We start from the raw sequence: 57,671 nt of genomic DNA on the forward strand, positions 1-57,671 counted from the left end.
ACAAATCCCAAGACCCTATTGGCCAGGGCCAGGGCATTGCGCATATCCTTTTTATGGGTAAGATCAGGATTGATCACCACGCACCCGATGCGTTCACCGGCAAGGGAAAGATCTTTGGAGTGGGAGCTGACCACAATGGTGTTGGCATAACTTGCAAACACCGGGGGGACTTCTGTGTCATTGAAAACAATCTTACGATAGGGCTCATCAGACACCAGATAGATCTCCCGGCCATATTGGCGGCTCTTTTTTTCCAAAAGAACACCCAATGCATCCAGGCTTTCCCGGGAATAGATCTGACCCGTGGGATTGTTGGGGGAGTTGATGATCACCACCCTGGTTTTTTCGGTGATGGCCGCATCAAAGGCATCCATATCCAGGGTGAAATCCTCTCGGGTGGCAACCGTTTCAAGGGTGCCGCCATGGTTGAGGGCGTAAAAATGATAATCCGGGAAAAAAGGGGCCGGCACCAGAACGGTTTCACCGGGGTTGAGAAGGGCTTTTAACACAATATTCAGCCCACCGGCAGCCCCGCAGGAGAGCACAATGTCTTCAGGAGTGACATCCTTTGCCTGCTGTACTTTCAATGTTTTGGCGATGGCTTCACGAACATGGGGGAACCCGACGTTGGACATATATCCATGTCCCTGTTCCTTTCCCTGGGCAACGGCGGTTTCAAGGGCATCATGAAAAGCTTTTGGGGGACGCAGGTTTGGATTTCCCAGACTGAAATCAAACACATTGTCTTCCCCGTGTATGGCCTTGAGCCGGGTTCCCTCTTCAAACATTTTACGAATCCATGAAGATGTTGTCATGGCCTGTTCAATTTTGGACGCAATCATTTTATCTGTTGAGCTCCTTATGGTTTAATTGTGAGAAAAACTCTTTTTTAAACGCCGAAAACTGATCCGCCTTGATGGATTGACGAATCCTTTCCATTAAATTTAAATAGTAGTGAAGATTATGAATGGTGTTAAGCCTATAAGACAATAACTCCCTGGTTTTATAAAGATGACGCAGGTAGGCCCGGGAATAATTTTGACACACATAACAGTTGCAGGCGTCGTCAATGGGATTTTCATCCATGCGAAATCTGGCATTGGAAATGTTTATGGTACCCCGACCCGTGAAAAGCTGACCGTTTCTGGCATTTCTGGAGGGCATGACACAATCAAACATATCCACTCCCATGCCCACCATCTCCACAAGATTTTCCGGGGTTCCCACCCCCATGACATACCGGGGTTTATCATGGGGCAGCAACGGCACGGTGTGATCAGCCATCTCATACATCAGGTCTGTGGGTTCCCCTACGCTCAAGCCCCCCACGGCATATCCGGGAAAATCAAGCTCAATGAGCTGTTGGGCAGACAATGCCCGGAGGTGGGCGTACATTCCGCCCTGGACAATGCCGAACAGATTATTTACCCCCCCTTTTTCCAGCCAGTGGTCCCTGCCCCGCCGGGCCCACAATGTGGTTTTTTCCAGGGCTGCCATGGTCTCTTTTTCATTGGCCGGATATGGAATGCACCAGTCAAGGGACATCATGATATCAGACCCTAACACCATTTGAATGTCCACGGCCTTTTCCGGGGTAAACAGATGGCGGGACCCGTCAATGTGGGACTGAAAATTCACCCCTTCCCGGGAAAATTTTGCCAATTTTGCCAGGGAAAAGAATTGAAATCCGCCGCTGTCCGTGAGGATGGGGCGATCCCAGTTCATGAATTTATGAAGCCCACCCATGTGGGTCATCACCTCACAGCCGGGACGAAGGTATAAATGGTAGGTGTTCCCCAGAATAATCCTGGCCTCACACTGTTTCAACTCCTCCACGGAAACGGCTTTCACCGAGCCCAATGTGCCCACGGGCATAAAAATCGGGGTGGGGATTTCACCATGAGCGGTGATGATACTGCCGGTGCGTGCCCGGGAGTCGGTGCTTTTTTTTTCTATTTCAAACGTCAGCATTTTTAATCACTCCAGCAGCATGGCATCGCCATAACTGAAAAATCGATATTTTTGTTCCACTGCTTCCCGATAGGCCTTTAAAATGGTTTCCCTTCCGGCAAAGGCAGATACCAGCATGAGCAATGTGGATTCCGGTAAATGGAAATTGGTCACCATGGCATCCACCACCCGGAACTGATATCCCGGATAAATATAAAGGTCACACATGCCACTTCCCGGGGTTACCTGTCCTGTCTCTTTGGCAGAAAATTCCAGGGTACGGACACTGGTGGTACCCACGGCAATGATACGACGGTTCTCATCCTTTGCCCGGTTAATACGCCGGGCCGTTTCCCGGGTGATGGAAAAAAATTCCGAATGGATCTGGTGATCCCGGATATCCTCCACCCTCACCGGGGCAAAAGTGCCATGCCCCACGTGCAGGGTAATTTTTGCAAACTCAACGCCTTTTTTTTCCAGGCCTTCCATGAGTTCCCGGGTGAAATGAAGTCCGGCGGTGGGAGCAGCCACAGCCCCTTCCCGGGCCGCATAAACCGTTTGATAATTTTTTCTGTCCCGATCATGGTCCGTGGTGTCATTGCGCAATATATAAGGAGGAAGGGGGATCTCCCCTGCAGCATCCAGGGCCGTTCTGAAATCAGTATCACAAAAAAAACGCACCATAAAAAGACCGGCATCCGCCCCTTCAACCCGGGCCGTAATACCGGCACCCAGAAAAAGCCGGGTTCCCCTGCGGGGGCTTTTGGATGCCCGGATCATGCACTCACACTGAAAGTATCCATTTTCTTCCAGACAATCCATTCCGGCATTGTAATCTATTATGAGCACCTCCACCTTTCCTCCGGTCTCTTTAACACCTTTCAGGCGGGCCGGAATAACCCGGGTGTCATTGATCACCAAAAGATCATCCGGCCTTAAAATAGACAACAGATGATCAAAGGAATAATGGGACATTTCACCGGTGCTTCGATTCAGATGCAGCAATTTTGAAGCCCCCCGATGATCCATGGGCTGCTGGGCAATCTGCTCCTGGGGAAGATGATAGGTATAATCAGAAATCAAATACATTAAAGCACACATTTACCAAGGTAAACCACCCCCAGCCCCAAAATCATTAATATTCCACCAAAACGCCTCAAACTGTCATGGGGAAGCGTTGTTATAATCATCATCATTTCTTTCATTTTTTCAGGATAGGCAAAATAGGGCAAGCCCTCAATGATCATTACCATCCCCATCACACACAAAAAAAACTTCACTTAACCTGCCTCGTTTATCCTGTTTTTTATAACTGCCACAGGCAGACCGTATTCTGATCCGGTTCTGCCCACAACAAAGCTTGAATTACGCCTCCGATTTGGGGAAAATTTCATATAACGGGCATTTCCCGGCGGACACAACAAATATAGGGCCGTAGACGCGGAGCCAAATGGTATTATACCGCCGCCCCCCCGACGGGCAATGGGCCCGGACCGGAACTGTAGACAGCTCAATTGTCCGGTTCCTATTACCCATCGGGGGGGCGGCTCTGCCTTAGCTTGTCTCAGAGGCTGCCTTTTCATATAAAAGAAATCCCACGCCAAAACGGACAGCGTATCATGCTTTGTTGTGGGCAAAGTCGGATCAGAATGCGGTCTACCCATGGCAGCTACAAGGAACTCCCGACAAATCAACGTCGGTCCAAAAATCCGCTAACTATAACACAAAAAATTAGTATTGATAAATCAAATCATCAGCGCTATAAGAAAGGCTTGGCATGATTTGATTTTTTCATGCGTTTTTTAAAATTTATCGTCATGCCCAACCCGTTTACCACAACAATGACCCAAAAAGTCATAGATATAAAGCCTTCAATACACAAGATAACAGGATAATTTAATAATGCTCTTTGAACCTGTAATAGGACTTGAAGTTCACGCCCAGCTGAAAACCAAAACTAAAATTTTCTGCAACTGTCCCACCACCTTTGGTGCCCCACCCAATGCCAACACCTGCCCGGTGTGCACCGGCATGCCCGGGGTGTTGCCTGTGCTAAACCGTCAGGCAGTCACATTTGCCATCAAGAGCGCCCTGGCCACGGACTGTACCATTGCAAGGGAAAGTCGTTTTGACCGAAAAAATTATTTTTATCCAGATCTTCCCAAGGGTTACCAGATTTCTCAATATGCCTTTCCCATAGCAGAACACGGTCATCTTGTGGTGGAGCCCGAAGGAGCTGATCCCAAACGCATCGGCATCACCCGCATTCACATGGAAGAGGATGCCGGAAAGCTCATCCATGACCCCGGACGGGGCAAAAGCATGGTGGACCTGAATCGCACCGGAGTTCCCCTGGTGGAAATTGTCAGCGAGCCTGACATGCGATCCGCAGAAGAAGCAGGGGCCTACCTAAGGAAACTCCATGCCATCCTTAAATACATAGATATCTGTGACGGTAATATGGAGGAGGGAAGTTTTCGATGTGATGCCAACATTTCACTGCGCCCGGTGGGCCAGGAAGAATTTGGCACCCGCACGGAATTGAAAAACCTCAACTCCTTTAAGCACGTTGAAAAAGCCATCCGCCATGAAATTCAACGACAGACCTATATTCTTGAAGAGGGCAAAAAGGTAATTCAGGAGACCCGTTTATGGGATCCCAATAAAAATGTCACCCGATCCATGAGGGGTAAGGAAGATGCCCATGATTACCGTTATTTTCCCGATCCCGACCTGGTCCCCCTCATCGTGGATGAAACATGGATTGATGCCGTAAAAAAAGAGATGCCGGAATTGCCCGATGCCAGAAAGCAACGCTTTATCGCAGATTACAGCTTATCGGAATATGATGCAGGGATTTTGACAGGCTCCCGCCAGCTGGCGGACTACTACGAGGAGGCCGCCGCAAATTTAAAAGACAAAAAACAGGCAGCCAACTGGATCATGGGACCGGTGCTGGGACTTGTAAAAAGCCAAGGACTTGCCATTGAAACCATCCCTGTATCGGCCACGGAGCTTTCAGAGCTGCTTTTACTCGTGGAAGCAGGTAAACTCAATGCCGGAACCGCCAAAACCGTATTTGAAGAGATGATAATTTCAGACAAAGCCCCCCTTGCCATCATGAAAGAAAAAGGGCTGGAGCAGGTGTCAGACCAGTCAGAACTTGACAGCATTGTGATGTCAGTCATTGAAGCCAACCCCAAAGAGCATGATGCCTATAAAAACGGAAAAACAAAACTGTTCAGCTTTTTCATGGGACAGATCATGAAACAAACCAAAGGCAAGGCAGATCCCAAAGTGGTCACAAGCCTTTTAAAACAAAATCTATGACATTTAAATGGAAGGGCTTGGTCATAACGTCGGCCACTGTGTGATAAAATTGGAACACCAAGTACTAATCATATATAATTACAACATTTTACGCTTGGCAAAATTTTATTTCACCGATAATGGCCGTGCCCCGGCTTATGACCAACCCCAATGCGAATATTCGCGTTGGCAATATAAAAATATAGCCACTGCCCCATAACCCAAGGTTTGAAACTGCCCGGCACATCAATGGCAGGAGATTTGCTAAAATTCAAGCAAAAGATGGGGCACCGGCCAATATTTACGCCCAAATTTAAAATAATGTTCTATAACAGGAGTTTCTTTTGATTTTATTTCGGTTTTTAAAATCCGTTCCCCTGACCGTCTTTTTTCTCATTGCTTTCATGTGCTGTCCAATTTTTTCGGCCAGGGCCCAGGTGCAACAGGTGGCGATCATTCCCTTTGGCATTAATTCAGAGCAAGACCTGTCCTACTTAAGGGAGGGAATCTCCCATATGCTATCCTCCCGGCTTGCCTGGAAAGAAAAAGTCGTGGTCATTCCGGAAAAAACCATTTTGGATAAAATCAAACAAACACCCGGGCTATCAGGCCCCCCTCTGGTTACATCGATTTTTGAACACACAGACGCCAATTATATTGTTTCCGGAAGCATAACAGAATTTGCAGGCACCTTCAGCCTGGATACAGCCGTACACACAGACAGATCCGAAACACCCATGCAGACTTTTTTTGACCAGGCCACCACCCCGGACGAAATCATTGGCAAAATCAGCACCATTGCTGCCCAAATAAATAAATCTGTTTTTAACAGAACAACCACGCTGATTGATGGCAAAGCGCAGACCTCAGCAAAGGAAGATCTAACCCGGGCCAACCCGGAAAAATTAATTCCCCAGGCCATGGAAGATGCTCCTCCCACAGAAAAACCGTTCTGGCAATTCTGGAAAAAAGAGAAACCGCCCGCATATCCTGATGAAACTTTTTCCGCAGTGGAAGCAGATACTTCCCGGGATATTGATCTGGAAATGGATGACCTTGAAGAGGAAGAAGAAGAGATCAAAAAACCCTTCTGGAAATTCTGGTAAAGGGGGGGGGCAGGACAATTTCAACCACCTGTGTCCCGGCTGAAATGACAAAATTATATTACACGTAAAAATCCTGACCCAGAGGGCCGGGATTTTCACATTAAGCTAAAAATTGCAAGCATCATTTGGCCGGGATACGGGATATTCAAAACACCGGATATGCAGCTGTGGTCGTTTTCCCGCAAATATCCGGGAACGCGGCTGATTTGTATGTCATTGAATTAAATAATCATATACGGTGGGTTTTTCCCCTTCAACAATGGAACAGGCCGCAAAATCCTTTCCAAAAAAGCGCTCCACCCTTAAAACGCCTTTCAGCTTTCCCGGAATCCATCCTGCCGGAGTGCCTCCAGGGGATTTAATCTGTTTACCGGGAGAACTTACCTTTAACAGCATCTCCTTTTCCAACCCCGTTTTTTCACCGGCATTGATATAGATAAGGTCCTCTTCGCTGGAAAACACCCGACAGAACCACTGTGTAGTCTGACTTGACTCAATGGCCCGGGTAAAAGTTGCAGACACAATACTCTCCACAAACCTGGACGCGTCCGCATCTGTTTTTACAGGCATTTCAAATTTCACCGGCCTGTACCTGTAAAACAATCCGGCGTCAACCATGGAAACCACGGCACTTGCCTCACCCGGAAACACATCTGGCAATGTGAATTTCTCCACCAGAACAAGCATGCGGATACCGGGGTAAACCGTTAAAATTCCTGATGTCCGGTACAAATCTTTACTTTCAAGCGCATTGTTCTGGGCAAGAATCTCATATATCTCATCATTACCCACAAGAACAATTTCACCGGACTCCACAAATTTGTGTGCTGCCCGGGATATCTTTGTAACCGTGTCTGCCCGGACCCGGCCTCTGTCAATGAGCAAGCCTGTTTTCAGCTTTAAAAGGCTCTTTTCCGGGGGCTGATTATTGCTCTGCAATTTTTTTTCAGGTAATATTGGAACCGGTTTTGGAGAATCAGCCTTTAACAATGCCACTTCGCTCTGCAGGTCATTGACCTTTTTTTCAAGCATCTCCTGATTTGATGGAATATCGTTGTCAACCTTGGAAACGGCACTGGAATCTACATCAGCAATGACCTTAGTCTGTGTTCTTTGCCGAAAAAAATCCCCTGACAGTAAATTGGGTTGATCAATGGTTACTTCTCTGATCTGGGCATTTGAATAGCCGGTGGAATTTTTCTTATCTGAGGTAACAATATCCGGACTTGAAGCGCAGCCCCAGCAGAAAAAAAACAAAAAAACAAAACAGGCAAAAATTGAATTGAATTTCATAAAAAATCGACAAAGAACGCCCCAAATGTTCAACCCAGGGGAAAAATTGCCGCCTCCTTCTGGTAATTATAGTTGTTGCTGAAAATTTTACCGACACCACGACATATCTGACACCCGCCCCATTACATGTCAAGGCAAAATCCTGTTCGCTTAACATATTCAGGTTGAAGCTCTTCAAAAAATTAAGGCCTGATTCCAAAAGAACCAGGCCCTATTTTTTAAAGAATAAGCCTTATAAACCGGACAACTTTTCATATTTTGCTGTGGACAGACCGGGGTTTGAATGGCGTCTACCCGCGGAAGTTATGTTATAAAAGCTCCGGTATACAAAGAAAAAATTAAAAAAACGCTTATTCAGTCCATTGGAATTATTAAAAATTTATAATAAATTCAGCGGCCAATCGCATGGCCATTTCATCAGAAGATTCTCCTGTCAAGGCCTCGGTCAAATCCTCAATGACTTCCCCGGGAAAGAAAAAAGCCGCCTGGGCTTTAATAAAGGAGTGTTTGCTGGTGGCAAGGGTCAATTCATTGTCCCATTCTGTTCCCACGTATCCGGCGTCTACTTTGTGAGCGCCATTTACGGTTGCATCAACAGGATCAACCATATTGGTTACATAAATATCTTCATTCCACCAGAAATTATTGATATTAGTTTTAAAAATAAGGAATCTTTTGGGGGCCACTGTAATGCCTGCGCTGATGAGGGTCAAACCGGGATTATCGCCCCGTCCATTGCCATTACCCGCAAAATTCTGAAGTCCGCCCGTGGTAACAGGGGTTCCATTACCATAAAATTCAGGAATATAACCGTAAAGAGCTGTACCCAGCATCAAGTTGGTATCACCGATAATGGTGTTTTCACCACCCCATCTGCTGGAAAATCTCTGGGCATTGTCAACGCCGTTATAACCTTCCAATTTATCATCATAAGGATCATCGTCACCGGATGTATACATAAAACCCAGATGGGGTTTCAGGGGATAGTCAGTCAACTTTCCTTTAAATTCATAAGAGATATCACCGGCCAAAGCATAGGCATTTATATCATAATCCTCTTCCAGGACAGTTGCACGATCAGGTCCAACCGTGCTACCAAGGCCGGTATTATCTGCTGAACCAAATTGATAAACAGCTTCCGTAAAAATTTCCAGAGCACCAAATTTTCCAACCCAATATGCACCCGCATGGTAAGAATCTGTGTCAGGGGCATCCCCAACAACACCAAAGGGAGATCCCATGGCACCGGCCAGATCATTTGCAACAACATCTCTAATCCTGTCATAGGCAGCCAAAAATTGAAACTTATGCGCATCATTCATCTGCCATGCAACATAACCTGCATAAAGGTCCCGATCGTTATTGGCACCGTCCTGCATATCAACAGGGGAATTTTGGAAATCATTTTCCATGAGTTTAAAGTAACCCACATTATAACTGACGGTATCATTTTCTCCTGTGATCCAGAAGCCGGGATTATCATCCCCATAGACCATGGCAGCGCCTTCAAAAGCGTCCATGTGCCAGATATCCCATCCGGCATGGAGGCGCATGTTCATGGGAAGAGCATAGGTTAAATGCAGCCTCTCAAGACCAAAATTACTGGAATCATTTGATTTTCCACCTCTTGAGTCAACAGATGCAGTATCAATGGGTCGGTCAAATTCCAGGGCCGCGTAAAAACTCCAGGCCCTGTCCTTGGGCATGGCATTAAAATACATCTTTGCTTCGGTGCGGATATAACTGTCTTGCACAGTCCCGCTTTCGTTACCATGACTCCTAAAAAAATCTCCTACAAGAGCACCATACATGAGGCCGCCGGACTTAACAGCATCACTGTCTGCCACACCAAAATCCCAATCACTTTCAGATGTGGGTATAATTCTGGCTGTGGCACCAAAACTCATTAGAATATCTTTGCCTGTTGTCACCTGAACACTTCCCGGTCCCACAATGGTTTCCTTTGTGATGTCATCGGCAAGTTTCAGCTGTTTGTCAAGATCTGACTGATTTTGTGCGGCAAAACAAGGCATGGCGCTTACAAGCAAAAGTACCGTCAGCAGCGAAATAAATTTCCCAAGGTTTTTCATTGACATTTCCCTCCTATTGGAAACGAAAATTCATGTTTGTCTTTCAAATACAAAAAAACATCATCAACACCTTTTGGTTAAATTTTTCCTCCTTTCGTCTTTAAATGTTTACGAACAAGCCATCATTATTAACGCCTCAATTGTGTGTTAAAATAATTTTTCTATCTTTGGAGACTGACCTTAAAGCAATGGTTCTCTTCTTAAAATAAATTCTCTGGCGAATGGGGCATAGTTTGTGTTGATTGGGGATAACAGGCATGCATATTGGTGACCATGACAAAAATAATCACCATTTATATTTCCCCAAACATTTCACATCCAAACATCAACAATGTTCAATATTTACATATTTTTTGTAATTAAAAATTGATTAAAAATCATGGGATTAGAGATTCACAACCCAGCTTTGATGACAAACGATATTTTTTCACCATAGTGTTTCATAAACACCTGCCCAACATTTGTCAAGCGTTTTCAACAACTAAACATTGTTATTTTCTTATAAAATCAAAAATTTTTACATAAAGAACTTTCGTATTTTTATAATTATTACCGATTATTAGTCAAAACTAAAAATCACGGCATCACCTTCAAGGAGAGCTGCGAAAACACAGCAAACACTTTGGACATAATTTCCCCCATCCCCCCTCAAATATAGTGGAACCAGCTATTTAAAGCATTGATTAATCCTTGCAGAAAATTTAAATAATGTGTATAAATTCAAAGTCTTTAAATTTTATAAAATCTTTCAAATACTGCATGTAAGATTTAAGAACAAATTGGATTCTCACCTAAATTCCGCTTAGGAGTAAGCCCTTGAAAACAAAACAACAGACATTCATTATTTCTCTGATATTCATATTTATTTTTTCCGTGTCGATCTTTATTAACACAGCCTTTGCCGCCCCCCCCGCACAGGTGGTAATCATCCCCTTTGAAATCAATGCCGAAAACGACCTTGAATTTCTTAAAACCGGCATTCAGGACATGTTGAATTCCCGGCTATCATGGAAAGATAAAGTTGTTGTCGTGGATAAAGCTGCCGTTAACGATACGATAAAAGGGCTGGGAAAATTTAAGGGCGAAAGCCTGGCATTACTGGCCGGAGGAAAGCTCAAAGCAGATTATATCATTTCTGGAAGCATAACGGTTATTGGGCAAAGCGCCAGCATTGATGCCACTTTAAGGGATATCACCGGCCAAATAGATCCCATTACTTTTTTTGGCCAGAGCAATTCATTGGGCGGGGTGATTCCAGAGATCAATCGGTTTGCCACCACTGTGAATGAACAGGTATTCCAGCGACAATTGGACTACAATTTTTCTGGCACACCCCAGACACTGCCCAGCCCCCCCCGTTCATCCAACTCCATAAACAAAAGTACAGCCCCAAACCCTATTTTCAAAACTGCGGCATCCTCTAACAACAAATCCACACTTAACCCCAATTTCAAAACAACGGGCTCCCCTGACTCAAGTACCGGATTCTGGAAGACCCCACCCCTTCCCCTTCTGGCCATAGGAATGGATGTGGGTGATGTGAACAACGATGGCATTGTGGAAACGGTTATTCTAACAAATAAAACCATTATCATCTATCAAATGCTGAACAACCGTATGGTGAAAACCACACAAATTCCCACAGCAAAATTTTCCCATCCACTGGGAATAGACATTGGTGACATCAACAACAACGGAACGCCGGAGATTTTCATCTCCAGCCTGAACTCTGATCGTAACCGGGCAAACTCTTACATACTCGAGTTCAACGGCAAGTCATACCCTGCCGTTAAAACCGGCATTCCCTGGTATTACCGAATTTCAAAAGAAACATCAGGGAAACCGCTTTTATTAGGTCAGGAACAACGGAAAAAAAAGGCTGATATTTTGACAGCGCCTGTCTATGAAATGCAATATCACAATGGCAATTATGTCCCCCATAACATTATTTTAAGAGGAAAAACTGCCAATGTCCTTGGTGTTGCCATCAAAAAAGATAATCAAAACAAACATTTTTCCACGGCAGCCTTCGATACCATAGAACATCTGAGCCTTTTCACCGAAAGCGGAACACTGCTCTGGCGAAATAGAGAGGCCTCCGGAGGCACCATGTCAATGTTTTTTTTACCCAAAGCACATGCAGACGATGACCAGGACATTCAATTTTTTCCACTGCGTATACGCATCCATGATATGAATGGAGACGGCAATATTGAAATACTTTCTGCCACTAATCATGACAAAACAATGGGGATATTAAGCAACTCAAAGGCCTATGACTGGGGGGTATTAGAAAGCTACTCCTGGAAAGGAACTGATATGATTTCAAACTGGAAAACATCTCCTCTGCCGGGACGGATTTCCGATTTTTTGGTGGCGGACTTCGACAACGACGGCATTGATGAATTGGTGGTTGCCACTGTGACAGAAGAAGGTGATACCGTAATATCAAAATCAAAAAGCAGGCTTGTGGCCTACGATCTGATTGTTTCCCAAGACAATTAGGATTAAAGTACACAGCATATTACCCTTGCCAGCGATAACATATCAAACTTCACTTTTTTACAGCTTGACATTCTTCCCAAAGGCTGATATCGGTATCAGGCAGTTTAATTTAAATCAGGGTGATTATTTATGATCATCCTTCGCGCTTGCTTCGCGCTTGGTTCCATGAATGATATAAATATTTTATATGGATCAGGCTATTATTTATTCGCTTAAAAGCGAAATCACCTTAGTTTTTTGTAGGAGGAAAACGAAGATGAAAAAACTGGCTATTGCACTTTTTGCTGTGGTATGCATGGCAATGTTTATTGCCCCGGCTTATGCCGATGACAGAGTATCCCTTTCCGGTTCCATGCGTGTTCGCGCCTGGAGCGACAATTACACAGACGGCTCTGATGCCAGCTGGTGGGATCAACGCTTTAGAATCAAAACTAAAATCAATGTTGCAGATGATGTTTATGCCGTTCTTAGAGCAGACTATGGTGAAGGTCAGTGGGGTGTTGCATATAATGGTTTAATCACACGTCCCCGGGCAACCAAAGAAAACACCCTTGACATTGATCGTGGTTATTTAAACATTGACAAAGAAATGTGGTCACTGAGAGCTGGACAGCAATATCTTGGCCTGGGTATCCTGCAGGTACTGGATGCCAACGCTACGGCAGTTAAACTCACCTTGAAAATGCCTGTAAAAACTTCCCTTATCTACATCAAAGAGACTGAAAACGGTAGCACCAACGATGATGGTGCCTTTGATGACAGCGATGTTTATGCAGTGAATTTCAGCTATGACACAGATGCTTTTTCCACTAATTTATTTGCCATCACACGTGATGACAACAGTGCAGTCGATGATTCTGCCACCATGTTTGGTTTCAACGGAAGTGCTTCACTGGGAATGGTTGACTTGACTGGAGAGCTTGCTTTTGCTGCCGGTGACACCGCTGACGGTGCCGTTGATTATGTGGGTACTCAGTTTTATCTGAAAGCTGCCGCCAACCTGAGTGATGCCTTCAGCATGGGTGGAGAACTTCTCTATGCATTGGGTACTGATGATGCTGACGAGCAACAGCTGACCGGCCTGTGTAACTGGTGGTCCTTTGTTCCCATGGCTTCCAACACTCCCTTTGATGCAGATATCTCTGCCTTTGCCAACGCTGATGCCTTTGATCCCACTGGTGCCAACGCAGGTGTTCAGGGAATTACCCTTTTTGGTAAATTCAATGTAATGGATGCATTGTCTCTTGGTGCAAAAGTTGGTTATTTTACTCCTGAAGAAGATGACAATACTGCCACAGATGACATCACAGCTTTCAATGTATGGGCTTCTTACATGATCGCCACCAACACAGAACTTGCTATTACCTATCTCTACTCAGATTATGACAACCTGGATGATAACTACGACACCCTCGTTGCCAGACTGCAGGTTAATTTCTAATATAGATTTTGTGCAAAATCTAAGCAAGTTTTAGAAATATAGAAATGGGGAGGACGATTTATTCGTTCCTCCCCATTTTGCATGTAAGGAGTTTTAGATCATATTGATTTGTCGCTTTATAAAACCAGAATTCATTAGACAAAACGCTGACAAAAATACCGCATGCAATAATACGTTAATTTCGTTGCGTTGCTACACAGAATTCAAACAATTCGTTTAAACATTTGTTGAAAATCCTTAGAAGACCACAAAACACGAATGGGTCTGCCATGGGGACAGTAAAAGGCATTTTCACACAGATCAAGATCCCGTACAAGATGCTCCATCTCCTTGAAACTCAAAGCCTGATTGGCCCGCACCGAATGGTGACATGCCATCAAAATGAGACAGGCATCCAACCAGACCTTTTTTTCAAGCTCCCCTTCGTCATCCGCAAGCCCTGAATCCATAAGATTATCCACCATATCATGGAGTAACCCCGTTACATCAATTGAATCAATGATGGCGGGTACAGATTTCACAGCATAGGCCTTCTCGCCAAAGGGCTCAATTTCAAAACCCAATTCACAAAGACCTGGAATCATTTTTTTAAAAACAACACTTTGTGAAAAATTAAAATCCAGCACATGGGGAACCATCATCTGCTGGGAAGGGGGCTTAAAGGACTGAGATCTCTTTTTAAGCCGCTCATACGTAATACGCTCATGGGCTGCATGCTGATCAATGAGCTCCACACCATCATCTTTTTCAACAATTATATAGGTTGCCATGACTTGGCCAACAATGCGACACTCTTCACGAAGAGTGTTGAACTCATGGGGCACACTTAACAATTCACTGGAATCATCGATAAAAGCATGGGTTCTGACGCCTCCATCAGATACCCTGTCGCTTGAGACACCCTCATTTTCTTTACTGTCCCAATTAACATCTTTGTTCTCATCACCATCACCCTCTTTTTGAAGAGACGATTCAGAATGGGAAAAGCTTTCTGGGGTATTCAAATTATCACATGCCCCCCCCTTGGAGTCGGAACCCCATTGAAAAAGGGATGGATGGGGGAATTCAGTGCCGATTTTTTTTTCTACTGATCCAGACCCGGATTCCTCCACCACCTCGATATCATCATGACAAGGGGGTAATTCCTGTGAAGATGCTGAATCCATTTTTTTTTCAGCCCCCCCACCCGGCAGTGCGTCTTCGGCCACAGGAGACTTAACATCTCTGTCACACTTTCTGGAGGCAACAGCACTTTTCTCAGCACTCACCAAAGCATGGATAACAGACTCTCGAACGGCATGATAAACAGCTTTTTCATTAACAAAACGAACCTGAAGCTTGGCAGGATGGACATTAACATCCACCCCGTCAAAGGGGATGGTAAAAAAAAGTGCCGCTAGGGGAAACCGTCCCTTCATGAGTCTGCCCCGGTAGGCCTGCACCAAAGCGGAGACAATCCCCCGATCCGTCACCATGCGACCGTTAACAAAAATTTGAATACGCTGGGAACTGGATCGGGTATGGACGGGATGGGAAACATATCCACGGATCTCAATATTTTTATCCCGAAAACGCACAGGATGAAGCCGGAGATCCGGATCATTGGCCAGTACTGTGCTCACCCGGGAAATCAGAGGATCATCACAGTCAATCTCCTTGACGGATCTCCCATTGTGAATCAAGGAAAATCCCACCCCCCGGGCCCCCATGGCAATGGCGGAAAAGGCATCGGCAATGTGACCCATTTCAGTATTTACGGTTTTTAAAAACTTCCGGCGCACAGGGGTATTAAAATAGAGATGTTTAATTTCCACCACCGTTCCTGGAGGGGCACCGATTTCAGACACCTCCATGAGCTTGCCGCCACTTAAAAAAAGCCGAGTGCCATAATCAGCAGCTTGTTCCCGGGTGGTGATGGTCATCTTGGACACCGATGCAATGGAGGGCAGCGCTTCCCCACGGAATCCCAATGTGGCAATGGAAAATAGATCCTCTGTGGTGGCAATTTTGCTGGTGGCATATCGCTCAATGGATAACAAGGCATTGTCCCGGGACATCCCATCCCCGTTATCTGACACCCGTATCAAATCCCGCCCCCCCCGTTCCACCTCCACCACAATATGGGTGGCATGGGCATCCAGAGCATTTTCCATGAGCTCCTTAACCACGGATACGGGCCGCTCCACCACCTCACCTGCGGCAATCTGATTGGTGATCAATTCTGGAAGGACTCTAATGTCACCCATGGGCTCACTCCTCCCGGGAGGATTTAATAAACCGGGCAAGAAACTCAGAATCCTCAGGGGTTAAATCAAATTGAACAGCGGCCTGATCCACCAGCGATATGTCAGAGATCCCTGGATTTTTCTTTTTTTCATCAGATACCCACTGCACTGCTTTTCGAAGCTTCTCCCCCTGGACTTGTAGTGTTCCCATTGCCTTTCTCCTGTTTTTTTATTAAAAAATACAACCTACTGCATAGTCAAGGCTAAGATTTAGGATGATACATCTTCCAGACCAGTGTGGCTCCGGCCTGTTCAGAAACAGTTATCCTAAAATTAAGATTTGACGTTGCATTAGTCTCTTTGGATCTATACAAACTGCAGCAATTCTAATTTTGGAACCATCGAGGTTTAAAACCAAACATATGATAATTTTGATCAGCCTGATTTCAGTTAGTTACACGCCAAAAGAATTGGTTAAAAGTCATAATTAGAATTGCTGTACAAACTGAGAATTTATCTCAATTTGTATAGATCCAAATCTTAGCCTTGCCGATGTATTACGGGCAACCTCAGCAGAGCCGCCCCCAACGGGCAATAGGAACCGGACAATTGAGCTGTCTACAGTTCCGGTCCGGGCCCGGGCCCATTGCCCGTTGGGGGCGGCGGTATATATAATACCATTTGGCTCCGCGTCTACGACCCTATATTTGTTGTGTCCCACAGGACATGCCCGTTATACATATTTACATTTCAGGAAAACAATTTTCCAGAGCCAATGTCTGTTCCAGGCCATAGGCTGCCCGCACCAGAGCCATCTCATCAAACCGGTTGGCCATCATCTGAAACCCAATGGGAAGCCCGGTTTTGCCGTGACCACAGGGAATGGAAATACCGGGAAGCCCTGCCATATTGGTGGACAGGGTAAAAATATCCGTCAAATACATGGTTAAGGGATCATCCACGTTTTCTCCTATTTTAAAAGCCGGGGTGGGTGCCACCGGAGAAATAATGATATCACACCCTTCAAAGGCCCGGGAAAAATCCTGACTGATCAAGGAACGCACCTTGGTGGCCTGGCCGTAATAGGCGTCATAATACCCCGCAGAAAGGGCATAGGTGCCGGTGATGATCCGTCGTTGCACCTCATCCCCAAAGCCTTTGGATTTGGTCTTTTTGTACATTCCAATGAGATCGGCGGCCTCGGTATCCCGGTAACCATACCGCACCCCGTCAAACCGGGCAAGATTGGAACTGGCTTCGGAAGGGGCAATAACATAGTAGGCAGCCACCGCATAATCGGTGTGGGGCAAAGAAATTTCCTTTACCTCCACCCCAAGGGATTCCAGTTGTTTTACAGAGTGGTAAAACGCTTTTTCCACATCAGAGTCAAGCCCCTTCACAGAGAGAAATTCTTTGGGAATTCCTGCAACCATACCTTTAAGCCCCTGGGTTTCATATTCATCCAGGGCCGCAGTAAAATCAGGGACCGCCACATTGGCTGAGGTTGTGTCCCGGGGATCATGACCGCACAATGCATTTAGCATGATGGCCGTATCCCGAACGTCCCGGGTAATGGGACCAATCTGATCCAGGGAGGAGGCATAGGAAACAAGCCCAAAACGGGAAACCCTGCCATAGGTGGGCTTAATCCCCACCACACCGCAATGGGAGGCAGGTTGTCGAATGGAACCACCTGTATCTGTTCCCAAAGATGCCGTGCACAACCGGGCCGCCACAGCGGCTGCAGAGCCCCCGCTGGAGCCACCTGGAACATGATCAAGACTCCAGGGATTACGCGTGATATGAAAACCGGAATTTTCCGTGGACGAGCCCATGGCAAATTCATCCAGATTGGTCTTTCCCAAGATAACGGCTCCGCTCTCCTTTAATTTCTCCACCACTGTGGCATCATATTGGGGCACAAAGCCCTCAAGCATTCTGGAGGCACAGGTGGTGGCAAGGCCTTTGGTGCACAAAAGATCTTTAAGTGCCACGGGAATTCCCAAAAGCGGTGTGGAATCTCCATTGGCCAGACGCTCATCTGCCTTCCGGGCCGAAGCAAGCGCGCCCTTTTCATCCACTGTGATATAAGCCTGAATCTCCCCGTCACAGGATTCAATGCGTTCTAACAATGCCGTAACAAGATCAACAGAGGAAATATCCTTTGCATCCAGTAATTTTCTGGCATCAAACAGGGTCAGTTCATGGAATTGCATTCTTGTTCTCCTCTATCCCACAGCCTTGGGAACCATATAAAAGTCATCTTCTCTTTCCGGAGCATTGGCCAGGGTAATTTCCGGCCCCGGCGGAGTGTGCGGTATATCTTCCCGAAAAACATTGGTAGAAAGGGCCGCTCCTGCCATGAGTTCAACCCCGGACACATCCACATCCTTGAGTTTATCAATGTATTGCAATATCCGACTGACCTGATCGGCAAATTTATCCACAAGGGAATCATCCACCTCCAGACGTGAAAGATGGGCAATGTACTCAATATCTTTTTTAGTGATTTTCATAAAAAAATCGGCAAGAAAGCCCCCGAAAGTTTCTCCCAGGGGAGGAATTGCCGCCTCCATTTTATTATTATGGTTTTTTATTGATTTTTGTAAATATTCAGCTTGGAAATGTAAATGTTTGAGCAGTGCCCCATATTTGCCTGTTTGGGACTGCGTAGCATGCGATTGCTATGTAAGCAGGCCAAAACAGGTGAAGATTGGATGCTGACCGAATATTTAATGGTTTTCTATAATTATTCCATAGATACCCTGGGTTTCCAACTTTCTTAAGGCTTTTTCTGCAGAAAGTGTATCAAAGAATTTTCCCACCCGTACCCGATGCCACATTTTTCCATCCACCAGGGCCAGGGCACGATGGGGTTCAAGCCCCTTCACTTTGAGGGCCTCCATGCGTCCAATGGCATCTGCCAACTGTCGAAAAGAGGATATTTGAATGGTGTATTTCCAGCCGGACCGGGACGCTGTGGTCACCTCCGGTGCTTTTTCCCGGGCATCCCGGTATTCAGGTTCATTTCCCTGGTTTGTCCCCTCCCCATGGAGGGGGGGATGGGCTGGAGATACATCCCTGCGGGTCATTTTTTTCAGCCCTTTTTTTATGGGCGTGGGAGGGGGAATATCAACAACTTTTTCTTCTCCGGTGACTGGGGCATCCCTGTGGGAGGCCACAATCTCTTCCTCCAGAAGATTCTCCGGTAAAGAAAACGCCGTGGGCATTGGCTTTTTCAACTCTTTATAAAAGTCAAGTTCCGGCTTATTCTGGGAGCTTTCATGATTTTTGTTACCTGCCAGTTTTGCCAATTTTGCCTGGAATGACCGAGTATCAAAATCAACAGGGGCTGTTCCCCGTCCCACCATCACACCAATGACGAACATGGTGGCACACAGGCAGAAAAGGCCCAATGCCACCATGGCACCCCGGAGAAACATCTCCTTTACATCCTTTCCGGTGCAGACACGCCCAAAAGGGTCAAAGCATTGCGGATTACCTTTTTAACAGCTCCCACCAGACAGAGCCTGGCAAGGGTGATATTTTTGTCATCAGTGATAACCTTATGGCGATTATAATAGCCATGAAAGGTGGATGCCAGGGTCATGAGATAGGTAAAAATCACATGGGGATGTAAGGTGGACGCGCTTTTTCCCACGGCCCCGGGAAATGCAGCCAGGGCTTTAATCAATTTAATCTCTTCCACCTGGGTGAGACAGGAAAGATCAATGTCCTGCCACGCCACATCGTTGGTGTCAAGAACGCCTTGCTCCAACGCCTTGATCATGATACCGGCAATGCGGGCATGGACATACTGCACGTAATACACGGGATTTTCACTGGTCTGCTGCTTGGCAAGCTCCAAATCAAAATCAAGACCGGAATCAAAGCTGCGGCTTAAAAAAAGAAAGCGTGCCGCATCACGGCCCACCTCATCCACAATATCCTTTAAAGTGACAAATTCCCCGGCCCGGGTGGACATGGCCACGGGAGCACCGCCCCTTAATAGGTTCACCAACTGAATTAAAATCACATCAAATTGATCACTGGATCTGCCGGAAGCGTCAATGGAAGCATTGATACGGTTAATATATCCATGGTGATCTGCCCCCCACACATCAATGACCCGGTCAAAGCCCCTGTCAAATTTTTCCATATGATAGGCAATGTCCGATGCAAAGTAGGTGGTAAGGCCATTCTGGCGCACCACCACCCGATCCTTTTCATCACCAAAGGCTTCGGTCTTAAACCACATGGCACCATCTTTTTCATAGATGACATCTTTTTCCCGGAACATCTCAATGACAGCCTGAACCCGCCCGGAATCATAGAGACTCTGCTCACTGAACCATTGATCAAAGGTGACCCCGAAATCTGCCAGATCATCCTGGATGCCTTTAAGGATTTTGTCTGCTGCATATCTGGCGCAGATATCAACCCCCTGGGCTTCTTCCTTATCTCCAAGGTCTTTGCCCATGTGATCCAGAATTTCCCCTGCAATCTCCCGGATATATTCTCCCTGATAACAATCATCCGGAAAATCAATTTCCCGGCCCAGGGCCTCACATAAACGAAGCCACACAGAGCGGCCAAGGGTTCTGATCTGCCTGCCGGAATCATTGATGTAATACTCTTTTTGCACATCATATCCGGCAAAGGCAAGAATATTACCCACTGCATCCCCCACAGCAGCACCACGGCCATGCCCCACATGAAGGGGACCTGTGGGGTTGGCACTTACAAACTCCACCTGAACTTTTTTACCCTGCCCCATTTCAAGGGCACCAAACCCATGGTCTTTTTCATGCACCATTTGAACCACAGGATGCCAGGATGCGGGTGTTAAAAAGAAATTAATAAAACCGGGACCGGCAATTTCACATTTTTCAATGATTCCATGGGGATCTTCCAGATGCGCTATCAAAGCTTCGGCAATTTTTCGGGGGGCCATCTTTTGCACCGATGCCGAGACCATGGCAACATTGGAGGAAAAATCACCATGGTTATCATGCCTTGGCACCTCAATTTCCATGTCAGAAAGAACATCTGACTTTAAGAGCCCGTTCTCAAAGGCCCTCCGGGCTGCACCCAACAGAATATCTTTTAATTTTTTTTCCATGGATTGATCAATTCTCATGCTCGGAGTTATTGTCTGGTTGAAATCTGGGGGTGTCATCATCCCCATCAATTTCTTTTATGTCGTCTTCTGTCAAATCTTCTGTTTCATCCTGGAGCAATGTTTCAAGCTCATCCACATCCGCATCATCCACCTCTTCGGGCTCTTCATTCTCCTGGGGAAAGGCTTCCACATCTTCATAATCCACCACAAACTTCTCTCCCCCACCCTCTTTGAAAAAAATCCCCAGACTTTCAAAAAGTTTGACGCTGAGATCCTGGGGAGGAAAAAGATTCTTCCGCCGCAACATTTCAATAAAAGGTTCTGCCCCTTCTTCCAACGCTTTTTTCAAATCATTATAGGGGTACTGCTCTTCATGGACCGTTAAAAACGCACCAGGATCTGCCTCATCGGCCTCCTGAATGGTAATAATTTCTTTTTTTTCATCAATGATGAAGGTGAATTTCTGTTTCATTTTATCTCCCCGGGCATGCTCCCACCCTTGTAAACAACAACATTTCTAATTGTAAAGCACCGTGCATTTCAAACCGGCCAAAGTCGTTTTCATCAACGTGATGCCAATATATTGCACATCAATTAAAGGCGTTGGTTAAAAGCCATCATTAGAATTGCTGTCTGAATTATCATGGTTATGAATAGACCTGCACAAAATCAGCAAATAGTCCCTTGCAACAAACCTTCTAATATAGCGGAACTTCATCCGCTGTCAACCATTCAATGTGCTTTTCCCCCAGGTACCTGTGAAATAAAAAAAAACAATTTGGGTGTTGACCTCCCCAAATCAACATGATATACACCTTCAGATCTGTTGGGAGGAGTGGCCGAGCGGCTGAAGGCGGCGGTCTTGAAAACCGTTAAGTGTCAAAGCTTCGTGGGTTCGAATCCTACCTCCTCCGCCATCAGAAAAAAACATCTTAATTGATGTATTTGAAATACGGAGAAATGGCCGAGTGGCTGAAGGCGCTCGCCTGCTAAGCGAGTATGGGGATAAAACTCCATCGAGAGTTCGAATCTCTCTTTCTCCGCCATTCACAAGCGATTCAAGGGTTGACACCATTTATGGTGTCGGCCCTTTTTTCGTTTGGTGGGGTCAAAATTATTTTGACCCTCCCCAAATTTCCTTTTTTCTAAAACTCCCCCTACATCTTTTTACACCCTTCCCCCATTTTCCGCCTCTCTTACATGCAGTATTTAAATCATACGAGGGCCTGTCCACGCCATGTTTTTTTATGATGTATATGCTTGCCTTGGGTCATTGGGTGTTGTTGGAAAAGCTCTTCGTAATCGCCCTTGTTCAACCAAAGGGTTAAGATGGCCTTGACGTAAATAGCTTTCAGATCTGTCAAGTAAAACAGCAAGCACCTTAAGTCCAAGGAAACGCCCATTACAAAGGCTGCAAATCAAGTCTGCCATTTCCTGTTTATTAATTTTACGAGAGGCTTTTGCCGGTTCTGCAATATTTTCAAGCCTTTCTCTTAATTTTGTTTTTAATCCATCTAATGTATGAATAATGGGAAAATCCAAACCGTCATACTCCAAGCCTTCGGAGCTCTCTGTCAAACCATCGGAGCTCAGGTCCAATGGTTTCAGTTTTTCAAGTGTGGCCTCACCGGCAAATACTTCATCCGGGGTTGGCAGTTCTACTCCTGGAATATAGTAAACAGTCCCCCTCCCGTGGCCGCTGGACTCCAGGAAGCCGGTCTTAACAAGCTTCTGTAGCGCCAGTGTAAGATCATGGGAGCGGATTTTTATCATACTGCGTCCTTCATTGATTGTGCATTGACGGGAGATGATTTCTCCGGCATTTGATTTCCTATGGGTTATTTTCCATTATCCGCAATAACGGCCACGGTCAGCCCTGGTATTTTTACCCGGATCTACCCACAACAAAACATGAAACTCTCTACAGGACTGAGTGGAGTTTCGGGCTTGATCATAACGTCGGCCATTTTGTGATAAAATTTTAGTGGTAAAAAATAACGTTTTTAATTACAATATCTTGCGTTTAATAAAATGTTATCTCACGTATGGTGGCCCAGTTTATGATCAACACTTTTCTTTCTAAAAAAACCATTCGTGTTAATATCACCATGCCGGAGTATAAATTAATCATGATTGACAAGGCTGCCAAAGACCATGGGCTTTCCCGGTCTGCTTTTTTGATGCAGGCTGCCGAACGCATGGCCATGCACAATTAATCAGGAATCTCTCCCCGGTACCATCAAAATGATCCGAAAGACATCCATTACACACAAGACAAAGGAAAAAACAAACATGGATCATACCCCAACAATCAATAAAGAAATAAACAGTCGGATGGTTCGATTAAAACTCACCGACGGAACCCATGTAAAAGGCCAGGTCAATCTCAATCGAATGCCCGGTTATGAAAGGGTCAGTGACATTGTCACAGAAAATCCAGATCGGTTCCTTGTTCTGTTTTCCGTTTCCGTTAAACGTAAAGCCACGGATGAGGCCATATTTCACAAAACCCTTTTCATTAACCGGGATCATATCCTCTGGGCCGCACCGGATGAAGATCAATAACAACACGCCCGGAACCATTTCCTGACGGACACACTTCTAACTGTCGGAAAAATGATAAAGACAATGCCGATTTGAGGAGAGAGCCTTATGGTTTGTCTGCTCCACCTCGTTGTTCAGTGCACTGCGGCGCGTGACAACCTTAACCTCAACTCGGCATTCAGTGCGCCGCAGACGTACTGAACAAGGGAATCAGCCTTTTTTGATTTGCCTTTTCCATCACTGAAGCCATTAGATTCTAAGTTTTTTTGATAAAAAGGTTTAAAAAAAGTGCTGATCCCCCATGGAATCCGCCCGTTTCAGATTATCAACGGACCAGCCTCACAGCAATGAAACTGACATTGCCCCTGCGGAATAGCAGCTGAAACTGTTCTCCTTTGGCAATACTCTCCATTACTTTAAAATACTGTTTCCGGTTTTTAACAGGGCGGTGATTGACCTCTTTTAACAGATCGCCCTCCCGGATACCGGACTGATCCGCCTTGCTGCCGGGCTCAATATCCACCACCACAATCCCCCGGGCACTGGAATTATATCCATAGGGCCGTGCTGCATCGTCACCCACAGCGGCAAATTTCATTCCCAGGTCATCAAACCCATTGCCGGAATGAATAAGCTGCCTGTCATCATCACTTCTCCTGGCGAGAGTCACTGTGGTTTTCCGTTTCTGGCCCTCCCGCAGATAAACAACCGTCACTTTTTCTCCCACTCCAAAGCCTGCAATGGCACCGGAAAGGTCTCTGCTGGACTTAATTTTCACATCATTGACCTTTACAATGATATCACCAGGCTCAATTCCACCCTCATGGGCAGGGTTATTTTCATAGACCTGGGCCACCAGGGCACCTCCGGTGGGTTTAATGCCGTAATATTCTGCAAGTTCAGGTGTCACATCCTGGATGGCCACCCCCAGCCAGCCCCGGGTCACCGATCCTGAATCCCGCAACTGCTTTACAATCCCCCGGGCAAGGTCCGATGGAATAGCAAAGCCAATGCCCTGGCCGGACTTTATAATAGCCGTGTTAATCCCCACAACTTCCCCCTCAAGGTTCAGCAGGGGGCCGCCACTGTTTCCCGGATTGATGGAAGCATCTGTCTGGATAAAATCATCATAGGGTCCAGAGCCCAGTATGCGCCCTTTGGCACTGACAATACCTGCGGTGACGGTCTGCTCCAGCCCAAAGGGACTGCCAATGGCCACCACCCAGGTCCCCACCTTGAGATCATCGGAACTGCCAAGCTTCAAGGGCACAAGTCCCTTGGCATCTATTTTGATCAGGGCCAAATCGGTTTTAGGGTCTCCTCCCACCACAGTGGCTTCATACTCCTTGTCATTGTACATTTTCACAAGGATCTCATCGGCACCGTCTATGACGTGATAATTGGTGACAATATAACCTTTTCGATCAATGATAAAACCGGAACCCAGACTGTTTTCCTTGTAATCCCGGGAAGGCCCCCGCCGACTAAAGGGATTGGTAAACTGACGGAAAAAATCCCTGTCATCAAAGGGCTGACCAAAAAAATGGTTAAAGACCCGTCCTCCCCCCTGGATGGTTTTAACCGTACGAATATTCACCACTGCAGGCCTGGCATGCTCAGCCAGATCACTGAATCCTGCGGGCACCATTTTTACCTTTGCAAATGACACCACCGGCACCAGCAGAGAAAACACCAATGCAATGGCCATGATTTTTTTATTTACATTTTTCATAACACCCTCCTTATTTCATAGTAACTCAACTTTCGGGCTTCATTTCAAAGCCGGCATTTTTAGATGAATCTTTTTTCCATAGCTTTACTATAATACACAAAGATGATGATTAAATGACCTGAACATTACCATTTGGTAATGTTTTCTTCATGTAACGGCAAATAAATGGTGAACACACTGCCCCTGCCCGGCACACTTTTCACAGTCACATCTCCCCCATGTCCCCGGGCAAGGGAGCGGGCCAGACTCAAACCAAGACCGGTACCCCGGCAGCTCCGGGAGGCATCTGCCCGGAAAAAACGCTCAAACACCCGGTCCATATTTTCAGTTTCAATGCCAACGCCACTGTCCTCCACAGACAACGCAACCATGCCGTCAACCCCAGGGGCCGCCGTCACCGCCACAGAGCCCCCGGCGTTTGTATACTTTATGGCGTTATCCATTATATTAGACAGACAGCGCTGCATCATTCCCCGGTCCACCTGCACCCGGAACGGTCCCTGCACCATGTTTTTCAAAACCACATTCCCATCTTCGGCCAGGGGATAAAAAAGCTGACACGCCTCTTCCACAAGCTGGGAAAGATCCAGCGATTCCATGGAAAATTCTCCCTGCCCACTGTCCGTTCTGGAAATCACCAGCATTGTATTGATCATGGACAACAGGCGATCTGCCTCCTCAATGGTGGAACCTGCCATGGCCTGGTATTCATCAATGCCCTTGCCATTCACCAATGTCACCTCTGCAAGCCCCCGAATCCGGGTCACCGGCCCTTTTAGATCATGGGCAATATTGTCCCCCATTTCCCGTATACTCGTAACAAGGGTCTCGATGCGATCCAACATGCCGTTAAAGGTGGTGGCCAGCTGATCCAGCTCATCCTGATGACCGGTGACCGGAACCCGCCGGGAGAGACTGTCCCCGGAAATCACAGCCGCCGTACGGGTAACGGCTGCCACGCCCCCCAATGCCTTCCGGGCCATGAACCACCCGGGCACAACAGCAAGCAATACCACCAGGGCCATGGCTGCAACAAAAACACGACCAAAGGCATTGAAGAAACCGGAATATGCTTCCATGGCAAGACCTGTCTGGAGCACCACACCGGACCCCACCAGATGGTACAACACCCTGACAGAATAAGCGCCATCCCCCACAGTAACGGTGTCATACATATTTTTTTTTCTGTTCAGAAGTTCCCCAAGGGTCTTTTGGGAAATGGGTATACGCTCCCAATAGGCCATATAAGAGGATGCAAACACCTCACCATCGGGGTAAAGCAGGCGAAAAAAAACCTTTTTTTCACCGGCTGCCCTGGCCTCCAGGGCCGCAAGCCGCTTAATGCCGGGTAACCCCTGGACCGAAAGCACCGTTGAAAACCGTGCAGCAATGCCTTCAAGCTCCCCGTCCATGTGATTCACAATGGTCCTGGAAACCAACAGATAAAATAACATAAATGACACACAGGAAGAGACAACAAAAATCCCGGCATACCAGAGGGTCAGTCGAAAGGCCAGAGTATGAAACAATCTTGGAAACCGCATTCTTAATTACCTGTCTTTGATATTTTCCCCATATCGGGAAGCAAAGCAGCCCACCTGTAACAATCAAGGCCGCAGCACATACCCCACCCCACGGACCGTATGGATAAGTTTCACATCATACCCCTTATCCACCTTATCCCTGAGCCTGCACACCCTTGCCTCCACCACATTGGTCATGGGGTCAAAATTATAATTCCACACATGCTCAATGATCATGGTCTTTGACACCACCCGCCCCTGATTACGCAAAAGATATTCCAGCAATGAAAACTCCAGGGGTTGGAGATCAACAACGACACCCCCCCTTTTCACCTCCCTGGAGATCAAATTAAGGGAAAGGTCCTCACAGTTTAATACAGTGGTTTCCGTGGTTCCCCCGGCCCGGCGCAAAAGGGCCTGGATGCGCGCCAGCAACTCCGTAAAAGCAAAGGGCTTTGTTAAATAATCATCAGCCCCGGCCTCCAGCCCCCGGACCCGGTCATCCACCTTGTCCCTGGCACTTAAAATAATCACCGGGGTATTGACCTGCATGGACCTTAATTTACCAACCAGAGAAATGCCATCCAGGCCCGGCAACATCACATCCACCAGGAGAAGATCATAATCACCGGATTTTGCCATGAGCAATCCATCAAGTCCGTCCACGGCATGATCTGCCACGTATCCTGCAGCCCCCAGCCCCTTGCTAACAAAATCAACTATTTTATCATCATCTTCAATGAAAAGAATTCTCATTTCAGCTCCATATTCATCATTCAAACCCACTTTACAGAATCATGGATCTATAATATGCTTGTCAGCACTTTTCAACAACCCCGGGGACAAATAATATTATGATGAACAGACCTTGTTTTTGGTGGCCCCTCCAGGGTATTCTCTGCCTTATATCTTTATTTTTTACAGTATTTGGCATTGATCTTCTTGTTGCCACCTATGGATTAAAAGATCCTTTTCACTTTATCATGACCTTTTTTTCAGCTTCCTTTATCATTCTCATCAGCCTTGCCCTTTTTGCAGGGTTTGTGGCCCGAATGATAAAACGATACAAACAACCGGACCACTGAATTTCCCGCACATGGAAACTTTTTAAACAAAACACCATGCCAATGGTACACCCAAACAATTCATAAACAAACCCAGGCGCCCATGACACTTCTTTTCAGCTATCGATCACTCCATAAAACCTATGGAGACACCCCCATATTTGAAGACCTTTCCATGAATATCAAAGCAGGCCAGAGACAAGGCCTCATCGGTGGCAACGGCAGTGGTAAATCCACCCTGCTCAAGCTCATGGCAGGGGAGGACACCCCGGATCAGGGGGATAAATATATAAAACCCCTCACACGAATGGTGTACCTTCCCCAGGAGGATATCCTGGATGGCGCAAAAACCATTGAACAAACCCTGATGGAAGGTCTTTCCCGGGAACCCATGGATGATCCGGAACGATATCGCCGGGTGAAACGGGCCATAGGCATGGGGGGATTCACAGATGAAACCCAGCTGTGTGCACACCTTTCCGGGGGATGGAAAAAACGCCTTGCCATCATAAGGGCTCTGACATTGGAACCAGACCTGCTGCTGCTGGATGAGCCCACCAACCACCTTGATATTGATACCATTCTCTGGCTGGAAGGTATCCTTAAAAATCCCAGGTTCGCCTTTGTGGTGGTGAGCCATGACCGCTGTTTTCTGGAAAATGTATGCTCTGAAATCATGGAACTGGGTCGATGTTATCCAGAAGGTCTTCTTGCCGCATCAGGGGGATATCTTCATTTCCGGGATCACCGGGAAAAATTTCTGGAAGCCCAGGCCCGGCAGGAAGAAGTGCTTTCCAACAAAATGAGGCGGGAGAGCGAATGGCTCAGCCGGGGAGCCAAAGCACGATCCACCAAGGCAAAATACCGCATTGATCAGGCAGAAGTCTTAAGGGCTCAACTTGCCATGGTCAAACGAATGAATAACCGCACCCAGCGGGTGGACATTGATTTTGACAGCACCCGGCGTAAAACCCGTCAACTGCTCACCTGTAAAGGAATCGGAAAATCCATGGAGGGACGGTGCCTGTTCCAGGACATCACCCTGAAATTAACCCCGGGAACCCGGCTGGGCCTCATGGGAAAAAACGGCAGTGGTAAAACCACATTCATGAATATCCTGGAAAACAAATTATCCCCGGACACAGGGGTCCTTAAACGGGTGGACAACCTTAAGGTGGCCGTATTTGATCAGACCCGTTCCAGACTGGACCCGGAAACAACGTTAAAAGATGCATTGTCACCGGCAGGGGATGCTGTGGTTTTTCAGAACAGAAGCATCCACATTGTCTCCTGGGCCAAACGGTTTCTCTTCACCCCGGATCAACTCACCCTGCCCATCAAGCGACTTTCCGGCGGCGAAAAGGCCCGGATACTCATTGCCAATCTCATGGCCCAGCCCGCTGATATCCTTCTTTTGGATGAGCCCACCAACGACCTTGACATTCCTTCTCTGGAAGTTCTTGAAGAAAGTCTTCTGGATTTTCCCGGAGCTGTGGTCATTGTATCCCACGACCGTTTCCTGCTGGACCGGGTCACGGACAACATCCTTTTTTTTGACGGCAAAGGAAAGGCCCGGCTCTTTGCCGATTATCAACAATGCCTCAAAGCGCAGCAGAAAAGCACAAAAAATACCCCAAAAAAACAATCAGACAAATCCCGAAGCACCGCCAAAGGCCAGCGTAAATCTTCTGGATTTTCATATAAGCATCAGTATGAGCTGGACAATATGGAAGAAAACATACTCATGGCTGAATCCGAGATGGAACGCATTCAAAAAGAGGCGGAAACACCAGAAGCGATGAATGATCCAGAAACCCTTGCCACGATTTATACCCAACTGCAAAAAGCCCAGGAAACAGTGGAATCGCTGTATGCAAGGTGGGAAGAGCTGGAAGCGTTAAAATCCCTATCAAAACAAAAATAATATTGACCCCCAAACAATTGAGTGGTATGATTATTGTTTGTATTTAATTATAAAATCCATGAAACACACAAATTGTTATGATTTTATTTTTAATAAATGGCGATCCACCGCCATTATGGAAACAAAACCCAAGAAACCGGGTTGTCCGGTTTCCCATTATTTATCCTTGCTCCGACAAAACGGGGCTGTAATCCGCAAGGAGAGCGTACATGAGAAGGTATGAAACCATCTTTATTGCAGATCCTGATCTTCAGGAAGATGCCAGAAAGAATTTATTTGACAAATACAAGAACCTGCTGGTGCAGGAAAAAGGCATCCTCATTGATTTTGATGACTGGGGAAACAGAAAACTTGCCTATCCCATAAAGAAAAAAGCCCGGGGCCATTATGTCTGCATGACCTATGGTGGCACCGGAGAACTTGTCACAGAGCTTGAACGTAACTTCCGCCTGGACGACAAAATGATGAAATTCATGACTGTCCTTCTGGAAAAAGATGTGACTGCCGATACCCTGGAAGCGGAAATTGCAGCTGCTGCAGAGCCGGAAGAAGTAAAAGAAGAGGCCCCCGAAGCCGCAGAGGATGCCGCAGAAAACACCGAGACAGCAGAGGCTGATACCCCGGCAGAAGCTGACACCCCGGAGACCGAAACCGCTGAAGCTGCACAGGAGGAAAACTAATCATGGCATTCCAGAAAAAAAACACAAAAAAAAGATTTTTCCAGCGTCGTAAAGTGTGCAGATTCTGCGCAGACAGCACCCTTGAGATCAATTATAAAGACGCCAAGGCATTAAGACCGTTTATCACCGAGCGGGGTAAAATCATCCCCCGACGTATCACAGGCACCTGTGCCAAACATCAGAGAAAATTGTCCATTGCCATCAAACAGGCCAGAACCATCGCGTTCCTGCCCTATGTCGGCAAGCTCAGTTAACCTGACAAAGCAACGATACCAAAGCAAATACAATGGATAAGAAACCCCATCCCCAAAATGCCAGAGCTGCCATACTAAAGGATATTCTTACCGGTATATCTATATGCCTGGTGATTGTTTCCATCACCCTTTATGTGCCGTTACTGGGATTTCTAATGGCCATGATGCTTCCAATGCCGGTGCTTTTTTACCGCCTGAAACTGGGAAGAACCATGGGGGCCATCATTGCCACTGCGGTTCTTGGAATCATTGCAACTGCATCGGGGGATCTGTCCATTGACACGCTGTTTTACGGGGGACTGCTGCTCACCGGGTTCATGATAGGCGAATGCATGGAAAGAAATTTTTCCATTGTGGCCACAGGACTTCACACAACTGTGACAACCCTTGGTTTGTGCTTTTTCATTGTTCTGGCCCACACCACCTTCAGTGGAAAGGCCATTCTTCCCATTGTGTCTGCCTATGTCGGGGCGAACCTTGACCTGACCATGGAACTATACAGCAATATGGGAATTCCCCGGGAAAATGTGGCCGTGATTGCCCAGTCCATGGATACCATTCAGTATGTTCTGGTGCGGGTCCTTCCCTCATTGTTTATTTCAATGCTGCTGGTGGTTATCTGGAGCAACATTCTTTTTATTAAGAAGATCCTCATAAAAAAAGGGATACACCTTAAAGCGCTTGCCCAACTGAACCGGTGGAAGGCACCGGAACATCTGGTGTGGCTGGTTATTGCCTTTGGCATTGGGCTTGTTTTGCCCATGAAAACATTTAAAATCATCAGTTTAAATGTTTTGATTTCACTCATGCCGGTGTACTTTTTCCAGGGGATTGCCATTGTCTCTTTCTTTTTTGAAAAAAAAAATTTTCCCAAGGGATTAAAAATTTTTCTATACAGCATCATCGCCCTGCAGCAAATATTCCTGCTGGTGGTGGTGGGACTGGGTTTTTTTGACACGTGGATTAACTTCAGAAAAAATAAAGCTGCAGACGAAACCGTAAAATAGCGCGGCACAAACGGTGCAAAAGAGGACAAAAGCAAACAAATTTCCGGTGACATCCATTCCGGAACAGTTTTTTGTCCACCATAAAAAACAACACGGTCTGACAACAGACTGAACCTTTATCGGAGGTTGAAATGCGAGTAATACTTAAAGAAACAATAGACACGCTGGGCATTGTGGGCACAGAATGCACAGTTGCCCCGGGATATGCAAGAAATTATCTCTTTCCCCAGGGAAAAGCCATTGCTGCCACCCCCCAGAACCGAAAGGTGATTGAACAGGCCCGGGCCAAATTTGATCTTCAAATTGCCAAGGAAAAGAAACTGGCCCAGGAAATGGCAGAAAAGGTCAAAGACATTAAGTGCACCATCAAAGCCAAGGTATTTGAAGAGGTGCGACTTTACGGATCTGTTACCTCCCATGATATCAAAGCTGCCCTGGACGCCCAGGAAGTTTTCATCGAACGTCGCTCCATTCTCCTTGCAGAACCCATCAAGGAAGCCGGTGAATACAAAGTCCCTGTGAGACTTTATAAAGATGTTGAACCGGAAATAACCGTAACGGTTGAACCTGAAGAAAAGACGGACTAAAACATCACCCCTCCCATGGGAGGGGTTTTCATCAGGTTGCTGTGGGTGGGCCGAGATCAAAAACAAGGTCCACCCATGACAGCCATGGGTCAGCCAGATCTATAATACGGTCCACAGGATTTACCGGAGCCTTGTTTAACCACCTTCTAACCCCCCAAAAGATCCCAACAACATGGTAAATCCCAAACAAAAAAACATTGATCCCCTGCTTAACAAAACCCCGCCCCATGATCTTGAAGCAGAGGAATCCCTTCTCAGTGCAGTGCTCATCGACAATGACACCCTTCTGGATGTGGTGGACATCCTCAAGCCCGAAGATTTTTATAAAAAAGCCCATGAAAAGATCTTCCACGCCATCATTGAGCTGTTCAACAGAGATGAACCGGCAGATCTCGTCACCGTGGCCACACGACTCAAGGAAAAGGATGAGCTGGAAGAAATTGGAGGCGCCACATTTCTTGCCGCCATTGCCGATGCAGCCCCCATGGCAATTAATGCCCTTCATTATGCCAGGATCATCCAGGGAAAAGCCTCCCTTCGCACCTTGATCAAAAATGCCACTGCCATTGTGGAGCGATGCATGAAGGATAAGGGGGATGTGGAAGATATCATTGATTTTGCAGAAAATGCCATTTTCAACATCTCAGAAGCCAAATCCAGCAAAAGCTTCAGCAGCCTTGGAGATCTTATCAATCTCAACATTGATATGCTGGAAGAACGCCAGGGCTCCAGTGGCGGCCTTTCCGGACTGAGCACCGGGTATCCCCGGCTGGACCAATTAACCTCGGGCCTGCAGAAATCAGATCTTATCATTCTGGCCGCCCGTCCCAGTATGGGAAAAACAGCCTTTGCCCTGAACCTGGCCCGCAACGTGGCCGTGGAAGAACAAGTGCCGGTGGCGGTTTTTTCATTGGAAATGTCCCGGGAACAGCTGTCCATGCGACTGCTGACTTCAGAGGCCCGCATTGATTCCAACCGCCTGAAAACAGGTTTCATCAGCCAGGAAGACTGGCAAAATGCCACGGATGCAGCAGGAATTTTAAACGAAGTTCCCATCTTCATTGACGATACTCCCAACATAACAGCCATGGAGATCCGGGCCAAAACCCGCCGACTCAAAATGGATAAAGGCCTGGGACTTATTATCATTGACTATCTTCAATTGATGAAAGCCCCCTTTCATTCCGACCGCCGGGACCTTGAAATTGCAGAAATTTCCCGGGGACTCAAGGCCCTGGCCAAGGAGCTGGAAATTCCGGTAATCGCCCTGTCCCAGCTGAACCGAATGCTGGAGCAACGGGCAGAAAAACGGCCCCTCATGTCCGACCTTCGTGAATCAGGTGCCCTGGAACAGGATGCCGACATCATTGCCTTTATTTACAGGGATGAAGTTTACAACAAAGAAGAGAGCAATCCCAACAAAGGTAAGGCGGAAATCATCATATCAAAAAACAGGAACGGTGCCATTGGTACAGCCCACATGGCCTTTATCGGTGCTTACACCCGCTTTGAAGAACTGGCCACCGGTTCCTATGAAAGTTTTGAATAACTGCCATGGCCAGATCTTGTTTTGATCCGGTTCTACCCACAACAAAGTTAAAAACTCTTCATAGATTTGCGGAGTATTTCATAGAAAAACATGAAAAAAATCATCGGAAACACAGCAGGACTCAAATCCACCCAGATAAAACAGCTGGAGAATCTATACCTTTACCGCACAGACCCCGAGTATCTCATATCTGAGGAACAGACCCGGGAGCTGGTGGCCATTTCCCATGACATTGGGCGACAGGTGGGGCTGCTCATTGACCGGGCCGGAAAAACCATATACGTCATTGCCGGTGATGCCCACCGCATTGTAATCCCGGACACCACGGATTACCGGGCACTGCCCGGACAGCTCAAAGGGTTGCGCTGCATCCATACCCATCTGAAAGATGAACCCCTTTCCCGGGATGACCTCACCGATCTTGCACTGCTGCGCCTGGATTTCATGGCCGCCGTCACCGTCACAGATCGGGGAGAGCCTGGAAAAATTTACAGGGGTCACATTCTTCCCCGGGAAGAGGGGCTGCCCTATGAGGTGATGGCCCCGATTTTCTCCCATGAACTTGACATGGACTGCATTGAAATGATCAAGGCACTGGAGTCAGAGCTCAGCCGCCTCAATGCCCTTTATTCTGCAGACAAAGGCAAAGAAAAAGCCCTCTTAATCCATGTCACCACCGGCGCACCAAAGGAGGCCAAAGCCTCCCTGGCAGAACTGAAAGAGCTTTGCCGCTCCAGCGGTGTTCAGGTCATTGACACCGCCATCCAGAGACGACGAAAAGTAGACCCCAAATTTGTGGTGGGCAAGGGTAAACTTGCAGATCTCACCATACAGGCCATACAAAAGCATGCCACCATGCTGGTTTTTGACCGGGAGCTCGGGGCGGCTCAAATTCGATCCATCACCGATTTTGTGGAAATGAAGGTGCTGGACCGCACCCAGATCATCCTGGACATCTTTGCCAAACATGCCAGGAGTCGGGAAGGAAAACTCCAGGTGGAACTGGCCCAGATGCAATATCTTCTGCCCCGGCTCATCACCAAAAACACTGCCATGTCCAGACTCACAGGGGGTATCGGCGGCAGAGGTCCCGGAGAAACAAAACTTGAACTGAATCGAAGACGGGTGAGAGAGCGCATCGCAAAGCTCAACAAGGATCTTTCTAAAATAAGAAAACAGCGCTCCCAGCAGCGGGCCCGGCGCAACCGTAAAGGGGTGCCTGTCATCTCCATTGTGGGGTATACCAACGCCGGCAAATCCACCTTACTGAACAGCCTGACCCAGAGCAATATCACGGCGGCAAACAAGCTGTTTGCCACCCTGGACCCCTCCAGTCGACGGCTGCGGTTTCCCCGGGACGTTGAGGTGATCATCACGGATACTGTGGGATTTATCCAGGATCTCCCGGATGAACTTATGGATGCCTTCCAGGCCACCCTGGAAGAGCTTGAACAGGCAGATATTCTGCTCCATGTGGTGGATGTGAGCAATCCGAGATATAATCAACAGATTCAATCTGTGGAAAAAATTTTAAAAAAACTCTCACTGGAACATCTGCCTGTAATTTTTGTATTTAACAAACAGGATCGCATTGAGATCAACCAGTTTGATAATCCATGGCTGCTCAATCAGGGCATTCTGGTTTCCGCCACCCGTCGGGAAACCTTAAAACCCCTTGTAAGCCGTCTTGAATCCATGGTATATGATTTGATCGCATAAAAAACAAACAAACCGGAATATAGGATGCGGCCCGGATGGTCCAGGACCCCACGGATATGATTCCCGGGAATAACAGGAAAGCTATATGAAATTTAAACGTATTGTGGATGGTATTGTCAATGACATGACACCGGATGACTCACTGGACACCCTGGATTGTTTTGGAGAATTCAGCAAAACAGATAAGGTGTGCACCTGTTATTGCTCAGCCTCCATTCAATGTGCTGTGGAGCACGCCCATAACACCGGTGTTGATCTCTTTGAGGAACTCTTGACGATGAATCATTTTCCTGCACGGATGCAATAACAAAGCACCCCTTACGGTTACATATACAGGTGAACCTTCACACCACAGCCCACGGGCAGAAACCGATGCTATCCGTGCATTCCCGGTGTAAATATCGGGTGGACACTCCGATCCACCCTTTTGGGATTGCTTACTGATAATCTAACATTAATATGCCCCACACTCTCCCAATAATCAAATGCGGAACACCGGCCAAATATTACATTATCAACCCGGGTATCTACTTTCCGTTTAAAAAATTTTTCCGGGATTGAGGATATTGTGAGGATCAAAAAGATGCTTTATCTGTCGCATTAATCCGATCTCCACCGGACCTATTTCCTTTGTAAGATACTTCTTCTTGGTGATCCCCACCCCATGCTCCCCTGTGATGGTTCCCCCCAGTTTCAAGGTATGCTCAAAAAGGGCATCCACCGCCTTTTGGGCCCTGCGGCATTGATCCTCATCTCTCTTATCATACATGATATTACAATGGATATTGCCGTCCCCGGCATGTCCGAAACTGACAATGGTAAGTCCCCACTGCCTCTGAAGCTGCTCAATAAACCCCACCATGTCGGGAATGGCACTGATGGGAACCACAATGTCTTCATTTATCTTATGGGGGGCCAGTTGATATAAAAGTGGAGACAACGCCTTTCTCGCCTTCCAGATGGTGGCAGCCTCCCCGGAATTCCGGGCTGTCGTCACTTTGATGGCTCCCATGGAGAGACACAGGGATTTCAATTGCCGGGTTTCCGTGGCCACCATCTCTTTTTTACCGTCCACTTCAAGGATGAGCAGGGCACAGGTTCCCGGTGCAAGTGCTGAGGCCCCCAAGCTATCTTTCACAAGTTCCAGGGAAGAGCGATCCAGAAATTCCACACATCGCGGTACAATCCCCGTACGAATAATGGCAGACACTGTGCTGGCGGCCTGGTGAATATCAGAAAAACAAGCAGAAAGAGTTTCGATCTTCTCAGGAAGAGGAATCAAACGTAATGTCATCCGAGTCACCACGGCAAGGGTTCCTTCGGAGCCCACGATCAATCGTGTCAGGTCATACCCTGCCACCCCCTTGGCAGTCTGAACACCGGTGTGGATGATTTCCCCCGTGGGCAGCACCGCCTCAAGCCCCAGAACATAATTCCGGGTCACCCCGTATTTCACGGCCCGGGGGCCACCGGCACACTCTGCGATATTCCCTCCCAGGGTACAAAAAGAGGAACTTGCCGGATCAGGGGGATAAAAAAGTCCTTTTTTTTCCACAGCCCTGTGGAAATCCCCTGTGATGACACCGGGCTCCACACTGGCTGTAAAATTTTCTTCATCAATGTCATGTATGGCATTCATGCGCCCCATGGAAAGCACGATGCCTCCCTCAAGGGGGAGGCTTCCACCGGTCATACCCGACCCGTTTCCCCGGGGAATTACAGAAATTTTTTGTTCACAGGCAAACTTGAATATCCGGGATACCTGTGAGGTGGTGGAGGGAAACACCACAACATCCGGCAGATAAGATCGGCCTGTGGCATCATAGGAGTGGCAATACCGTTCTTCTGCCCCTTGTTCCATTGCCCGGGCACCCACAATTTTTTCCAACACGGATAGGTGCGCATTCCCCATTCTCATATTTTACCTCACAAAAAAATGAAAGTGTAAAAAGTCAACACTTGAAATTTTGAATAAATTTTAATTTAAAAATGTCGCTGTAGAGTCAGGGGAGTCATTTCGCTTATTTTACGGCAATAGCTAAGCTTTGGCAGTTTCAATTTTCTTGTACAGATAATTCATCTGCTCCACATAACTACCCTGCTTTTTCATGGCTTTTTCCACGGCATTAATGGAGTAAATGGCCGTTGCATGGTAACGGTTAAAGCTTCTGCCAATTTTTTTAAGGGGCTGATCTGTGTATTTGCGGGCCAGATAAATGGCAATTTGCCTTGGTTGAACATATTTTCGTTTTCTGGAGGCAGAAACAAGATCGGCCTCTGCAACACTGAACTCCTTGCAAACCAAGCTTTTTATAGTATCAACAGTAATCTGTTTTTTACTTCTTGAAATATTGGAAAGAACGCTCCTTGCAAGATCTATATCAATTTTTTCACCCAAAAGAGATGCCTTGGCCGTTACACCGGACAGCCCGCTTTCCAACTGCCGTACATTGTCACACAGCTCCTGGGCAAGGTAGTCAAGAACCTCACCCGGCATGGGGGTATTGCCCATACCGGCCTTTTTTCTCAAAATTTTCACCCGGGTTTTAAAATCAGGGGTTTCAATTCTGGTAACCAGCCCAAGGCTCAGACGGGATTTCAGCTGCTCGTTCATTTTGGGAATGTCTCCGGGGAGATAACACCCGCTGAAAATAAGTTTTTTTTCCGCGTCCAGAAGATAGTCCAATGTCATGGCAAGCTCATTCTGGGTGGCACTTTTCCCGGACAGAAAATGGACATCTTCAAGGATCAGCACATCACACCGGGTTCTGTATTTTTCCTTAAAACTGTTGATGCGGTTATTTTTCAACGCAGATACCATCTCATTGGTGAAATCTTCGGCTGTCACGTAAAACACCTTATCTGTCACCCCCCGGTTGATGGCATGATGTCCCACAGCCTGGGACAAATGGCTTTTACCAAGCCCGGTATCAGACACAAGATAAAGGGCACCATTGCCGTTGGCACCCCCCTGGGCAAGGGAGAGGGAGGCAGAATAGGCAAAATCACTGTTTGAGCCCACCACAAATTTATCAAAGGTATAGGATTTTTTCAACAACCGCCCCGTGTCAAAGGGGTTTCCCAATCCAGGCAGGGACAACTGGCGGGGAAGGCGGGGTCGGGCAGCGGGAATTGAAGGCAGATCCAATGGCTGGGGAGTGGATTTTTTTGTTTTTCTCCCCTTTTCCACACTTTGGCGTGATGTTTTTGAATCGTGGACCTGAAGATGTATCACCGCATCCTCTATTCCCAGACCCTGAAATTCTTTTTCAAGACCTGCAAGGTAATGCTCCTTGATACGCCGCCTGGAAAAGGTATTGGGGCATGACAAGGTGATAATATTTTCCTGGGCAGCAACAAATTCAATGGGTCCCAACCACATCCGGTAGCTGTGGTCCGGCAAAAAATCCTTCATTTTCAATTTAACTTTTTTCCAAAAAGACTCCATAGAACTCCAATGACCGTCCCGGCAATGTTATGATTAAATATTTTAAGGTTAATGAATGGAGAAATTTCAAGGATTGAATTTGACCAATGAGAATATTTCTGACTGGTTAGAACACCATTCCATTCTTTTTGATATGATCATCCTCTATTATGCCATTGCAGATCCGCAGTCAAAGTGAATGGTTCTTTATTCAATGAATTTGCCGCTTATTTACCCACACATAGGCTAACACATTGTTTTAAAAAAGAATAAAAGCGTGAAACATTCAATAAACCCAAAATACAGGGGATACTATAAGGGGTTATTATTTCATGAGATTTCCCCCATATTCACCCGGCACGCCCACCCTTATAATTTTCAAATACTCCTTAAATCTGTGAATATCGGTTATTTCCTTTCTTTTCCTACAAGACAGGGCAAAACAATTAACCAGGCTGTCATTGCAGGGGTTTCACAGGTTTGATTTTTTTCAAAAGCACAAGTAACCCATGTAACTATATTTTTTATTTACACTTTCACAGTCCAGTAGTATGTTTAATGCCATAATTCAATTTTCATGGGTTACTTTAACACCCGCCAAGTCCAAAACCAACCAAAGTTAAACAACCCCTTAAATATGTTAAGGAAATTAACTTCTTATGAATAAAGAAAAGCCTGTCATCGGCATCACCATGGGAGATCCCGTGGGCATTGGACCTGAAATCATTGTGGGGGCTCTGGAACACTCAGATCTGTCAAAGATCTGTACTCCTGTGGTTCTGGGGGATAATGAGATGATGACAAAAGCCATTGAGTTCACCCAAAGTCCCCTGAAACTCAATTTAATTAAAACACCACAGCAGGCCATGCCCTCACCGGGCATCATAAACCTGATTGCCCTGTCTCAACTTCCGGTGGAAACCCTGGCACCGGGCCGCCCCACAGCAACAACAGGGAAGGCCATGATAGACTACATCGACACCGCTGTTGAAATGGCCCAAAAAAACACCATCCATGCCATGGTGACCTGTCCCATCACCAAAACCGCCATGAAACTTGCCGGCTCACGTTTCCATGGACACACGGAACTCATTGCCCATGCCACAAAGACCACCAACTATGCCATGATGCTGGCCGGAGAAACATTAAAGGTGGTTCTGGTCACCATCCATGTGCCTTTGTCCCGGGTGAGCGACCTTTTGAGTGTGGAAAATATCCTTAAAACCATCCGTATCACAGCACACTCTTTAAAACAAAGATTCGGCATTGCCCACCCTGCCGTGGCCGTGGCCGGTCTCAATCCCCATGCCGGGGAAGATTCGCTGTTTGGCCCGGAAGAAAGGGATCTGATCACCCCGGCCATGGATCTGGCCCGAAAAGAGGGTATCAATGTCAGTGGCCCCCATCCCCCGGACACCCTGTTTTTCCATGCAGCCCAGGGAAAATATCATGGTGTGGTGTGCATGTACCATGACCAGGGCCTGATTCCCTTTAAAATGATTCACTTCCATGACGGTGTCAACACCACCCTGGGACTTCCCATCATCAGAACTTCCGTGGACCATGGCACCGCCTATGACATTGCCTGGCAGGGTATTGCTGGCCATGAAAGCCTGATCCAGGCCATCAAAATGGCAGCACTGCAGGCCAAAAACCGCTGCGGAACATGATGTTACAGACCTGGTTTCCAAACCCATAACCCAACCCGGCTCTTTCAATCTGGACCCCATCAACCATGAACTCTAAAAACATTATTATTAAAGGTGCAAGGGAACATAATCTTAAAAACATTAACCTGACAATCCCCAAAAACAAACTTGTCACCATCACAGGACTTTCAGGGTCCGGGAAATCCACCCTGGCCTTTGACACCCTCTACGCCGAAGGACAGCGACGGTATGTGGAATCTTTGTCCACCTATGCCAGACAATTTCTGGGGCAAATGGAAAAGCCTGATGTGGATTTCATTGAAGGACTTTCCCCTGCCATTTCCATAGAGCAGAAAAGTGCCGGTCACAACCCCCGATCCACCGTGGGAACGGTCACGGAAATATATGACTATCTGCGACTTCTCTATGCCCGGGTGGGAAAGCCCCATTGTCATCAATGCGGCAGCCCCATATCTTCCATGAGCATTGATCAGATTGTTGACAAGGTGCTTACCACACCCCAAGGAAGCAAAATTATACTTCTTGCCCCCGTGATATCCAATCAAAAGGGCACCCATGGAAAACTCCTTGAAAAATTAAAAAAAGAGGGCTTTGCAAGGATCAGGATTGACGGAGAGATCTATGCCACAGATGATCTGCCGCCCCTTAAAAAAAACATCACCCATGATATGGATGTGGTGGTGGATCGCCTTGTGATAAAACCGGGCATGGAAAAACGACTGACCGATTCCATGGAGCTGGCACTGACATGGGGAAACGGGGTGGTGAAAGTGCAGGATCTGTCCCAAAATATGGAAACCCTTTTCAGTGAAAATGCCTCCTGCATCACCTGCGGCATCAGCTATGGAGAGTTCACCCCGGCAAGTTTTTCCTTTAATTCCCCCCAGGGCGCCTGCGCCAAATGCGATGGGCTGGGGGCCGTCACACAGTTTGACCCGGATCTCATTGTCCCCAACAAAGAACTGTCCCTGCGGGAGGGGGCCGTGGCCCCCTGGACCGGCAGAGACTCGGTGCAGTTTGCCGAATTTCTGGATGCCCTTACCGGCTTTTACGGGGAAGATATTTACACCTCTTTTTCAAAATTATCCGCAAAATTTAAAAAAGCACTGCTCCAGGGCTCTGGACGCACTGAAATCCCATTTTACTTTGAAAAAGAGGGACGCCGGATTATTTACAAAAAAAAATTTGAAGGCATCATTCCCAATCTCAAACGCCGATACCATGAAACCGACTCCCACAGTGCCAGGGAAGAGATCAAGGCCTACATGAACTTTACCACCTGCCCCAAATGCAAGGGCAGTCGGCTTAACAACGCATCCAGTGCCGTGAAGGTGGCTGACATGGCCATCAGTGATATTACGGCCCTGTCCGTGGAAAAAGCAATGGCCTTTATCAAAGAGGTATCCCTTCCGGGAAAGGATCAGATAATTGCCCAACATATCACCCGGGAAATCTGTCAACGGCTGGAATTTTTAAAAAACGTGGGCCTTAACTATCTCACCCTGGACAGAGCCGCCACAACCCTGTCCGGCGGGGAAAGCCAGCGCATCCGCCTGGCCACCCAGATCGGTTCCAAACTCACCGGGGTTCTTTATGTGCTGGATGAACCCAGCATCGGCCTTCACCAGCGGGACAACCAACGCCTTCTGGACACCCTTTTAAATCTGAGAGACATCGGTAACAGCGTGCTTGTGGTGGAGCATGATGAGGAGACCATGCTCACCTCAGACCACATCATCGACATGGGGCCGGGGGCAGGAATTAATGGGGGACATGTGGTTTTTTCCGGCACCCCGGAGCAGCTGCTGGCTGACCCAGAATCTCTGACAGGGGCCTATCTATCTGGAGCAAAAGCCGTTAAAATTCCGAAAAAAAGGCGCCGGGGAAGTGGTCATTCCCTGGTGATCAAAGGCGCAGCCACCAATAACCTCAAGGATATTGATGTGAATTTTCCATTGGGGTGTCTCACCTGTGTCACCGGAGTATCGGGTTCCGGAAAATCCACCCTGGTTCTCACCACTCTGTTTCGACTACTGTCCAATCGGCTTTACAACTCCCGGCTGCCGGCGGGGATTCACACAGGGGTTGAGGGGCTTAACCATCTGGATAAAGTGATCCACATTGACCAGTCCCCCATTGGCAGAACCCCCCGGAGCAATCCCGGAACCTACACCGGTATTTTCACCCATATCCGGGAACTTTTTGCAAAAACTCCAGATGCCAGGGCCATGGGCTACAAGCCCGGTCGATTCAGCTTTAATGTCAAGGGGGGACGGTGTGAGGCGTGCACCGGGGACGGGATTATCAAAATTGAAATGCATTTTCTTCCAGATGTTTATGTTTCCTGTGATGTTTGCAAGGGGCAGCGCTACAACAGAGAAACCCTTGAAATCAAATACCGGGGCAAAAACATTGCCCAGGTCATGGACATGACCGTTAATCAATCCCTTAAATTTTTTGATAAAATCGCTGCCATTAAAACAAAGCTCCAGACCCTTGTGGATGTGGGTCTGGGATATATTAAAATCGGCCAGGCCGCCACCACCCTGTCCGGCGGAGAGGCCCAGCGCATTAAACTTGCCAGGGAATTGAGCAAAAAAAACACCGGCCGCACCATTTATATTCTGGATGAACCCACCACAGGGCTTCACACCGATGATATCAACCGCCTCTTGTCGGTATTAAGTAAGCTTGTGGACTATGGCAACACCGTTGTGGTCATTGAGCATAATCTGGATGTCATTAAATATGCAGATCATGTCATTGATCTGGGGCCGGAGGGGGGTGATGGCGGGGGCACCATTGTGGCCTGTGGCACCCCGGAAGAGGTGGCCCAGGAAACCGCCTCCCACACCGGACGATTTCTGGCCGCAATATTAAATTAACGCCATGGGCAGACCATATTGGGATTTGACCTGCCACAACGAAAAATGAAACCCTAATTATTACGCTGCTTTGGACGGAGTTTCATATAAAACGGGCATATCCTGTGGGACACAACAAATATAGGGTCGTAGACGCGGAGCCAAATGGTATTATACCGCCGCCCCCCCGACGGGCAATGGGCCCGGACCGGAACTGTAGACAGCTCAATTGTCCGGTTCCTATTGCCCGTCGGGGGGGCGGCTCTGCTGAGGTTGCCCGGAAATTTTATTTTCTAATATAACCGCCACGGGCGGACCGCATTCTGACCTCGCTCCGCCCACAACAAAGTTAGAAATACACCCCTGATTTGCGGAGTATTTCATATAAAAAAAAGGAACTGCGACATTATGTTTATAAGTGTCAGCCAGGAAACCGGTTTTAAAAAAGATCAGGTGGCTGCCGTGGCAGCGCTCATGGAACAGGGCGGAACCATTCCGTTCATCGCCAGATATAGAAAGGAACAGACCGGGTCCCTTGATGAGGTGGCCATCACCGCCATCAGAGATGCATTGGCCCGATTGAAAGCCTTGGAAGATAGAAAGCAGACCATTCTTACCTCCCTTGAAACCCGGCAATTGATCACACCGGAATTAAAAGAGGCCATAAAAAATTCTGCCACATCCACACAACTGGAAGACATTTACCAGCAATACCGCCCCAAGAAAAGAACCCGTGCTCTCATGGCAAGAGAAAAGGGACTCATGCCTTTGGCCCAATTTCTCCTGTCCCACCGGAAAGGGGACCCGCTTGTCCAGGCCAGGACGTATGTGGACCCGGAAAAAGGCGTCAACTCTCTGGAAGAGGCCCTGGCCGGGGCCCGGGACATTGTGGCAGAAACCATCAATGAAGCCGTTGATGTAAGAAGAGAGATGCGCCGTCTTTTCCTCACAGATGCCACACTCACCACCACTGTTAAAAAGGATAAAGAGGCCCAGGGCATCAAATATAAGGATTACTTTGAATGGTCCGAACCCGGGGTAAAAGCGCCGTCCCACCGCATTCTGGCCATGCTCCGGGGGGAAAAAGAAGGCATCCTCACCCTCCATGCCCTTCCCCGGGAAGAAAAAGCCCTTTTAATCATAAAAAAACATTTTTTCATGCCCGGAGTTGACTCTTCAGGGCAGATGCAGCTTGCCATGGAGGACAGTTACAAACGCCTGTTGGGAAAGGCCATGGAAAATGAAACCTTAAAAGCATTGAAACAACGGGCCGATGAAATTGCCATCAAGGTATTTGCAGACAACTTTAAGCATCTTTTGCTCTCTTCCCCCCTGGGTCAGAAAGCGGTGCTGGCCATTGACCCAGGGTTCAGGACCGGGTGTAAAATGGTGAGCCTGGACCCCCAGGGCAATCTCATTGACCACACGGTGATTTTTCCACTGGGATCCGGGGCAACAAAGGCCGGAGAGATCATAAAAAAATGGATTAAAACCCATAAAGTTGAAGCCATAGCCATTGGCAACGGCACCGCTGGCCGGGAGACCGAAGCCTTTGTTTCCACCCTTGATCTTCCCCGGAACATCCCTGTGGTTCTGGTGGATGAAAGCGGGGCCTCCATCTACTCGGCATCCCCCATTGCAAGGGAGGAATTTCCAGACCATGATCTCACCGTGCGGGGGGCCGTGTCAATTGGCAGGAGACTCATGGACCCCCTGGCGGAGCTGGTGAAGCTTGATCCCCGATCCATTGGCGTGGGACAGTATCAGCACGATGTGGATCAAAAACAATTAAACCAATGCCTGGACGATGTGGTGATCAACACGGTGAATCAGGTGGGGGTGGATGTAAACACCGCAAGCAAAGAACTTCTGGGCCGGGTGGCCGGATTAAACAAAACCATTGCGGCTAACATTGTAAGGTACCGCAAAGAAAACGGCCCCTTTAAAACCCGAAAGCAATTGTTAAAGGTTCCCCGTCTGGGGCCCCGGGCCTTTGAACAATGCGCCGGTTTTCTGCGCATCCCCCGGGGCAAAAATCCCCTGGATGCCAGTGGCATTCATCCGGAAAGCTATAAAATTGTGGAAAAAATGGCCCGGGATCTGGGGGTAACCGTGCAGGAACTTGTGGGCAACAACGCCTTGGTGGCATCCATGAATTTAAGAAAATATGTGACCACGGACATGGGCATGCCCACCCTTAAAGACATTGCAAAGGAGCTGGTGCGACCGGGCCGGGACCCCAGAGAACAATTTGTTCCATTTGCCTTTTCAGAGGATATCCATGAGATCAAGGACCTTGTACCGGGTATGAAAATCCCGGGCATCATCACCAATGTCACGGCATTCGGGGCCTTTGTGGACATTGGGGTGCACCAGGACGGTCTTATCCATGTATCCCAGATGGCAGATCGGTTTGTAAAAAACCCGGCTGACATTGTCAGTGTGCACCAGAAGGTGAAGGTCACCGTACTGGAAGTGGATGTTCCCCGGAAACGAATCTCCCTGTCCCTTAAAGAAAAAAAGCCTTCATAATGACTCTGCTCCATGCCCCACAGGACTTTATGTTCTATTCTGACAAGAAACAAGTGATGCACCCGTAAAAAGCTATCTGTATTGAACATGCAATGCAATGGATCACCACCATGAATATAGACACCACCATAGACACCTATATCAAACACCTGGATCTGGAACGGGGGCTGGCTGACAACACCTTGGAATCCTATGGGGCTGACCTGTCCGGATTTGCCGATTTCCTGGCAAAAAACAGCATCATCAAGATCCAGGATATTGACACCACCGTGCTTTTGGCCTGGATCGTGGATTTGAAAAAAACAGGATTGTCCGCCCCCTCCCGGGCCCGCCACCTCATTTCCGTAAGGGGGCTTTTTAAATTTCTCATCCGGGAAAACAGCATCACCGTCAACCCCACAGACCAGATGAACCTCCCCAAAACCGGCAGGCAGCTGCCCCATGTTCTGGGTTTTGACCAGATAAAAACACTTCTTGATCTGCCGGACCGTTCAAAACCCCGGGAACTTCGCAATGCAGCCATGCTGGAAATTCTCTATGGTGCAGGCCTCCGGGTGACAGAACTCATTAATATGAAGGTGCAGGACATTAATTTTAATGCCTGTTTTGTAAAAGTATTTGGAAAAGGGTCCCGGGAACGGGTGGTTCCCATTGGTTCCCATGCCCGGGAAAGAGCCCTGGAATGGCTGGAGCGGGGACGTCCCTTGCTTTTAAAAAATGATACCAGCCGCTACCTTTTTGTGGCAAGGGCAGGAAAGCCCATGACCCGCCAGGGGTTCTGGAAAATCATAAAAAAATATGCCCGCCTTGCCGGCATTCCCACCAACGTGTACCCCCATACCTTCCGCCATGCCTTTGCCACCCATCTTTTAGAAGGGGGCGCTGACCTAAGATCTGTGCAGACCATGCTGGGTCACTCGGACATCTCCACCACCCAAATCTACACCCATGTATCCAGTACCTACCTCACTGAAATGCATAAAAAATGCCACCCCCGGGGGTAACTGATTTTCTGATGGGGTCGGACCACCGTAACGCATTGATATCAAAATATTAAACTTATTTTTTTGGCCGTTTTTACGTCTCAAACGGCCATTTTTACCCCCAAAATTGATGGTTTAAGAACGGCTTAAAATTTCTGAAAATTTTTAGAATGGCACGGGCAAAAAGACATTATTTACAAGGAGATGTCTGGCACATTACTCATGTCTCATTATCGAGCGCCGGCGTAACGAGCAACTCGATAACAATTGATTAACCCCCCCAACCATGGTATTTTATCTGCTTTTATCCTGACCGGCTCCCAAAGCCAAGACACACTTAAAGGAACAGACAACCCATGAAACATGAAGGCCCTTCCATCCGGGGATGGTGGACACCGGAAACCCAAGCCCCTGCCAAAGGCAACCACGGTATCAAACAGGCCTTAATGAGCCTTAATGAATCCATATATATTCTTGACATCCAAGGTGAACCCGGTTATGCCCGGGGGGGATGCGCCATTATGGGAGATCCCGCCGTTACCTTAAATAAATTTCAGCAAAATCCCGCCAATGGATTTCCCATAAAGGCATGGGCCCCGGCCCTTTCCATGGAACAGCTGGGGGACCGGACCTTTAAACAGCGCCATGGACTTAAATATCCCTACATTGCCGGAGCCATGGCCAACGGTATTACCTCGGTTGAAATGGTTAAATCCATGGCCCACAACGGCATGATGGGTTTTCTGGGTGCCGGGGGTCTATCCATCCCCCAGATAGAAGAGGCCGTACAGCAGTTGAACAACGCTTTAGGAACGCTGCCCTTTGGCTGTAATCTCATCCACTCCCACGGGGACCCGGACATGGAAATGGCCACCGTCAATCTTTATTTACAATACGGGGTCCGCTGCATCAGTGCCGCAGCCTTCATGCGTATCACTCTCCCCCTGGTCTATTACAGGGTCAAAGGGATTCATCGGGAACCGTCGGGCCGTATCAAGACCCCCAATCAAATCATTGCCAAGGTGTCCCGCATTGAAGTGGCCCGGCAGTTTTTTTCTCCTCCCCCGGAAAAAATGGTCCAGGCCCTTCTGGAGCAGGGGCTTATCACTGATGAAGAAGCGGCCCTGTCCCGGCAGATACCCATGGCCCAGGATCTCACCGCAGAGGCAGACTCCGGTGGCCACACGGACAATCGACCGGCCATTTCTCTGTTTCCCACCATGATTTCATTGAAAGATGAGTTTAACCGAAAATTCCAATACCAGGCACCCCTTTGTGTGGGATTTGCAGGGGGAATTTCCACACCGGAATCTGCAGCTGCGGCATTCCAGATGGGGGCCGCCTATATCCTCACCGGTTCCATCAATCAATCGTGCACGGAATCTGGTACATCCAATGGCGTAAAAGCATTGCTGGCCCAGGCCCAGCAGGCAGATGTTGCCATGGCACCGGCAGCGGACATGTTTGAAATCGGTGCCCGGGTCCAGGTGCTTAAACGGGGCACCATGTTTTCTGTGAGAGCAGAAAAATTGTACACCATTTATAAAACCTATCCCTCCTTTGATGCCGTTCCCCCGGCCCTGCAAAGGGAGGTGGAAGAAAAGATGCTCAGAGCAAGCTTTGATGCCACCTGGGAAAGTACCCGGCAATTTTTCATGCAGCGCAATATCAGTGAAGTGCACCGGGCAGAAAAAGATCCCCAACACAAAATGGCCCTGGTATTTCGCTCCTATCTTGGCCAATCCTCCCGCTGGTCCATCACAGGGGACCCGGACAGAAAAATGGATTATCAAATCTGGTGCGGTCCTGCCATGGGTGCCTTTAATCAATGGGTCAAGGGCAGTTTTTTGGAAAATCCTGAGCAACGTCATGTGGTGGATCTTGCGCTTAATCTTCTCTTTGGGGCCTGTGTATGCACCCGGGCCGCCTGGCTGAAAACCCAGACCGGTGACATTCCCGTGGATGCCTCCGGCTTCATCCCCATGGACAGGGCCACACTGCTGCAATTTTCCAGCACAATGTAAAAAAAATGTTAAATCTACCGGCATTCATGCAAAAAACATTTAGTTTTTCATATAATTGGCCTGTCCTAAAAACAGACACAACAAATATTGAAAATGATATTATGCCGCCCCCCCGAGGGGTAATGGTCCCGGCCCGGAACTGTAGACAGCTCGATTGGCCGGTTCCTATTACCCCTCGGGGGGGGCTCTGCTGAGGTTGCCCGGAAGTTTTATTGTTAATAAACATACATGGCTGTAACCTCCAGCCACAACGAAGAATGAAACTCTCATGATTCCAAACCTTTGGATGGAGTTTCACATAATAAAGTATCATGGGGAGGAATTTTGCAAAAGAACACTGCGGTGGCCATCATTGGTATGGGCTGTATTTTCCCGGGGGCCGGGGGGCTGAAACAATACTGGCGACTCCTGTTTAACGGCGAAGATGCCATCACCCCGATCCCGGAAGAGACCCACTGGAAACTTGAAGACTATTTCAATGAAGATCCGTCCACCCCGGATCACACCTATTGCAGCCGGGGGGGCTTCATCCCCAGAATTTCCTTTGATCCGGCACGGTACGGCATGCCCCCCAACAATCTTGAAGCCACGGACACCTCCCAGCTTTTGGGACTCATGGTGGCGGAAATGGCCTTGCAGGACGCCGGCCTTGGTAAAGGCACCGATTTTGATCGCCAACGCGTCAATGTCATTCTGGGAGTCACCGGCACCCAGGAACTGGTGATTCCTCTGGGGGCCCGTTTAAGTCATCCCATATGGAAAAAGGCGTTAAAGGACTCCGGTGTTCCGCCGGAAAAATCCCGGGAAATCATGGAACGCATTTCCAGGGGCCATGCACAATGGCAGGAAAATTCCTTTCCCGGCCTTCTTGGCAATGTGGTGGCAGGCCGCATTGCCAACCGCCTTGACTTGGGGGGCACCAATACCGTTGTGGATGCGGCCTGCGCAAGCTCCATGGGGGCCATCCACACCGCCTGTATGGAACTTCAATCCGGGAAGTGCGATATCTCCCTCACCGGGGGCGTGGATACCCTTAACGACATTTTCATGCACATGTGTTTTTCCAAAACAGGTGTACTCTCCCACACCAGCGATGCCAGGCCATTTTCCAAGGATGCCGACGGCACGGTGCTGGGTGAAGGGGTGGGCATGCTGGTGCTAAAGCGACTGGAAGATGCAGAACGGGACAAAGACCGCATCTATGCCGTGTTAAAATCCATTGGAACCTCCAGTGACGGTAAAACCGGCGGCATTTATGCCCCCCATGCCCCGGGACAATTGCGGGCGCTAAGGACGGCTTATAAAGAAGCAGGCATCCCCCCTGACACAATGGAGCTTATTGAGGCCCACGGCACCGGCACCCGGGTGGGAGATAAAATTGAACTCACGGCCCTGAAACAACTCATGGGTACCACAGACACCCGTCCCCATTGTGCCCTTGGCACCGTTAAATCCATGATCGGCCACACCAAGGCCGCCGCCGGAGTGGCAGGTATGATCAAGGCGGTGTTAAGTCTTCACCACAAAGTAATTCCCCCCACCCTCAAGGCCGGGGAACCTGATCCTGATTTAGATCTCAATGCCTCTGGTTTTTACCTCAATGACCAATCCAAACCGTGGATTCCCTTGAACGGTCACCCCCGGCGATGCGGGGTCAGTGCCTTTGGGTTTGGCGGCAGTAATTTCCATGCAGTGCTGGAAGAGTACGCCCCAAAAAAGGAACATATTTCATGGGACGGTTCCATCCAACCGGCCACTTTTTGCGGCAATGACGTGGCAGCCCTCCAGAAAGACATGACAAAATTTCTGGAAACCCTCACCAATTATGATACCTGGGATGTTGTGGAACGCTCCCAGATCATGGCATGGGAAACGGCCCGGATGCGCAAGCAATTCTCCTGCCAGGCCCCCCTTCGCCTTGTGATGATTTTAAAAGAAAACCATGATCCCCGGAAAAAAATCCAACAGGCCATGGAACTCTTAACAGAAAATTATACAACCGACTGGGAAAAAGGGGACATTTTCTTTGGATGTCATCCCTGGCAGGAAAAAAAGCTTGGATTTCTATTCCCGGGCCAGGGAAGTCAGTATGTGGGCATGGGCCGGGATCTTTGCGCTTTGTTTCCCCGGGCCATGGATGCGATAAAGGCCACAGACACACGTTTTGCCCAGAAACATAAATCTCAACACCGTCTCAGTGATTTTGTTTTTGCCCCACCGTCCCACGTCCGGGACAGGAGAGCCTCGGAAGAAATGCTGCGCAGCACAGACATTGCACAACCCGCCATTGGTGCGGTGAGCCTTGCCATGTCAAGGGTGCTTGAACACTTTGGCATTACACCGGATGCCGGGTGCGGTCACAGCTTTGGAGAACTCTCCGCCCTCTGCGCTTCAAAACGGCTCACCCCGGAAGACTTTCTGAGCCTGTCCGTGGCCCGGGGAAAATATATGGCAAAGGATACCAAAGACAATGAAGATTGCGGCAGCATGCTGGCGGTGAAAGCCCCACTGGATAAAATCGAAAGCCTTATTCTTGATGAAAAGCTCAATCTCATTCTGGCCAATAGAAACAGCCCGGACCAGGGGGTATTATCAGGCAGCTCAGATGAGATCAAACGGGCATCCAAGGCGTGCAAGGCAAAAAAGATGCGATGCGTGGAACTTCCCGTGGCAGCGGCATTCCACAGCCATCTGGTGGAGCATGCGGCCCGGCCCTTTGAAAAATTTCTGGCCTCAATTGATTTCACCCCGGGATCAATCCCGGTGTTCTCCAACACCACCGGTGATACATACCCCAAAGAACCTGAAAAAGCCCGGGATATACTGGGAAAACAGCTTCTGAACCCTGTGCGTTTTGTGGAAAATATCCAGACCATGGTGAAAAACGGCATCACCACCTTTGTTGAAGTGGGACCCAAAACCGTTCTTTCCGGACTTACCCACAGCATTCTCAAAGATCAACCCCACACCTGCCTTGCCCTGGATAGCTCCTGCGGAAAAAAACAGGGCATTGCAGACCTTGCCAAGGTACTTTGTTCCCTGGCCGCGGCAGGCTATCCTGTTCAACTTGATAAATGGGAAGAAAAGGGATCAAGACCGGAAAAAAAGATGATGAGAATTCCCATCTCCGGTGCCAATGTGCAACCTGCTCTTGTCAAAGATATGCCCCCATCCCCCCCCATGGAAAGCCACTCTGCGGCAAAAAAATCGCCGGCAATTCCCGCCATGGATACGGGGGAGCGTTCCCTGTCCTCCCCCGGAAATGAAATATCCCCACGGGTGGACACTTTCCAGACACCTTCATTAACAACACCCAATTCCCCGGCCCAGGAGGAAAAATGTTCCCCCGTCCCCGGCAATCAATGCCCGGACGAGGAAATAACAACACCTTGCCGTCCCCAATCATTCACCGGGACGGGGGTCAAAGGAGCTGATATGCAATCCCCAGACCATGGGAATCATTTTCCCGCATCTGAATCCCAGACGTCACCGGCACCCATGCCGTCCCATGCCCATGCATCCATGGCCTACCATGCCATGCAGCTGGTCCATAAAGGACTTGAATCCATGCAGGAACTCCAGGCAGGCACGGCCCGGGCCCATGAAAAATTTCTGGAAACCCAGACAGCCGCCAGCCAGGCACTTCAAAATATGATGCAGCAGACACGGATGTTTGCCGACACTGTGACAACAGTAACAGCAGGATCACCCCGGCATTATTCCCGGCAGCCCGCAATGCCCATCCCCCCAAAAGTCCCGGAACAGCCGTCCATGCTGGAGCATACCGCCCCGCAACCTGCTGCCATCCCCCAACAATGGGATACCCCGCCGATGACAAATACATATATCCCCTCAGCCGAAGATTATGAAACTGGAAATAACGGCCATGGTGTCCAGGGGCAAGCCCGGACAAATCCCCCATATACTCCTGAAAAGGCAGTTCATACAGCGCCTGCCCCTTCCCGGACATCACAAATGCCCGAGCAAAGTTCAACCCCGGCCCCGGCAGGGGAAACAATGCCCCGGGAAAAAGCACACACCTCCGGGGAGGATCAACAAAATATTCCTGCCATGATAATGGCCTGTGTCAGCCGTCTCACCGGGTTCCCCGAGGAGATGCTGGAAATGGACATGGACATGGAATCGGACCTTGGCATTGACTCCATCAAACGGGTGGAAATCATGTCTGAACTGGAAAAAGTCCTTCCCCAGGCAGGCAATCTCGCTCCGGACAACATGGGAACCTTGAAAACATTGAAAGATGTGATGGATGCCATTGCCCCTGAAGATGACCACACTCCGGCCTCCCAGCCCATGGCACCCCTCAACGGCGGCGCACCGGAAACACCCTCTTTGGAAAACAGCACGGCCCTGCCCGTCATGGAGGTGGTAACAAAAACCATCAGTGAGCTCACCGGATTTCCCGTGGAGATGCTGGAACCCACCATGGATCTTGAATCAGACCTTGGCATTGATTCCATCAAACGGGTGGAAATTCTCTCGAGACTTGAGGAATCCCTGCCGGAAATGGCAACCATCTCACCGGATGAAATGTCAGAGCTGAAAACCCTGGAACAGATTGCCGGCACATTATCACCGGCTGCCCCGGAGAAAAGCAATGGCATGGCACAGGCACCTGAAACACCAGGGGCCCCGGAGCCGCCTCCCTCCCCCACAGGAGAATCCAAAAATAAGTCAAACTCATCATCCGATTCCCCCGGGGAAACGGAACTAAAAAAAAAAGCCTTAAGACAGATCATATCCCTTGAATATCTGCCCCGGGATGAAATTGCCACCGCTGTCAAGGGGGAAATTTCCCTTAAAAAGGATCAAAAAATATATTTGACCCGGGATGACCGGGGCATTGCCCTTGAGTTAAAAAATGCCCTGGAAAAAAAATCAGTGCACGCAGAATGTGTGCCCATGGATGACCTGCTGGATCAAAAAGATATCAGTGATATGGCAGGTCTTGTGGTGATCCCCGGCAAAACAGAAATGGATTGTGCCGATTTTCTAAAAAAATCCTTTCTTCTGGCCCAAAAAAGCGGAGCCATGCTTTGCCGGGCAGCGGCTGATAATAGGGCCTTTTTTGCCACACTCTCCTTTATGGACGGCTCCCTGGGGTTTGGCTCAACCCCTCTCAAACGACCCCTGTGCGGGGGGCTTGCAGGCCTTGTTAAAACAGCAGACCTGGAATGGGACAAGGTTCAGTGCACAGCCTTTGATCTACCGGAAGATCCCGGGTTTGCCATCTCCCAGGCCCACACCATTGTGGGACTCATGGCAGCCCATGGTGCCGTTGAAGTGGGGATCAATACCCAAGGCGTGGTGGTACCCCGGAGTATTGAAACACCTGCAATCCCCGGAGATGCAAAGATCACTGAAAAGGATATTTTTCTCATCACCGGCGGCGCCAGGGGAGTAACAGCCCAGTGTGCCCTTGAACTTGCCACCTGTTTCTCACCCACCATCATCCTTGCCGGTCGATCTGCCCCCCCCACCCCGGAACCCCAGTGGCTGCAACCCCTTTTAAATGAAGGGGAGATAAAAAAAGCCATGCTCACCCACCATTTTAAAAATCAGCGGCCCACCCCGACAATGTTGGAAAAGGCCTTTCGTCAATTATCCGCCAACCGGGAGATGAATAAAAATATCGCCCAGATGGAAGCTGCCGGAGCCCGGGTTCACTATATTTCCGTGGACATACGAGATACAAAAGAGATAAAAAACCTTGTCCGGGAGATAAAAACAGAACACGGAGCCATCACCGGAATTATCCACGGTGCCGGTGTGGTGGCAGATCGCTTTATCCAGGATAAAACCCCTGAACAATTTGAACAGGTATTTGGGACCAAGGTCAAAGGCCTTTCAAATCTCCTGGCAGCCTGTCCCCCGGAACAGCTTAAATTTTTAGTTCTCTTTTCCTCCGTGGCAGCCCGGGCAGGGAACACCGGCCAGGTGGACTATGCCATGGCCAACGAGGTATTAAATAAAACGGCCCAAAGCCTTGCCCGAAATCACACCGACTGTAAAATTGTCTCCATGAACTGGGGTCCCTGGGAAGGCGGCATGGTAACACCCTCCCTTAAAAAAGAATTTGATAAAAGGGGAATTCCCCTGATTGACCTTAAAATCGGGGCTGAGATGCTGGTGCAGGAGATGATCTCGGAACATCCCGGGCCTGTTGAGGTGGTTGTGGGAGGATTGATCTCCCAGACATCACCCCCCGGTCCCGGAAATAAAGACAATCAATCCTGCCTTCAAAAGCAAGACGCTTTTCCGGTAGGGAAAAAAAAGAGTTCTTCAACCGCTTGTAAATCAATAGTCATGACCCAGATGACAGGCCTTGAATCCTGTCCGGTGCTGGCCTCCCACACCATTGCAGGGGAGCCGGTGGTTCCCTTTGCCCTGATGATGGAATGGCTGGCCCACGGGGTAACCCATGCCAACCCCGGACTTGTCTGCACGGGAATGGATGGGGTCCGGGTGCTCAAAGGGATAAAACCGGGACAAAAGGAAAAGAGCGTTGATATTCAGGTGGGAAAATGTCACCCCGGAGATAGGGGTTTTACAGTGCAAGGTGAAATTATTTCCCCAAACACCATGCACGTCAATGGAAATGTCTTGCTGGACACCCATCTGCCCCCACCACCGGTTCTGGATCGATCCCGGCAGATAAGCCTGCCCCCAAGTGAGCTGTCCGTGGACAAGGTATATAATGACATTCTCTTCCACGGCCGGGATCTTCATGGCATCAAAGCCATTGTGGGATGTTCTGCCATGGGCATTGAAGTGGTGGCAAAACATGCTCCGGTCCCCGGGGCATGGATGGCTTCCCCCCATCGTAAAAAATGGATACTGGACCCCCTGATCATGGATGCTGCGTTCCAGGCAGCCATCATCTGGTGCCATGAAACCCTTGGCATGGTGTGTCTTCCCACCTACATCGCCAATGTGAGAATCTACCGGGGTATGACCGATCATGACGGTGATGTCACCATTATATTAACGGTGAATGAACAAACATCCCACAGCATCAAAGGATATTTCACCTTTGTTGATGACCAGGGCAAGGTGCTTGCCGGTATCACGGGATTTGAAGGGGTGATGGACCCCACACTGGGGGATAAATTCAAGCAGAAAAAATCCTCCTCTGCGTCATCTTCTCCCGAAAGAACAGTGGATGGAAAAAGTCCCGGGCACCAAAATAAAAGCGCGGCCTCCCAGGCTAATGCCCTGCAAACATCGGTCAGTGCAAAAAAAATGGAACAAAAGATGTCCGTTCCCCAGGAAGCCCCGTTGTTTTCCCGGGAAAAGATACTGGCCTTTGCCGTGGGTAAGCCTTCCAAGGCCTTTGGCAAACCCTACCGGGTCTTTGATAAAGACAGGGAAATTGCCCGGCTCCCCGGTCCCCCCTATTTTTTCATGGACCGGGTAATGACAGCCGATCATCCCGCCTGGACCATGGAACCGGGGGGATGGATTGAGGCAGAATTTGATATGCCCGACCATGGGTGGTATTTTAAGGCAGCAAGATCAGACACCCTTCCCTTTTGTATTCTCCTTGAAATTGCCCTTCAACCCTGCGGGTGGCTTGCGGCCTATGCCGGTTCTGCCCTGCACAGTGATGACAGGCTCTATTTCAGGAATCTGGGGGGAGAGGTTAAACTGATCTCTCCGGTGCACCGCACCATGGGAAGCTTGACCATGCGAAGCCGTCTCACCGGTGTATCCAAGGCAGGGGGACTGATTATCCAGAATTTTGATCTTGAGGTGCTGAACAAGGGAAAAATGCTCTACCGGGGACACACCAACTTTGGTTTTTTCACCAGGGCATCCCTTTCCAATCAAACCGGCATCAAAAACGCTTCTTTGGCCCTTAAATTAACCGATGAAGAACAAAATTCTGCATCCTTGGAATGCTTTAAAGACACAGCTCCGTTAACACCCGAAGATACCACCCAGGATGGACCCGGTGTAATGCCGGCAAAAGCGTTAAGAATGATTGATTCCGTGGATATTTTTCTTCCCCAAGGGGGAAAATATAAAAAAGGATATATCAGGGCCCAAAAAATGGTGGACCCAAAGGAGTGGTTTTTCAAGGCCCATTTTTACCAGGACCCGGTGTGTCCCGGCTCATTGGGGGTGGAATCCTTTTTACAGGTGATGCAGTATTTTGCCTTTAAAACCTGGAATATTGATCCCGAAAAATACCAGGTAAGCATGCCCCCCCACACCCACCAATGGATATACCGGGGTCAGATCACCCCGGCGGGTAAACACATTGAACTTCAGGTGCACATTAAAAATGAAAGCAAAGAAAAAATGACCGTCACGGCAGACGGCATACTTCTGGCCGATGGGCTGTGCATTTATCAGATGGAGGATTTTATGATCTGTCTGGAACCCAGATCATAACATTGGCCACCCGTCACAATTGATGGGCCAATGACAGACCATATTGGGAAAAAGTGTCAATAAGGCAAGCCTGGGCCTACCCCAAATCGCCCAATGCTGTTACCAAACCTCATTTTTTACTTCTTTCCC

General features: G+C 48.2%; 43 protein-coding genes and 2 tRNA genes (2 of these 45 cut by a window edge). 24 read left to right on the forward strand and 21 right to left on the reverse strand.

Annotated elements, in window-relative coordinates:
* The 4 genes in view from B9A32_RS10805 to B9A32_RS10820 are tightly spaced (at most 6 nt apart) and all read right to left on the reverse strand, a layout consistent with a single transcriptional unit that may run on beyond the window.
* Positions 1-842: the 5' portion of a pyridoxal phosphate-dependent aminotransferase gene (locus B9A32_RS10805; RefSeq protein WP_084069297.1), read on the reverse strand. 334 nt of this gene lie to the left of the window's left edge; only the first 842 of its 1,176 coding nucleotides appear in the window; its start codon is at positions 840-842; its stop codon lies off the left edge, out of view.
* A 1-nt stretch (position 843) separates the two neighbouring features.
* Positions 844-1,971 carry a tRNA guanosine(34) transglycosylase Tgt gene (gene tgt, locus B9A32_RS10810; protein WP_084069299.1) on the reverse strand — a complete coding sequence of 376 codons (1,128 nt, stop codon included), beginning with the start codon at positions 1,969-1,971 and terminating at the stop codon, positions 844-846.
* A 6-nt stretch (positions 1,972-1,977) separates the two neighbouring features.
* Positions 1,978-3,039, reverse strand: a complete 1,062-nt coding sequence (gene queA, locus B9A32_RS10815; RefSeq protein ID WP_084069300.1) for a tRNA preQ1(34) S-adenosylmethionine ribosyltransferase-isomerase QueA — start codon at positions 3,037-3,039, stop codon at positions 1,978-1,980.
* Positions 3,039-3,209 (reverse strand): DUF2065 domain-containing protein, encoded by a 171-nt coding sequence (locus tag B9A32_RS10820; RefSeq protein ID WP_332308509.1) that lies wholly within the window; start codon positions 3,207-3,209, stop codon positions 3,039-3,041. The genes queA and B9A32_RS10820 overlap by 1 nt, the downstream gene beginning before the upstream one ends.
* 643 nt (positions 3,210-3,852) lie before the next feature.
* On the opposite strand from B9A32_RS10820, the gene gatB reads away from it, so the two are divergent.
* Together gatB and B9A32_RS10830 are read left to right on the forward strand one after the other, a co-directional pair.
* The gene (gene gatB, locus B9A32_RS10825; protein ID WP_084069304.1) at positions 3,853-5,280 is read left to right on the forward strand and encodes an Asp-tRNA(Asn)/Glu-tRNA(Gln) amidotransferase subunit GatB; all 1,428 of its coding nucleotides are present in this window, start codon (positions 3,853-3,855) and stop codon (positions 5,278-5,280) included.
* A 323-nt stretch (positions 5,281-5,603) separates the two neighbouring features.
* Entirely contained in the window at positions 5,604-6,365 is a 762-nt protein-coding gene (locus B9A32_RS10830; RefSeq protein WP_084069306.1) for a hypothetical protein, read from the forward strand.
* Between the two features lie 213 nt (positions 6,366-6,578).
* Here the strand turns inward: B9A32_RS10830 and B9A32_RS10835 are convergent, their stop codons facing one another.
* Together B9A32_RS10835 and B9A32_RS10840 are read right to left on the reverse strand one after the other, a co-directional pair.
* Positions 6,579-7,658 carry a hypothetical protein gene (locus B9A32_RS10835; protein WP_139795792.1) on the reverse strand — a complete coding sequence of 360 codons (1,080 nt, stop codon included), beginning with the start codon at positions 7,656-7,658 and terminating at the stop codon, positions 6,579-6,581.
* Positions 7,659-8,029: 371 nt separating this feature from the next.
* Complete coding sequence (locus B9A32_RS10840; RefSeq protein WP_139795793.1) at positions 8,030-9,754, reverse strand: autotransporter outer membrane beta-barrel domain-containing protein; 1,725 nt, start codon at positions 9,752-9,754, stop codon at positions 8,030-8,032.
* 810 nt (positions 9,755-10,564) lie between these two features.
* Here B9A32_RS10840 and B9A32_RS10845 point away from each other — a divergent pair.
* Positions 10,565-12,253 carry an FG-GAP repeat domain-containing protein gene (locus B9A32_RS10845; protein ID WP_084069311.1) on the forward strand — a complete coding sequence of 563 codons (1,689 nt, stop codon included), beginning with the start codon at positions 10,565-10,567 and terminating at the stop codon, positions 12,251-12,253.
* Positions 12,254-12,509: 256 nt separating this feature from the next.
* Positions 12,510-13,694, forward strand: coding sequence for a hypothetical protein (locus B9A32_RS10850; protein WP_084069313.1), 1,185 nt, complete (start codon positions 12,510-12,512; stop codon positions 13,692-13,694).
* Positions 13,695-13,897: 203 nt separating this feature from the next.
* On the opposite strand, the gene mutL is transcribed toward B9A32_RS10850, so the two are convergent.
* From mutL to B9A32_RS10885, 7 genes are all read right to left on the reverse strand, one after another.
* Positions 13,898-15,940, reverse strand: coding sequence for a DNA mismatch repair endonuclease MutL (mutL, locus tag B9A32_RS10855; protein ID WP_084069315.1), 2,043 nt, complete (start codon positions 15,938-15,940; stop codon positions 13,898-13,900).
* Positions 15,941-15,944: 4 nt separating this feature from the next.
* Entirely contained in the window at positions 15,945-16,130 is a 186-nt protein-coding gene (locus B9A32_RS10860) for a hypothetical protein (protein ID WP_084069317.1), read from the reverse strand.
* A gap of 532 nt (positions 16,131-16,662) precedes the next feature.
* Positions 16,663-18,135: an Asp-tRNA(Asn)/Glu-tRNA(Gln) amidotransferase subunit GatA gene (gene gatA / locus B9A32_RS10865; RefSeq protein ID WP_084069319.1), complete on the reverse strand. Its 1,473-nt coding sequence runs from the start codon at positions 18,133-18,135 to the stop codon at positions 16,663-16,665.
* A gap of 12 nt (positions 18,136-18,147) precedes the next feature.
* The gene (gatC, locus tag B9A32_RS10870; RefSeq protein WP_232367125.1) at positions 18,148-18,495 is read right to left on the reverse strand and encodes an Asp-tRNA(Asn)/Glu-tRNA(Gln) amidotransferase subunit GatC; all 348 of its coding nucleotides are present in this window, start codon (positions 18,493-18,495) and stop codon (positions 18,148-18,150) included.
* Between the two features lie 156 nt (positions 18,496-18,651).
* Positions 18,652-19,362 (reverse strand): SPOR domain-containing protein, encoded by a 711-nt coding sequence (locus tag B9A32_RS10875; RefSeq protein WP_084069321.1) that lies wholly within the window; start codon positions 19,360-19,362, stop codon positions 18,652-18,654.
* Between the two features lie 5 nt (positions 19,363-19,367).
* Positions 19,368-21,041, reverse strand: a complete 1,674-nt coding sequence (gene argS, locus B9A32_RS10880) for an arginine--tRNA ligase (protein ID WP_084069322.1) — start codon at positions 21,039-21,041, stop codon at positions 19,368-19,370.
* 7 nt (positions 21,042-21,048) lie between these two features.
* The gene (locus B9A32_RS10885) at positions 21,049-21,513 is read right to left on the reverse strand and encodes a hypothetical protein (RefSeq protein ID WP_084069324.1); all 465 of its coding nucleotides are present in this window, start codon (positions 21,511-21,513) and stop codon (positions 21,049-21,051) included.
* Between the two features lie 357 nt (positions 21,514-21,870).
* Between B9A32_RS10885 and B9A32_RS10890 the strand changes: the two genes are divergently transcribed.
* Both B9A32_RS10890 and B9A32_RS10895 read left to right on the forward strand, forming a co-directional pair.
* A tRNA-Ser gene (locus tag B9A32_RS10890) sits at positions 21,871-21,958 on the forward strand.
* 37 nt (positions 21,959-21,995) lie between these two features.
* Positions 21,996-22,087 (forward strand) — tRNA-Ser (locus B9A32_RS10895).
* 199 nt (positions 22,088-22,286) lie between these two features.
* Here the strand turns inward: B9A32_RS10895 and B9A32_RS10900 are convergent.
* Positions 22,287-22,814 carry a hypothetical protein gene (locus tag B9A32_RS10900; protein ID WP_084069325.1) on the reverse strand — a complete coding sequence of 176 codons (528 nt, stop codon included), beginning with the start codon at positions 22,812-22,814 and terminating at the stop codon, positions 22,287-22,289.
* A gap of 287 nt (positions 22,815-23,101) precedes the next feature.
* On the opposite strand from B9A32_RS10900, the gene B9A32_RS10905 reads away from it, so the two are divergent.
* Both B9A32_RS10905 and B9A32_RS10910 read left to right on the forward strand, forming a co-directional pair.
* Positions 23,102-23,257 carry a type II toxin-antitoxin system HicB family antitoxin gene (locus B9A32_RS10905; RefSeq protein ID WP_170923795.1) on the forward strand — a complete coding sequence of 52 codons (156 nt, stop codon included), beginning with the start codon at positions 23,102-23,104 and terminating at the stop codon, positions 23,255-23,257.
* Positions 23,258-23,333: 76 nt separating this feature from the next.
* A complete protein-coding gene (locus B9A32_RS10910; protein WP_139795794.1) occupies positions 23,334-23,606 on the forward strand; it encodes a DUF6812 domain-containing protein in 273 nt (90 codons plus the stop codon).
* Positions 23,607-23,910: 304 nt separating this feature from the next.
* On the opposite strand, the gene B9A32_RS10915 is transcribed toward B9A32_RS10910, so the two are convergent.
* The 3 genes from B9A32_RS10915 to B9A32_RS10925 form a co-directional block, all read right to left on the reverse strand.
* The gene (locus B9A32_RS10915) at positions 23,911-25,317 is read right to left on the reverse strand and encodes a Do family serine endopeptidase (protein ID WP_084069330.1); all 1,407 of its coding nucleotides are present in this window, start codon (positions 25,315-25,317) and stop codon (positions 23,911-23,913) included.
* Positions 25,318-25,442: 125 nt separating this feature from the next.
* Positions 25,443-26,861: a sensor histidine kinase gene (locus B9A32_RS10920; RefSeq protein WP_084069332.1), complete on the reverse strand. Its 1,419-nt coding sequence runs from the start codon at positions 26,859-26,861 to the stop codon at positions 25,443-25,445.
* A 63-nt stretch (positions 26,862-26,924) separates the two neighbouring features.
* Positions 26,925-27,596, reverse strand: coding sequence for a response regulator (locus tag B9A32_RS10925; RefSeq protein WP_084069334.1), 672 nt, complete (start codon positions 27,594-27,596; stop codon positions 26,925-26,927).
* A gap of 98 nt (positions 27,597-27,694) precedes the next feature.
* On the opposite strand from B9A32_RS10925, the gene B9A32_RS10930 reads away from it, so the two are divergent.
* The 9 genes from B9A32_RS10930 to B9A32_RS10970 all read left to right on the forward strand — a co-directional run bounded on the left by B9A32_RS10930 (position 27,695) and on the right by B9A32_RS10970 (position 35,931).
* Entirely contained in the window at positions 27,695-27,925 is a 231-nt protein-coding gene (locus B9A32_RS10930; protein WP_084069336.1) for a hypothetical protein, read from the forward strand.
* Between the two features lie 82 nt (positions 27,926-28,007).
* Positions 28,008-29,828 carry an ABC-F family ATP-binding cassette domain-containing protein gene (locus B9A32_RS10935; RefSeq protein ID WP_084069338.1) on the forward strand — a complete coding sequence of 607 codons (1,821 nt, stop codon included), beginning with the start codon at positions 28,008-28,010 and terminating at the stop codon, positions 29,826-29,828.
* Between the two features lie 209 nt (positions 29,829-30,037).
* A complete protein-coding gene (rpsF, locus tag B9A32_RS10940; protein WP_084069340.1) occupies positions 30,038-30,508 on the forward strand; it encodes a 30S ribosomal protein S6 in 471 nt (156 codons plus the stop codon).
* 2 nt (positions 30,509-30,510) lie between these two features.
* The gene (gene rpsR / locus B9A32_RS10945; protein WP_084069342.1) at positions 30,511-30,762 is read left to right on the forward strand and encodes a 30S ribosomal protein S18; all 252 of its coding nucleotides are present in this window, start codon (positions 30,511-30,513) and stop codon (positions 30,760-30,762) included.
* A 32-nt stretch (positions 30,763-30,794) separates the two neighbouring features.
* Positions 30,795-31,769 (forward strand): YybS family protein, encoded by a 975-nt coding sequence (locus B9A32_RS10950; RefSeq protein WP_084069344.1) that lies wholly within the window; start codon positions 30,795-30,797, stop codon positions 31,767-31,769.
* A gap of 131 nt (positions 31,770-31,900) precedes the next feature.
* The gene (rplI, locus tag B9A32_RS10955; RefSeq protein WP_084069346.1) at positions 31,901-32,356 is read left to right on the forward strand and encodes a 50S ribosomal protein L9; all 456 of its coding nucleotides are present in this window, start codon (positions 31,901-31,903) and stop codon (positions 32,354-32,356) included.
* A 172-nt stretch (positions 32,357-32,528) separates the two neighbouring features.
* The gene (gene dnaB / locus B9A32_RS10960) at positions 32,529-33,905 is read left to right on the forward strand and encodes a replicative DNA helicase (protein ID WP_084069348.1); all 1,377 of its coding nucleotides are present in this window, start codon (positions 32,529-32,531) and stop codon (positions 33,903-33,905) included.
* A gap of 90 nt (positions 33,906-33,995) precedes the next feature.
* Positions 33,996-35,624, forward strand: coding sequence for a GTPase HflX (gene hflX / locus B9A32_RS10965; RefSeq protein WP_084069349.1), 1,629 nt, complete (start codon positions 33,996-33,998; stop codon positions 35,622-35,624).
* A gap of 85 nt (positions 35,625-35,709) precedes the next feature.
* Complete coding sequence (locus tag B9A32_RS10970; RefSeq protein WP_232367126.1) at positions 35,710-35,931, forward strand: hypothetical protein; 222 nt, start codon at positions 35,710-35,712, stop codon at positions 35,929-35,931.
* Positions 35,932-36,162: 231 nt separating this feature from the next.
* Here B9A32_RS10970 and B9A32_RS10975 read toward each other — a convergent pair whose 3' ends face one another.
* Together B9A32_RS10975 and dnaA are read right to left on the reverse strand one after the other, a co-directional pair.
* Positions 36,163-37,515: an FAD-binding oxidoreductase gene (locus tag B9A32_RS10975; protein WP_332308507.1), complete on the reverse strand. Its 1,353-nt coding sequence runs from the start codon at positions 37,513-37,515 to the stop codon at positions 36,163-36,165.
* A 147-nt stretch (positions 37,516-37,662) separates the two neighbouring features.
* Complete coding sequence (dnaA, locus tag B9A32_RS10980) at positions 37,663-39,072, reverse strand: chromosomal replication initiator protein DnaA (protein WP_084069353.1); 1,410 nt, start codon at positions 39,070-39,072, stop codon at positions 37,663-37,665.
* A 55-nt stretch (positions 39,073-39,127) separates the two neighbouring features.
* On the opposite strand from dnaA, the gene B9A32_RS22370 reads away from it, so the two are divergent.
* The 3 genes from B9A32_RS22370 (at position 39,128) to uvrA (ending at position 43,606) form a co-directional block, all read left to right on the forward strand.
* Positions 39,128-39,250 carry a hypothetical protein gene (locus B9A32_RS22370; protein WP_269749022.1) on the forward strand — a complete coding sequence of 41 codons (123 nt, stop codon included), beginning with the start codon at positions 39,128-39,130 and terminating at the stop codon, positions 39,248-39,250.
* Positions 39,251-39,710: 460 nt separating this feature from the next.
* Complete coding sequence (pdxA, locus tag B9A32_RS10990) at positions 39,711-40,721, forward strand: 4-hydroxythreonine-4-phosphate dehydrogenase PdxA (protein ID WP_084069356.1); 1,011 nt, start codon at positions 39,711-39,713, stop codon at positions 40,719-40,721.
* A 65-nt stretch (positions 40,722-40,786) separates the two neighbouring features.
* A complete protein-coding gene (gene uvrA / locus B9A32_RS10995; RefSeq protein WP_084069358.1) occupies positions 40,787-43,606 on the forward strand; it encodes an excinuclease ABC subunit UvrA in 2,820 nt (939 codons plus the stop codon).
* Between the two features lie 219 nt (positions 43,607-43,825).
* On the opposite strand, the gene B9A32_RS21695 is transcribed toward uvrA, so the two are convergent.
* Positions 43,826-43,969, reverse strand: a complete 144-nt coding sequence (locus B9A32_RS21695; RefSeq protein ID WP_212637893.1) for a hypothetical protein — start codon at positions 43,967-43,969, stop codon at positions 43,826-43,828.
* Positions 43,970-43,993: 24 nt separating this feature from the next.
* Between B9A32_RS21695 and B9A32_RS11000 the strand changes: the two genes are divergently transcribed.
* From B9A32_RS11000 to B9A32_RS11015, 4 genes are all read left to right on the forward strand, one after another.
* Complete coding sequence (locus tag B9A32_RS11000; protein ID WP_084069359.1) at positions 43,994-46,117, forward strand: Tex family protein; 2,124 nt, start codon at positions 43,994-43,996, stop codon at positions 46,115-46,117.
* A 92-nt stretch (positions 46,118-46,209) separates the two neighbouring features.
* Complete coding sequence (gene xerD, locus B9A32_RS11005; RefSeq protein WP_139795795.1) at positions 46,210-47,121, forward strand: site-specific tyrosine recombinase XerD; 912 nt, start codon at positions 46,210-46,212, stop codon at positions 47,119-47,121.
* A 335-nt stretch (positions 47,122-47,456) separates the two neighbouring features.
* Positions 47,457-49,124: a PfaD family polyunsaturated fatty acid/polyketide biosynthesis protein gene (locus B9A32_RS11010; RefSeq protein ID WP_084069363.1), complete on the forward strand. Its 1,668-nt coding sequence runs from the start codon at positions 47,457-47,459 to the stop codon at positions 49,122-49,124.
* A gap of 324 nt (positions 49,125-49,448) precedes the next feature.
* Positions 49,449-57,542 carry a type I polyketide synthase gene (locus tag B9A32_RS11015; RefSeq protein WP_084069364.1) on the forward strand — a complete coding sequence of 2,698 codons (8,094 nt, stop codon included), beginning with the start codon at positions 49,449-49,451 and terminating at the stop codon, positions 57,540-57,542.
* A 116-nt stretch (positions 57,543-57,658) separates the two neighbouring features.
* On the opposite strand, the gene B9A32_RS11020 is transcribed toward B9A32_RS11015, so the two are convergent.
* On the reverse strand, positions 57,659-57,671 hold the 3' portion of the coding sequence (locus B9A32_RS11020) for an alkaline phosphatase (RefSeq protein WP_212637894.1). The gene runs 1,439 nt beyond the window's last position; the window shows 13 of its 1,452 coding nt (coding positions 1,440-1,452); the start codon falls outside the window, past its right edge; it ends in the stop codon at positions 57,659-57,661.

The sequence above is a fragment of the Desulfocicer vacuolatum DSM 3385 genome (genome assembly GCF_900176365.1).
GTDB classification, from domain to species: Bacteria; Desulfobacterota; Desulfobacteria; order Desulfobacterales; family Desulfobacteraceae; genus Desulfocicer; species Desulfocicer vacuolatum.

Bases quoted from the DNA above. Each gene is read 5' to 3' on its own strand.
- tgt (WP_084069299.1), bottom strand. From the start codon at position 1,971: ATGCTGACGTTTGAAATAGAAAAAAAAAGCACCGACTCCCGGGCACGC.
- queA (WP_084069300.1), bottom strand. From the start codon at position 3,039: ATGTATTTGATTTCTGATTATACCTATCATCTTCCCCAGGAGCAGATT.
- B9A32_RS10820 (WP_332308509.1), bottom strand. From the start codon at position 3,209: ATGGGGATGGTAATGATCATTGAGGGCTTGCCCTATTTTGCCTATCCT.
- gatB (WP_084069304.1), top strand. From the start codon at position 3,853: ATGCTCTTTGAACCTGTAATAGGACTTGAAGTTCACGCCCAGCTGAAA.
- B9A32_RS10835 (WP_139795792.1), bottom strand. From the start codon at position 7,658: ATGAAATTCAATTCAATTTTTGCCTGTTTTGTTTTTTTGTTTTTTTTC.
- B9A32_RS10840 (WP_139795793.1), bottom strand. From the start codon at position 9,754: ATGTCAATGAAAAACCTTGGGAAATTTATTTCGCTGCTGACGGTACTT.
- B9A32_RS10850 (WP_084069313.1), top strand. From the start codon at position 12,510: ATGAAAAAACTGGCTATTGCACTTTTTGCTGTGGTATGCATGGCAATG.
- mutL (WP_084069315.1), bottom strand. From the start codon at position 15,940: ATGGGTGACATTAGAGTCCTTCCAGAATTGATCACCAATCAGATTGCC.
- B9A32_RS10860 (WP_084069317.1), bottom strand. From the start codon at position 16,130: ATGGGAACACTACAAGTCCAGGGGGAGAAGCTTCGAAAAGCAGTGCAG.
- gatA (WP_084069319.1), bottom strand. From the start codon at position 18,135: ATGCAATTCCATGAACTGACCCTGTTTGATGCCAGAAAATTACTGGAT.
- gatC (WP_232367125.1), bottom strand. From the start codon at position 18,495: ATGGAGGCGGCAATTCCTCCCCTGGGAGAAACTTTCGGGGGCTTTCTT.
- B9A32_RS10875 (WP_084069321.1), bottom strand. From the start codon at position 19,362: ATGTTTCTCCGGGGTGCCATGGTGGCATTGGGCCTTTTCTGCCTGTGT.
- argS (WP_084069322.1), bottom strand. From the start codon at position 21,041: ATGGAAAAAAAATTAAAAGATATTCTGTTGGGTGCAGCCCGGAGGGCC.
- B9A32_RS10885 (WP_084069324.1), bottom strand. From the start codon at position 21,513: ATGAAACAGAAATTCACCTTCATCATTGATGAAAAAAAAGAAATTATT.
- B9A32_RS10900 (WP_084069325.1), bottom strand. From the start codon at position 22,814: ATGATAAAAATCCGCTCCCATGATCTTACACTGGCGCTACAGAAGCTT.
- B9A32_RS10905 (WP_170923795.1), top strand. From the start codon at position 23,102: ATGATCAACACTTTTCTTTCTAAAAAAACCATTCGTGTTAATATCACC.
- B9A32_RS10910 (WP_139795794.1), top strand. From the start codon at position 23,334: ATGGATCATACCCCAACAATCAATAAAGAAATAAACAGTCGGATGGTT.
- B9A32_RS10915 (WP_084069330.1), bottom strand. From the start codon at position 25,317: ATGAAAAATGTAAATAAAAAAATCATGGCCATTGCATTGGTGTTTTCT.
- B9A32_RS10920 (WP_084069332.1), bottom strand. From the start codon at position 26,861: ATGCGGTTTCCAAGATTGTTTCATACTCTGGCCTTTCGACTGACCCTC.
- B9A32_RS10925 (WP_084069334.1), bottom strand. From the start codon at position 27,596: ATGAGAATTCTTTTCATTGAAGATGATGATAAAATAGTTGATTTTGTT.
- B9A32_RS10930 (WP_084069336.1), top strand. From the start codon at position 27,695: ATGATGAACAGACCTTGTTTTTGGTGGCCCCTCCAGGGTATTCTCTGC.
- B9A32_RS10935 (WP_084069338.1), top strand. From the start codon at position 28,008: ATGACACTTCTTTTCAGCTATCGATCACTCCATAAAACCTATGGAGAC.
- rpsF (WP_084069340.1), top strand. From the start codon at position 30,038: ATGAGAAGGTATGAAACCATCTTTATTGCAGATCCTGATCTTCAGGAA.
- rpsR (WP_084069342.1), top strand. From the start codon at position 30,511: ATGGCATTCCAGAAAAAAAACACAAAAAAAAGATTTTTCCAGCGTCGT.
- B9A32_RS10950 (WP_084069344.1), top strand. From the start codon at position 30,795: ATGGATAAGAAACCCCATCCCCAAAATGCCAGAGCTGCCATACTAAAG.
- rplI (WP_084069346.1), top strand. From the start codon at position 31,901: ATGCGAGTAATACTTAAAGAAACAATAGACACGCTGGGCATTGTGGGC.
- dnaB (WP_084069348.1), top strand. From the start codon at position 32,529: ATGGTAAATCCCAAACAAAAAAACATTGATCCCCTGCTTAACAAAACC.
- hflX (WP_084069349.1), top strand. From the start codon at position 33,996: ATGAAAAAAATCATCGGAAACACAGCAGGACTCAAATCCACCCAGATA.
- B9A32_RS10970 (WP_232367126.1), top strand. From the start codon at position 35,710: ATGAAATTTAAACGTATTGTGGATGGTATTGTCAATGACATGACACCG.
- dnaA (WP_084069353.1), bottom strand. From the start codon at position 39,072: ATGGAGTCTTTTTGGAAAAAAGTTAAATTGAAAATGAAGGATTTTTTG.
- B9A32_RS22370 (WP_269749022.1), top strand. From the start codon at position 39,128: ATGGAGAAATTTCAAGGATTGAATTTGACCAATGAGAATATTTCTGAC.
- pdxA (WP_084069356.1), top strand. From the start codon at position 39,711: ATGAATAAAGAAAAGCCTGTCATCGGCATCACCATGGGAGATCCCGTG.
- uvrA (WP_084069358.1), top strand. From the start codon at position 40,787: ATGAACTCTAAAAACATTATTATTAAAGGTGCAAGGGAACATAATCTT.
- B9A32_RS21695 (WP_212637893.1), bottom strand. From the start codon at position 43,969: ATGAAATACTCCGCAAATCAGGGGTGTATTTCTAACTTTGTTGTGGGC.
- B9A32_RS11000 (WP_084069359.1), top strand. From the start codon at position 43,994: ATGTTTATAAGTGTCAGCCAGGAAACCGGTTTTAAAAAAGATCAGGTG.
- xerD (WP_139795795.1), top strand. From the start codon at position 46,210: ATGCAATGGATCACCACCATGAATATAGACACCACCATAGACACCTAT.
- B9A32_RS11010 (WP_084069363.1), top strand. From the start codon at position 47,457: ATGAAACATGAAGGCCCTTCCATCCGGGGATGGTGGACACCGGAAACC.